We start from the raw sequence: 55,998 nt of genomic DNA on the forward strand, positions 1-55,998 counted from the left end.
CCGGGGTCGTGCACGGCCCGGGCCGGCCGCCAGCGCTGCAGCTGGGTGGATAACGCTTGGTCCAGGCCGGTGACGCGCAGGGTGTGGAGCAGCAGCAGGGAGCCTGCGTGGGAGACGAGCCCCGAACCGTCCGCGGACGCCTCGATCTTGCGCTGGGACGCGATAGTCTTCACGTGGAAAGTGCCTTCTGATCTGGCGTGGGCAGGACTCTGGACAAGCCCCATCCTCCCAGCTCAGAGGCACTTTTCTCATGTAAACGATCAGCCCGGCTCAAATTCCCCGTGAAAGCCCGAGGCTAGCCCGGCGACCTGGCTCGGAAGAGCCGTTCCCCAAGGACAAGGAGCCGATCAGCCAGCGGTGGGTGATCATTATCGTCGCATCCGTGTTCGGCGGTACCTGGGTCGGCAGCGAGACCGGGGCGCTCGCGACGACGTTCGGGATCGTCTTGGTCCTGCACTCGGTGATGCGGTAGTCAGGGCAGGCGGGCGACGAGGGACTTGGGGGCGATCTGCCGGTAGGCGTCGGTGACCAGTTCGGCGATCTCGTCCCAGTCGACGCCGTCGACGTCGAGGTAGACGCCGAGCCAGCCCCGGTGGCCCACGTACGGCGGGCGGAAGAAGCGCGCCGGGTCCTGCGCGACGAGTTCCTGCTGGGCGCCGGGCGGGGCGGCGCACCAGAAGGCCAGCCGGTCGTCGTGGTGGTGGTCGGCGTACATGACGAACGTCTTCTTGCCGCGGACGAACCAGGTGGGCTCGCCGTGGCTGAGCCGCTCGGTCACCTCGGGCAGGGCCAGGCAGAGGCCGCGCAGTCGTTCCAGCGGGTCCATGACGTCACCCCGTGAGGCGGAGCGGGTTGATCAGGTCGGCGTAGACGAGCAGCCCGGCCATGACGATCATGACGATGGCCAGCGCGTAGGTGAGCGGCAGCACCTTGGCGATGTCGACGTAGGACGGTTCGGGGCGGCGCATGATCCGTGCCCAGCCCCGTTTGATGCCCTCCCAGAGCCCGCCGGCGATGTGGCCGCCGTCGAGCGGCAGCAGCGGGATCAGGTTGAACATGCCGATCGCCAGGTTGAACCCGGCCAGCAGGTTGACGAAGACGTACAGCTTCTGCACGCCGGTCAGGTCGGAGGCGAGGATCTCGCCGCCCATCCGCCCGGCCCCGACGACGCCCACCGGGCCCTCGGGGTCGCGTTCGGCGCCGGAGAACGCGGCCTCCCAGACGCCGACCATCTTCTCCGGCAGGTTGACCAGGGCGACCGCGACGCGGCCGGTGAGGTCGGCCATGTACGGGAAGACCGCGCCGAAGCTCTGCTGCTCCATGACCTCGGTCGGCAGCACGCCGAGGAAGCCGACGTTCTTCTCGATCACGTCGGGTTCGCCGGGCTTGGGCCGGTCCTGCGTGATGAGCGAGACCTCCAGCGTCATGGGCCGGCCGTCGCGGACGATGCCGAGGTCGACGGGGCCGGCGGGCTGGGAGCGGATGATGCGCTGGGCGTCCTCCCACTTCTCGATCTTCTGCCCGCCGAGGGAGACGAGCCTGTCACCGGCCTTGAGCCCGGCCTGGGAGGCGGGTGTGGGCAGGTCGCCGGGGCGGCATTCGTTGCGCTGCTCGCTGATCGGGATCACGCAGGTGTGGGTGTCGGGCGAGACGATCGGCGCGTAGGTGGGCACGCCGATGCCGACCAGCAGCAAGGCGTAGAGGAGGAAGGCCAGCACGAAGTTCATCGCAGGCCCGCCGGACATGACGATGACCTTCTGCCACCACTTCTTGCGGTAGAAGACGCGGTTCTCGTCGCCGGGCCTGACCTCCTCCAGGGCCACCTCCCTGGCCTGTTCGATCAGGGCCTGGAACGGGCCGGTGGAGGTGCGGCGGACTTTGCCCGGGTCGTCGCCGGGCTTGGGCGGCAGCATGCCGATCATGCGGACGTATCCGCCCAGCGGCAGCCATTTGACGCCGTACTCGGTCTCGCCGCGGCGCCGCGACCACAGGGTGGGCCCGAACCCGACCATGTACTGGGTCACCTTGACGCCGAAGAGCTTGGCGGGCAGGAGGTGGCCGATCTCGTGCAACCCGATGGACGCCATCAGCCCGATGAAGAAGATGGCGATCCCCAGGAGGAAGAGCCAGTCCATAAACGCGTGCTCCAGGCCGGATCGATTGAACGTCCCAAGACTAGTCGAACTCGAACGACGCGGCGGCTTACGCGACTTTTGCGGTATACGGCGGACGCCTACGGGCGCCAGATGAGGACGAGCGCGCAGTCGTCGTTGTGGCCCGAGGCCATCGCGTTGACCAGGGCCCGCGCCCCGTCGCGGAACCCGGAGGGCAGCAGCCGCTCGGCCTCGCCGAGCAGCCGGTCGAGCCCGGCGTCGATGTCGCGCCCGGGCTGCTCGATCAGCCCGTCGGTGTAGAGCAGCAGGGCGTCGCCCTTGTGGAGGGTGCCGGTCTCGGGCTCGCAGTGGAGGTCGGGGACGACGCCGAGGACCACGCCCTTGGCGGCGGCGACCTCCCAGTTGCCGGTGCCGGCGTCGAACTTCACCACCGGCGGATGGCCGGCGGAGGTGATGGTGTAGTCGCCGGTGGCCAGGTCGAGCCGGACGTGCACGGCGGTGACGAACCCCTCATCGCCGCGCTGCCGGTGGAGGTAGGCGTTGCAGGCGGGCAGGAAGTCGTCGACCGAGCCGAGCAGCCCGCCGAACGTCCCCGACAGCAGCAGCGCTCTGGTGCCGGCGTCGACGCCCTTGCCGGAGACGTCGACGAGCGCGATGTCGACCCGGTCGCCGTCGCGCATGGACACCATGAAGTCGCCGCCGAAGGAGGAGCCCCCGGCCTGTTTGAGCACGACCTTGCCGCCCCAGTCCTTGGGCAGCGGCGGCAGTTCGCCCTGGCCTCTCAGCCGGTCGCGCAGCTCCAGCAGCATGGCGTCGCCGCGCAGGCCCTGGACGCCGAGCTTGCCGCGGGTGCGGGCCATGAGCAGGGCCAGGACGGTGGTGAACCCGATCGTCACGATGAGGCCCACCCCGATGCTGCCCGCGCCGAGCATGACGGCGAGGTAGCCGAGCGTGAGCGCCACCGCCACCAGCAGCACGACCAGGCTGCGCAGCCGGAGCTGCAGCCCGCCGACGAGGGTGATCAGGATGAACAGCGAGGGCGAGAACCACTCGGTGGACACCTGCGCGCCGAGCAGCCCGACGATGACGGTGAGCACGGTCAGCGTGATCAGCAGGTTGCGGTCTCTGGCCAGCGGCCCGCGCTTGACGAACCGGACGAGCTGCACCAGAAGCGGCACCCGCACAAGGATCGCGCGGAGCCGTGGCGGGATCAGCGGCGCCGGTCGGGTACTCATGATGCGCTCGACTGTAGCGCTCCGGATCCGGTTTGGGCAGCCGACTTGACCAGAGGCTTGATCGTTAAACGCCGATATTCGGTGGCCCGCCGCCACCCCGCGCTCTTACCGTGGACGGATGACGTACCCGATCCGTCCTGTGGACGAGAGCGAGTGGCCGGCGTACGCCGCCGTGCTCGCCGAGGGTTTCAACTGGACACCGCATCCGAAGCAGGAGGAGCGGTGGAAGGCGCAGACGGAGTTCGACCGTACGCTCGCCGCCTTCGACGGCGAGACGCTGGTGGGCTCCACCGCGGCGTACAGCCTGACCATGACCGTGCCCGGCGGGCGGCTTCCGGTGGCGGGGGTGACGGCCGTCGCCGTGCTTCCGTCGCACCGCCGCCGGGGCGTGCTGTCGTCGCTGATGCGCCGGCAGCTCGCCGACGTGCGGGAACGCGGCGAGTGCGTGGCCGCCCTGTACGCGTCGGAGGTGCCGATCTACGGCCGGTTCGGATACGGCCGCGCGGCGGGCCTGATGTCGTTCACGATCTCCAGGCACGGCGGGGCGTTCGTCCGCGGGGCCCCGGCGGATCCGTCGCTGCGGCTGCGGGTGGTCAAGCCGGCGGAGGAGCGCGACGCGTACGAGAGCGTGTTCGCCGCCGTCGCGGGATCGCGGCCGGGCCTGTACGACCGGACGCCGGCGTTCTGGGACGAGGTCCTGGCCGACGAGGAGTTCGACCAGGGCGGCATGGGCGTGCTGCGGTCGCTGCTGGCCGAGGACGACGGCGGGGTGCGCGGCTACGCGCTGTTCCGGGTCAAGGGCGGCTGGGACGAGAACGGGGTGCCCGACGGCGAGGTGCGGCTGCAGGAGCTGTTCGCCGCCGATCCGGCCGCGTACGCGCTGCTGTGGCGCGGGGTGCTCGACCGCGACCTGGTGACGAGGGTGGTGGCCCGCGCCAGGCCGGTGGACGACCCGCTGTTCTCGCTGATCGCCGACACCCGGCAGCTCCGCGCCGCCTGGTCCGACGAGCTGTGGGTGCGGCTGGTGGAGGTCGACAGGGCGCTGGAGTCGCGCGCCTACGCGGCGCCGGTGGACCTGGTGCTGGAGGTCGCCGACGAGGTGTGCCCGTGGAACGCGGGCCGCTGGCGGCTGCGCGCCGACACCGCGGGGGCCGAGTGCAAGCAGGTGGACGAGGAGCCGGACGTCACGCTGGACGTGGCCGCGCTGGGCTCGGCCTATCTCGGCGACGGGGCGCTGGGCACGCTGCACGCGGCCGGCATGGTAGGCGAGCGCACGCCGGGCGCGGTGCGGGCGCTGGCCACGGCTCTGGCGTGGCAGCCGAAGCCGTGGGCCGGTCTCGTCTTCTGACGTACAGTCGTCGCATGGCCCTGCAGAGCTTGCAGATCACCGCGGTCACCGCGATGCGCGCGCGTGACGTGTCGCGCCCGTCCAAGGAGCAGCAGGAGGCCGCCGACCGGCGGCCCCTGCGCGACGAGATGCCCAGACGGGAGGGCAGGCGGCGTAATTAGCCCGGGAGTGAGGGCAGCTGCCCTATGGTCTCGTAGGCCTCGACCTGGGCGATGCGCCGGCTGTGGCGCTCGCTGCCGGAGAACGCGGTGGTCAGGAAGACCTCGACGAACCGCGTCGCCTCCTCGATGGAGTGCATGCGCGCGCCGACCGAGATGATGTTGGCGTTGTTGTGCTCGCGGGCGAGCGCGGCGGTCTCCTCGCTCCAGACCAGCGCGGCGCGGATGCCGCGCACCTTGTTGGCGGCTATCTGCTCGCCGTTGCCCGACCCGCCGATGACCACGCCCAGGCTGCCGGGGTCGCCCGCGACGCCTTCGGCGGCGCGCAGGCAGAAGACGGGATAGTCGTCCTCCGCGTCGTAGACGAAGGGGCCGCAGTCGGTCACCTCGTGACCGTGGTCCTTCAACCACGACGCCAGGTGGTTCTTCAGCTCATAGCCGGCATGGTCGGCACCGATGTAGACACGCACGCGTCCAGTCTTCCACAGCGTGGCCGAGGCGGCTCCGGCCCCTTCCCGGATCGCTAGAGTAAGCGACGCCAACCGCTGCCGGTCCTTACTTGGAGGAGCTCTCATGCGCGAGATCCGCGTGCTCGGCGATCCTGTCCTGCGCACCCCCGCCGAGCCCGTCGAGAGCTTCGACCGCGAGCTGCGGCGGCTGATCGACGAGATGTTCGAGGCGATGTACGCGGTCGGCGGGGTCGGCCTGGCCGGGCCGCAGATCGGGGTTTCGCGGCGGCTGTTCGTCTACGACATCAGCGGGCGCAAGGGCCACGTGATCAACCCGGTGCTGACGGTGGACGACCCGGCGGAGGTCGTCGAGGAGGAGGGCTGCCTGTCCGTGCCCGACCGCCGCACGGGCAGTCCCGCCTACGCGCCGCTGGCCCGCGCGGCGGGAGTGACCGTGGCGGGCGTGGATCGGCTGGAGCGTCCCGTACGGATCAGCGCGCGCGGCTCGCTGGCCCGCTGCTTCCAGCACGAGACCGACCACCTCGACGGCCGGCTGTTCGTGGACCGGCTGCCGAAGAACGACGCGCGGGAGATCATGCTGCGCACCTAGGGTGAGCGCATGACTGTGCTCACCGGGAAGGGTGCGCTGGTGACCGGGGGTTCGCGCGGCATCGGCAGGGCCGTGGTGGAGCGGCTGGCGGCCGACGGGGCCGCGGTGGTCTTCGGCTACCGGCGGGACGAGCGGGCCGCCGCGCAGGTCGCCGAGGCGACGGGCGCCGTGGCGGTGCGGGCCGACCTGGCGAGCGAACAGGACGTCCGCCGGTTGCTCGCCACCGCGGAGGAGCGGCTGCCCGGCGTCGACATCCTGGTCAACAACGCGGCCGAGACCGGGCAGGCGCCCATCGCCGACGTGACGCCCGAGCTGTACGAGCGGGTCTTCGCGGTGAACGTCAGGGCGGTCTTCCTGGCCGTCCAGTGGGCGGGGCGGGTGATGCGCGACGGCGGCCGGATCGTCAACGTCTCGACGCTCAACACCCGGATGCCCGCCTCCGCCAGCGCGCTCTACCAGGCCTCGAAGGCGGCGGCGGAGCAGTTCGCCAAGGTGGCGGCGCGGGAGCTGGGCGGGCGCGGCATCACCGCCAACAACGTGCTGCCGGGCGCCACCGACACCGGGATGCTCCGCGCCGCCAACCCGCCGGAGGCGCTGGCCACGGTCCCGTCGTACACCGCGCTCCAGCGCCTGGGCAGGCCGGAGGACGTGGCGGCCGTCGTGGCGTTCCTGGCGGGCCCCGACGGCGGGTGGGTCACCGGCGAGAGCATCCGCGCCACCGGCGGGCTGGTGCTGTGAGCGCGGGCCCTACAGCTGGATGGCCTTGATCTCGAAGAACTCCTCCAGGCCGTGCTCGCCCAGCTCGCGGCCGACGCCGGAGCGCTTGTAGCCGCCGAAGGGGGCCATCGGGTTGAAGTCGCCGCCGTTGACGGAGACCTGGCCGGTGCGGAGCCTGCGCGCCACCGCGACGGCGCGCTCCTCGGTCGCCGCCCAGACCGCGCCCGCCAGCCCGTACGGGGTGCCGTTGGCGATCTCGACGGCCTGGTCCTCGGTCGTGTACGGGATGATCGTCAGCACCGGGCCGAAGATCTCCTCCTGCTCGATCACCATGCCCGGCTCGACCCCGGCGAAGACGGTCGGCTCGACGTAGTAGCCGCGCGGCAGCGGCCGTTCGGTGCCGCCCGCGACCAGCCTGGCGCCCTCCTCCTGGCCCCGGTTGATGTAGCGGACCACCCGGTCGCGCTGCGCCGCCGACACCAGCGGGCCGACCCGGGTCGCCTCGTCGAACGGGTCGCCGACGGTGTACTTGGCGGTCGCGGCCACGGCCAGGCGGACCGCCTCGTCGTACTGGTCGCGGTGGACGATCATGCGGGTCAGCGCCGAGCAGGTCTGCCCGGCGTTGATGAAGCAGTTGGCGACGCCCACCTTGACGGCCGTGCCCAGGTCGGCGTCGGGCAGGATCACGTTGGCGGACTTGCCGCCGAGCTCCAGCGCCACCTTCTTGACGCCGTCGGAGGCCAGCGCGGCCACCCGGCGGCCCGCCACGGTGGAGCCGGTGAAGGAGACCATGTCGACCTCGGGATGGCTCGCCAGCGCCTCGCCGACGACCGGCCCGCGCCCGCTCACCAGGTTGAACACCCCGGCGGGCAGGCCGACCTCGTGGAAGATCTCGGCCAGCGCGTAGGCGGCCAGCGGCGCCACCTCGCTCGGCTTGAGCACGACCGTGCAGCCCGCCGCGAGCGCCGGGGCGACCTTGGCGACGATCTGGTGGAGCGGATAGTTCCACGGCGTGATCGCGCCCACCACGCCGACCGGCTCCTTGACCACCAGCGAGTTGCCCACGCGGCTCTCGCGCGGGTGGGTCTCGGCCAGCTGCGCGTAGGAGGCCAGCACCCCGGCGGGCATCAGCGTCTGCACCTTCAGCGCGAACCGCAGCGGCGAGCCCATGTCGGTGGCGATCGTCCTGGCCACCTCGTCGGCCCGCCGCCTCAGCGACTCGGCGGCGGCGGCCAGGAGCTTGCCCCGCTCGGCGGCCGGCATCGCCGACCACCCGGGGAAGGCGCGCCGGGCGGCGGCCACCGCGGCCTGGACGTCGGCCGGCGTCCCCGCCGGCACCCGGTCGATGACCTCCTCGGTGGCCGGATTGACGACATCGATGGCCTCTCCCGAGGCGGAGGCGGCCCACGCACCGCCGATATAGAGCTGACGCATACTCTCATCCTGGCGTGCTTCCGGTCACAACGCGAGACCGGGAGCCGCCTCAGAGTGAGCTGCGTCAACCGGAAGGACAGCTTCTTCTACCGGCGCGGAGAGAAAATCAGTCGAAGCTCGGCTCGATCGTACGAGAGCGCTTGAGCTCGAAGAACTCGCCGAATTCGGTGACGAGCAGGACGCCGTCCCAGAGCCGGCCGGCCTCCTCGCCGCGCGGGATCGAGGTGATGACGGGGCCGAAGAAGGCGTTCTCGCCGACCCGGATGACCGGCGTGCCGACCTCCTGGCCGACCAGCGTGATGCCCCGCTCGTGGGAGCGGCGCACGGCCTCGTCGTACTCCGTGGAATCCATGGCGGCCACCAGCTCGGGGTCGAGACCGGCGGCGGAGAGCGCGTCGCGGACCGTTTCGTACAGGTCGTCCAGACGCCCGAGCGCGCCCTGGTTGTGGAAGCGGGTGCCGAGCTCGGTGTAGAGCGGGCCGGCGACGTGCTCGCCGTACTTGGCGACGGCGGCGGCCACGACCCGGACCGGGCCGATGGCGCGGGCGATCGCCTCGCGGTACTCCTCGGGGACGTCCTTGCCCTCGTTCAGCACGTTCAGGCTCATGATGTGCCAGCGCGGCTCGATCGGGCGGACCTTCTCGACTTCGAGAAGCCATCGTGATGTCACCCAGGCGTACGGGCAGAAAGGATCGAACCACAGATCCACAGGAGTCTTCTCGCTCATGTGGGCCATAACCTGGGGAGGCTCGAATCCTATTCCGGGATCCGGCGTACCCCGAAGAAGTGGTGGAAAAGGAGCGCAATTTGGCAGGCAACCTGACCCGGGAAGAGGCACGCGAGCGCGCTCGCCTGCTGAATGTCGATTCTTACGCGGTCGCGCTCGACCTGACCCAGGGCGGCGAACGCTTCGAGAGCGTGACCACGGTGCGCTTCTCCTGCGCCAGGCCGGGCGCCGACACGTTCATCGACCTGCACGGCGCGCGCGTGCGCAAGGTGACGCTCAACGGCGCGGACCTCGACGTGTCCGCCTACGACGCCGAGCGGGGCCGCTTCCCGCTCCCCTCGCTCGCCGCCTCCAACGAGCTGGTCGTCGACGCCGAATGCGCCTACATGCGCACCGGCGAGGGCCTGCACCGCTTCGTCGACCCCGTCGACCAGAAGGTCTACCTGCACAGCCAGTTCGAGACCGCCGACGCCCACCGCATGTACGCCTGCTTCGACCAGCCGGACCTCAAGGCCACCTTCGAGCTGGCCGTGCTCGCGCCGGGCGACTGGGAGGTCGTCTCCAACGCGGCGGCCTCCGGCGTGGAGGAGCGGGGCGAGGCGAAACTGTGGACGTTCCCGCCCACGCCGGTGATGTCCACCTACATCACCGCCCTGGTCGCCGGGCCGTACCACAAGGTGACGTCCGAGCACGACGGCATCCCGCTGGGCGTCTACTGCCGGGCCTCGCTGGCCGAGCACCTCGACGCCGACAACATCCTGGAGGTCACCCGCCAGGGGTTCGACTTCTTCCACAAGGTGTTCGGGGTGCGCTACCCGTTCGGCAAGTACGACCAGCTGTTCGTGCCCGAGTTCAACGCGGGCGCGATGGAGAACGCCGGCTGCGTGACGTACCTGGAGGACTACGTCTTCCGGTCCCGGGTCACCGACGCGGTGGTGGAGCGGCGCGCCGAGACGATCCTGCACGAGATGGCCCACATGTGGTTCGGCAACCTCGTCACCATGCGCTGGTGGGACGACCTGTGGCTCAACGAGTCGTTCGCCACCTACATGTCGGTGCTCGCCCAGGCCGAGGCGACCCGGTGGGGCAAGGGCGCGTGGACCACGTTCGCCAACGTCGAGAAGGCCTGGGCCTACCGCCAGGACCAGCTCCCCTCCACCCACCCGATCGCCGCCGACATGCCCGACATGCAGGCGGTCGAGGTCAACTTCGACGGCATCACGTACGCCAAGGGCGCCTCGGTGCTCAAGCAGCTCGTCGCCTACGTCGGGCTCGACAACTTCCTGGCGGGGGTGCGCGACTACTTCGACGAGCACGCCTGGGGCAACACCGAGCTGAAGGACCTGCTCGCCGCGCTGGAGCGGACCTCCGGCCGTGACCTGTCGTCGTGGTCGAAGGAGTGGCTGGAGACCTCCTGGGTCAACACGCTGCGGCCGTCGTTCGAGGTGAGCGACGGGAAGTTCACCCGGTTCGAGGTGCTGCAGGAGGCGCCGGCCGACTACCCGACGCTCCGCTCCCACCGGGTCGCGATCGGCCTCTACTCGCTGGCCGGCGGGAAGCTGACCCGCACCAAGCGAGTCGAGCTGGACGTGGTGGGCGCCCGCACCACGGTGGCCGAACTGGCCGGCGAGGAGCAGCCCGACCTGGTGCTGATCAACGACGACGATCTCACGTACGCGAAGATCCGGCTGGACGAGCGGTCGCTGCGCACGCTCGTCGACGGCGGGATCGCGGCGTTCACCGAGTCGCTGCCGCGGGCGCTGTGCTGGTCGGCGACCTGGGACATGACCCGCGACGGCGAGATGTCCACCCGCGACTACGTCAAGCTGGTCGTCTCCGGCGTGAGCTCGGTGCGGGACCTGACCGTGCTCCAGACCATCCTGCGGCAGGCGCGCCAGGCCGTGCAGCAGTACGCCGACCCGGCCTGGCAGGCGGAGGGGCTGGCGCTGCTGGCCCGCGAGCTGCGCACGCGGCTGGCGGAGGCCGAGCCGGGCTCCGACCAGCAGCTCGCCTACCTCCAGGCGTTCGCGCCCGTCGCGATCACCGGCGAGGACCTGGCGGTGCTGCGCGCCATCCTCGACGGCACCGACGTGCCCGAGGGGCTGAGCGTGGACGCCGACCTGCGCTGGACCCTCACCGCCGCCCTGGTCAGCGGCGGCGAGCTGGGCGAGGACGACATCGAGGCCGAGCTGCGGCGCGACCCGACGGCCACCGGCGAGCGGTCGGCGGCACTGTGCCGGGCCGCCATCCCGACGCCCGAGGCCAAGGCGGCGGCGTGGGAGCGCATCACCGGCGGCGAACTGCCCAACCATCTGGCCCGCACCACGATCGCCGGATTCCAGGACCCGCACCACCCCGAGCTGCTGGTGCCCTTCCGGGACAAGTACTTCGCCGAGGTGGGGCGGATCTACAAGGAGTGGACGTTCGAGAAGGCGTCCACGTTCGCGGTGGGGTGCTTCCCGTCGCTGCTGATCGAGGAGGAGACGGTCCGGGCGGCCCAGGCGTACCTGGACGAGGAGCAGCCGCCGCAGGCGCTGCGCCGGCTCATCCTGGAGGGCGCCGACGGCGTGAGCCGCGCCCTGCGCAACCGCGCCCGCGACGCCGCCTAGAGGTTCTCCGCGACGGCCCCCTTCGTCCGCTGAAGGGGGCCTCTGGACCGGTCCTGCCTCGGCAAACGACCCGATCATTCTGAGCACGCGCACCACCGCCCCGGTGTTAGCGTGGAGGACGTGCTTGAATCCGGGACTACGCTCAACGACCGCTACCAGCTGACCGAACGGGTCGGCGGCGGCGGCATGGGCGAGGTCTGGCGGGCCACCGACACGGTGCTCGGCCGGACGGTCGCGGTCAAGGTGCTGATGCCCGCGCTGAGCGAGGACACCGCCTTCCAGCGCCGGTTCCAGAACGAGGCCAGGGCCATGGCCACGCTCAGCCACCCGGGCGTCGTCGACGTCTACGACTACGGCCGCTGCGAGGTCGGCGGGCGCCGGGTGACGTTCCTGGTGATGGAGTTCGTCGAGGGCGAGTCGCTCGACAAGCGGCTGCGCCGGGCCGCGCTCACGCCCGAGGCCACCATGCGGCTGATCGCCGAGGTGGCCGACGCGCTGGCCGCCGCCCACGCCCAGGGCATCGTCCACCGCGACGTCAAGCCCGCCAACCTCATCGTGCGGGCCAGCGGCTCGGTGGCGCTGACCGACTTCGGCATCGCCCACTCGGCGTCGGCCGGCCAGCTCACCGCCACCGGGTCGATGCTCTGCTCGGCGGGCTACTGCGCGCCCGAGATGGCCACCTCCAGCGAGGTCACCCCGGCGGTCGACGTCTACGCGCTCGGCGTGGTGGCCTACGAATGCCTGACCGGCCGCCTGCCCTTCCAGGGCGAGACCCCTGTCCAGATCATCTACAAGCACCTGCACGCGCCCGTCCCGCCGCTGCCGCCCGAGGTTCCGCGCGGGCCGCGCGAGGTCGTCGCCAAGGCGCTGGAGAAGGCGCCCGACCGGCGTTTCGCCTCGGCCGAGGAGATGGCGCGGGCCGCCCGCGCCGCCGCGGACTCCCCCGGCTCCGGGCAGGCGCCGCGCCGCCGCCGCGCGCTCTCGGCCGCGCTCGCGATGACGGTCGCGGTGCTGGTCACCGTGGGAGTGGCCGCCGCCGTGTGGATGCGGCCCGCGCAGACCGCGCAGCACGTGCCGGTGCCCCCGCCCGAGACCTCGTCGGAGCCGCGCGTCTCCGTCTCCGAGACCGTACGGCCGACGCACGCGAGCGAGCGGCCCCGCGCGCCCGAGCCGACGCCGACCCCCACCGTGACCGGCTCCAGCACGCCCACCCCGTCCGTCACCCCGACGGTGACCAACCCTCCGAGCACCCCGCCGACGACCACGCCGCCCACCACCCCGACCACCGAGCCGGAGCCGGACCCGACCGAGGAGCCGTCGGACGAGCCCTCCGAGCCCGACCCGCACGAGCCGACCCAGGAGCCCACCGGCACCAAGCCGACCCCGGAGCTCCAGTGCGTCACCTCCCCCTGCAACTGACGCACCGTCCGGCCATGATCGGTTATCGTCACAGGTAGCCCACCCCCCGGAGGCCCGGTTGAAACGGACGGACCGGAAGAAGCAGTCGGTCATCGTCGATCCCGTCCTGATCATCGGCACGGTCCTGTCGGTCCTGCTGGCCGTGATCTTCTACGTCCGCGAGGACACCGCGCAGGCCCTCGGCACCGTGGCCGGCCTCCTCGGCGGCGTCATCACCCTCCAGGTCCAGACACTGCTCAAGGAGCGGCGCCGGATCGACCACGAGACCCGGGTCGGCACGATGGTCTCCACCATCGAGAAGATCCCCTGGCTGCCCGACCTCATGGAGCCGATGCTGCGGGCCGCCAAACACGTCGAACGCCAGTACAAGGGCACCCCCGCCGAGGACGCCTGCCGCGACGCCTTCGAGGAGTGCCTGCGCACCCTCGCCGACCTGGAGCGCGGCCACTTCCGCACCCCCTACGGCGACAACGGCGTGTTCCTGCGGCTCATCCGGCAGGCCCGGAGGCAGATCTGCGTCACCAGCGTGCCCTCCGTCGACCTGGACTGGTGGCGGGAGCCGATCGGCCGCGAATACTGGCGGGCGCAGGTCGACGCGCTGGCGCGGGGCGTGGTGATCAGGCGGGTCTTCATCTACCGGGAGTGGACCCCCGACCTCGACGCGCTCGCCCGCGAGCAGGCCGACGCGGGCGTGAAGGTACGGCGCATCCACGCCGACCGGCTCTCACCCGCGCTGCGGGTCATCAGCGGCCTGTGGGACGACAGCTGCGGCCACGAGCTGAGCTACACGGCGGGCGGCGAGGCGGTGTACGACACGTTCACCGTGTCCCCTCCGGATATCGAACGTCTGATGCGGCAGTTCGAGATGATCGAGCGGATAGCGGTGGGGCTGGACGATCCGCTCTCTCCCGATCCCGTCGCCTGAGTCCGTCTGCCCCCAGCACCGCGAGCGCCGCCCACAGCACTCCGAACGCCAGCCACCGGGTCAGCGGCATCGGCTCCCGGAACACCAGCAGCCCGATGAGGAACTGCACGATCGGCTCGATGTACTGCAGCATGCCGGTCAGGCTCAGCGGGATCTTCGGGGCGGCGGCGCTGAACAGCAGCATCGGCACGATCATCACGAACCCCGCCCCGATGCCGAGCAGCGTGTTCGCGACGGACACGTGCCCGAACGTCGCCTGCCCGCTCACTTGCAGCACCACCGTGTACACCAGCGCGAACGGGAACAGCACGGCGGTCTCCACCATCAGCCCCTCCACGGCGCCGACGCCCACCCGCTTCTTGATCAGCCCGTACGTGCCGAACGTGACGGCCAGGCCGAGCGCTATCCACGGCGGCCCGCCGTACTCGGCGGTGAGCACCACCACGCTGAGGGCCGCCAGGCCGATGGCCGTCCACTGCGAGGCGCGCAGCCGCTCCCTGAACACCACCACCCCGAACGCGATGCTGACCAGAGGGGTGATGAAGTAGCCCAGCGAGGCGTCGACCACGTGCCCGTTCATCGTCGCCCAGATGAACATCGCCCAGTTGACCGTGGTCAGCACGCTGGCGGCGGTGAGCAGGGCCAGGTGGCGCGGCCGGCGCAGGATGGCCACCACCTGACGGCGCCGGCCGAGCGCCAGCACCAGCAGGCCGATCGCCACCGGCGACCAGAGCACCCGCAGCGCCAGGATCTCCACCGGCCCGGTCGGCTCCACCAGCGGCCAATAGAGAGCCGAAAGCCCCCAGAGCACGTACGCCGCGACGCCCAGCAGGACCCCACGACGCGCAACAGACATCGCCCCACCCTAACCCGCCCCGCCTCCCGACCCGGACCGGCCCCTACCAGCGAGAACAGCCGCCCCACCAGTCAACGGAGGTCTCCGGCCAACCGGCCAGGCGGGCGGCTGCCTCCTACGAGCAGGGAGACCGCGTGATGTCCCGGTGCGGGCTGGTCTGAGTAGGGTGATCAGGTGGAGACGACACGTGATCTGTTCGTGGCGCTGGCCCGGCGCTACGCGTTCGCCGACCTCGGGGCGCTGACGCCCGACCCCCGGATCGCGGAGGCCTGTGAGTTCGGGCAGCGGCTGCTGTCGCTGGACGCCGAGGACTTCGCCGTCGACACCAAGGCGGTGCCCGCCGGGCTCAGGCGGCAGGCGCGGGCCTGTCACATGCCGCAGACCCCGCGCGAGCAGCCGCGCGGGGCGCTGGAGTCGCTGCGCCCGCCGTTCGGTCTGTTGCTGGAGGTGATCGCGATCCGCTGGCATCGGCGTGAGCTGAGCCCGATGATCGCCGCCGTGCACATCGCCTCCGAGTATCTGCCGCTGCTGGCGTTCGAGCCGCATCTGGGTCACGCGGGCGATCCGGCGCGCTGGCCGGAGGGCCTGAGCGCGGTCGGCAGCCGGTTCGGGGTGATCGGCGACCGCGAGTGCGACCACACCAAGTCGGAGCAGTCGGCCACCAACCGGACGCTGCGGGTGGCGGCCGAGCCCGCGGAGGGCTGGCGCGCGTACTTCGACCGGCAGCACAGTCAGGTGGCGGGTGCGCTCGCGGTGTGCGTGTCCACCTGCCGCAACCCGTGCACGGCCATGGATTGGATCGCTCCGGAGGAGCGCGCCGACCTTCAGGTGCGGGCCCGCACGGCGCTGGCGTTCGCGGAGACTCCGCTGGTACGGCTGAGGCACGCGGCGCCGGTCGGCCACGGTTTCGGCGTGCCGTCGGCTGAGGAGGTGCTCGACGCGTGGGAGCGCAGCCGGAACACGCTCGGCAAGAGCCCGGTGGGCGCGGCCGCCTCGCGTGACGACGGTTTCCCGCTGCCGGGCCTGCCGTCGTTCTTCGCCGCCGTCGCCGCCGCGCCCATCGAGCCGTCCACTCTGCTCAAGGGCGTGAGCGAGCACGTGTCGGCGCTGATCACCGCCTAGCGGCGGTCTGCGCGGCCAGGGCGGCGATCCCGTACAGGAGGCCGCCCGCGAGGTCTCCGGCGCCGAACGCGGTGGCCATCGAGATGGCCGTCGACCGGCAGGAGGCGTCGGTGAGCCTGCTCCTGGCCTGCTCGCCGGTCACGATCTCCAGACCGCGACCCCGTACATCGACCATGATCAGGACGGCGTCGTCCGCCTCGTCGCCGAGGGCGGCGTGCAGCCGTTCGGCGAAGTGCCGCCGGCCGCCGACGGGCGGGCCGAGGAAGAGCGCGAAGCGCAGGAAGGTGCGGTGCTCGGCCGCGTGCAGGGCGTGCCGGACGTCGCCGGCCTCGGCGGCGGTGAGGGTTCTCACGGCCCGGTCACCATCCCGCCGACGCGCCGCCGACCCACCTGCCGGGTTCGGCGGTCTCGGCCGCGGCGACCCAGTCGGCCGCGCCGGGCGGCGCCCAGTGGAGGGGGCGGTCGACCAGCACCATCCCGGTCGCGCGCACGCCGCGGTCGGTGCGGCCGGGCCCGCCGATCCACACCGGCCCGGCCTCGGCCCTGCGCGCGGCCCCGCGTCCTGGGATCAGTACGAGCAGGCTGATCAGCACGAACAGCCCCAGCGACATCCCGATGAGGAAGAGCAGGATCTCCAGCGCGCCGTTCACATCACGAACGTAATCCGGGGCCGCCGCCCCGGCCAGGCACGTGGACGAGAGTCTTCACAGAAGATGGCCAAAACCGCGTCAACATGATCGCGGATCGCCTCGTCGTCGCTAGGATCGGAGTCCGGCGCCCTGCGACCTCTCTAGAGAAGAGCGATATAGATACCCGGAAATCGGGCGAAAGACACAGTGAGCTGGGCCATAAAAGTATGGACAAGGCAGCACTAGGAATGCATCAGAACCGCGGGCTACGGTGATTGGCGTGGACCCTCAGCGTGAAGACGGTCACGACACGTCCCCGATCTGGGTGAGCGACAGATCGGAGAACGAGCAGACCGCCAAGCCCTCGGCGCCCACCACCACCTACGCGCCGGTCGAGCGCGCCTCCCTGCGCGTGCTGCTGGAGCAACCCCGCTTCCGCCGCATCCGCAACCGCGCCCTGCTGGCTCTCGCCGTCGCCGTCGCCGCGGGCCTGCTGTTCATGGACTGGCGGATCGGCGTGACCGCGGGTGTGCTCGCCGCCATCGGCGAGGCCGTCTACCGCGCCCGTTCCAAGTCCTCGGTGCCGGCCTGGCGCCGGTCCTCGGTGGCCGAGCGGCGCACCGAGGCGCAGCTGCGCCAGTTGGAGCGCCGCGGCTACCGCACCCTCCACGCCCGCGCCATCCCGGGCACGGAGGCGCAGATCGACCACCTGGTCGTCGGGCCGACGGGGGTGTACGCGGTCGACTCGGAGAAGTGGGACAAGCGGCTTCCGGTGCGCGTCCAGATGGGCAAGAAGCTTTTCCACGGCCCCTTCGACAAGAAGGAGCGGCTCACCGAGGCCATGGGTGAGGCGAGCCGGGCCAGCGAGCTGATCAGCGAGGCCTACGGACACCAGGTGTCGGTGGTGCCGTCGCTGGCCATCTACGGCCCGCCGGTGCCCTGGAAGATCATGACGATCAAGGGTGTGGACGTCTACGAGGGCGGCCGGGCCCGGCGGTGGATCACCAAGCGCGAGCGCGCGCTCACCGACGTGGAGATCGACAAGATCTTCGAGATCGCCGCCCAGGTCCTCCCCCCGCGCTACGGCGAGGACTGACCAGGCCGAAGCTCCCTCTCCTCGCGCTCCGCGGCGGCTTCTCCTGCGCGCCTGTACGTGTCGGCAGCAGTCCTCCGGTACGTGACGGACACGGCTAATCGTGCCCCGGCGGGGAAGCGGGATCCGGATGACGGGGCCGTGCGGCCCCGGTTGCCGGATCCGGAGAAGGAGCGTCCCCCATGGCCAGAATCGGTTTCCACGCCTCGCACGAGCAGCTTCCGCCGAGCGCCCTGCTGGAGGCGGCGCGCCGGGCCGAGGAGGCGGGTTTCGCCGACGCGATGTGCTCCGACCACTTCGCGCCCTGGAGTCACGCCCAGGGCCACTCCGGGTACGCCTGGACCTGGCTGGGAGCGGCGCTCGCCCGTACAGGACTGCCGTTAGGGGTCGTCACCGCGCCCGGCCAGCGCTACCACCCGGCGGTGGCCGCGCAGAAGGCCGCCACGCTCTGCGAGATGTTCCCCGGCCGGTTCTGGATGGCGCTGGGCAGCGGCCAGGCGCTGAACGAGCACATCACCGGTGACAGGTGGCCCGCCAAGGCGGAGCGCAAAGCGCGGCTGAGGGAGTGCGTCGATGTCATGCGGGCGCTGTTCGCCGGGGAGTGCGTCTCGCACCGCGGGCTCGTCACTGTGGACCGGGCCCAGTTGTACACCCTTCCGGAGACGCCGCCCCCGCTGATCGGCGCGGCCGTCACGGCCGAGACGGCGCGCTGGGCCGGTTCCTGGGCCGACGGGCTCATCACCGTCAACCAGGACCTGCCGAAGCTGCGCCGGGTGGTCGAGGCCTTCCGCGAGGGAGGCGGCGCGGGCAAGCCGCTCTATCTGCAGGTTCACGTGTCGTGGGCGGAGGACGAGGAGACGGCGCTGCGGGTCGCCCACGAGCAGTGGCGCACCGGGGTGCTCGGCGGCGACGTGGCCTGGAACCTGTCGACGCCGGAGGAGTTCGAGCAGGCCTCCACCAGCGTCAGGCCGGACGACGTGCGGCAGGCCGTGCTGGTCTCCGCCGATCTGGGGCGCCAGGCGGACTGGCTCGCCGAGTACGCGGCCCTGGGCTTCGACGAGCTGTACGTGCACCACGTGGGCCAGGAGCAGCGCGGCTTCATCGACGCCTTCGGCGAGAAGGTGCTGCCCCGGCTGGGCGAATCGTCCTGACGTTTCCCGCCGGTGACCCGGGGCTCCTATGATCTCGGCCAGCCGGGCCGGGGCTGCGACGCCCCGGCTCGCCGCGGTCCGCGTCCCGGCCCCGTATCGGGTTCTGGACAGCTGTCTCAACTACCGGGCGGCGGGCCGTACCATGAAGGGACGCACGACGATGGGAGAAGCTCCATGCCCGCCCTCAGGTCACGTACGGTCACCCATGGCAGGAACATGGTCGGTGCCCGGGCCCTGCTCCGGGCGACCGGTGTAGCCGGGAGCGACTTCGGCAAGCCCATCATCGCGGTGGCCAACAGCTTCACCCAGTTCGTCCCCGGCCACGTCCACCTGCGCGACGTCGGTGACGTGGTGGCCCGGGCGATCCGCGAGGCGGGGGCCATCCCCCGGGAGTTCAACACGATCGCGGTCGACGACGGCATCGCCATGGGCCACGGCGGCATGCTCTACTCGCTGCCGTCGCGCGAGCTCATCGCCGACGCCGTCGAGTACATGGTCAACGCCCACTGCGCGGACGCGATGATCTGCGTCTCCAACTGCGACAAGATCACCCCGGGCATGCTGCTGGCCGCGTTCCGGCTCAACATCCCGACGGTCTTCGTCTCCGGCGGGCCGATGGAGGCCGGCAAGACGCCCGGCCGCAAGCTCGACCTGATCGACCCGATGATCGCCTCCGCCGACGAGTCCGTGAGCGACGCCGAGCTGCTGGAGATGGAGGAGAGCGCCTGCCCGACCTGCGGCTCCTGCTCTGGCATGTTCACCGCCAACTCGATGAACTGCCTGGCCGAGGCCATCGGCCTGGCGCTGCCCGGCAACGGCACGATCCTGGCCACCCACAAGGCCCGCAAGGACCTGTACGAGGAGGCCGGCCGGACGCTCGTCGAGATCACCCGGCGCTACTACGAGGAGGACGACGAGTCGGTGCTGCCGCGCTCGATCGCCACCCGTGAGGCGTTCGAGAACGCGATGGCGCTCGACGTGGCGATGGGCGGCTCCACCAACACGATCCTCCACATCCTGGCCGCGGCCCGCGAGGCGGAGGTCGACTTCGGGCTCAAGGAGATCAACGAGATCTCGCAGCGGGTGCCCTGCCTGTGCAAGGTCGCCCCGGCCACCAGCGAGTACCACGTCGAGGACGTCCACCGGGCGGGCGGCATCCCGGCCATCCTGGGCGAGCTCGACCGGGCCGGGCTGCTCCACCGCGACGTCCCGACGGTCAACGGCGGCACGCTCGGCGACCTGCTGGCCGACTGGGACCCGATGTCGCCCACGGTCAAGCCGGAGGCCATCGAGCTGTGGCACGCCGCCCCCGGCAACATCCGCACGGTCAAGCCCTACTCGCAGGACAACCGCTGGGACTCCCTCGACCTCGACCGCGCCACCGGGTGCGTGCGCGACCTGGAGCACGCCTACACCGCCGACGGCGGCCTGGCCGTGCTCTACGGCAACATCGCCCGCGACGGCGCCGTGGTGAAGACCGCCGGCGTCGACGAGTCGATCTGGAAGTTCACCGGTCCGGCCGTGGTGTTCGAGTCGCAGGAGCAGGCGGTCGAGGGCATCCTCAACAACCGGGTCAAGGAGGGCGACGTGGTGATCGTCCGCTACGAAGGCCCCAAGGGCGGCCCCGGCATGCAGGAGATGCTCTACCCGACCTCGTTCCTCAAGGGCAAGGGCCTGGGCAAGGCGTGCGCGCTGGTCACCGACGGCCGCTTCTCCGGCGGCACGTCCGGGCTGTCGATCGGCCACGCCTCCCCCGAGGCGGCCGAGGGCGGCATGATCGCGCTCGTCGAGGACGGCGACATCATCGAGATCGACATCCCGGCCCGCAAGCTGGAGCTGCGCGTCCCCGAGGCCGAGCTGGCGGCCCGCCGCGAGCGGCTGCTGGCCGAGCTGGGCGGCTTCCGCCCGCGCGACCGCGAGCGGCCGGTGAGCGCGGCGCTCCAGGCGTACGCGGCGATGACGACCTCGGCCTCGACCGGCGCCTCGCGCGACCTGTCCCAGCTGTCCAAGTGACCCTGTACGGCAGGCGACACTCCTGTCGCCTGCCGTACATACTTTCGAAAACTGTCGGTGGCTTTACCTAGACTTGGGGTATGGCTCAAGTCGTGAAGCCCCAGACCCAACCGCTGACGACCGCCGAGATCGCCGCCCTCGCACTGTCCCTGGCTCACCTGGGGTCGGGCCCGCAAGCCGTCACCGCCCGGCGCGGCCTGCAGCACGCCCTCGACCACCTCGACCTCGACGACGAGGTCGTCGCCGCCACCCTCGCCACCCTGACCGAGCCGCTGCCGGTCGACGTGGCCGCCCGCGCCCGCCTCATCGCCGACGCCATCACCGGCCGCATGATGGTCCGGCTCCACTACCGCGACGCCGCGGGCACCGTCACCAGTCGCGACGTCGAGCCGGTCACCTGCCTGGTCCACCGCGACCACTGGTACCTGGTCGGCGTCTGCCGGCTGCGCCGCGGCATCAGAGCCTTCCGCTTCGACCGGATCATCGCGGTCGAGCCCAGCCTCACCCCGTCCCGGCCCCACCTGGCCGACCGTTTCCTGCCCTTCCAGCGCCGCAAGCGCACCAGGGCCGCCTGACCTTCCCCCGGGGCGGCGTGCTCACCCCACCGGGGCACGCCGCCCACCCCGGGGCAGAACGCTCCGGCTCCGCCCAAATCTGGCGCGAGCGGATGCGGCCGGTGACATCGCGTTCAGCTTGGTCTTTGAAGACAAGACCCCCGGCAGCGCCTCTGTGCGTGGGCCGATGTCGCCCGCCGATTTGCGCCGATCACTCACCGTACGAAGGAGCAGCCGACCTGCTGGCGGCTACGGCGCGTACAGAAGAAGGACTCAGCCGCAGCATCCCCCGCCACAGCAGCCGCCGCCGGAGGGCTGGCGGGGGGCGGAGGCGGATCCGGTCATACCGACGGTCGTGAGCAGCTTGACGGTGTCCTCGTGGCCTTCGGGGCAGGTCGCCGGGTCGTTGGACGCCGACATCGGCCGGGTCACCTCGAACGTGGAACCGCAGGCGCGGCAGCGAAAATCGTAACGCGGCATGCCACCAGGGTACCGTCACCCTACGGAAGGCAACCTGGGCGTAATCGGCGGACCAGGTCACCCCCGGTAGGTCGCCTGAGCGTAATCGGCGACCGGCTCGTACCCGATGGACCGGTAGACGCGGTTGCTCACCGGGTTCGCCAGATCTGTGAACAGCACGACCTGGTCACAGCGTTCCTCCAGGCCGGCCCGGCTCACGTGCGCGGTGATCGCGGCCCCGTACCCTCGGCGTCGCCGCGCGGGCGGAGTGTAGACCGTGGAGACCCGGCAGACGCCTCCGGCCGCGACCGACAGGCCCGCCATGGCGACCGGCTCGCCGTCCACCCACAGGAACATCTCGCCTGCCGCGACCCGCCGGGCGGTGCGGTCGGCGACGTCACCGCCGTAGAGCCCCAGCTCGGCGAAGTACGCCCGTGTCCACTCGGCGAGGAGCGGCAGGTCGCCGGCGGAGGCGAGGCGCCCGGAGCCGGGCACCTCGGGGACGGCGAGCACGCCGAGCCGGTGGAGTCGCTCGGACACGACCCGGGAGGGCGCGCCGAGCTTGCGCCGCATCTCGTGGATGAGCTCCACCGGCCCCATGACCTCGGAGATCCGGCCCCGCACGGCGTCCACGAAGGGCGCGACGGCCTCGACCGGCATACAGGCCAGCACGATGGGACACGTCCCGGGTGATCGTCCACATGTGGGGAGTCTCCCGGGCGAGGTTTGGCCGGGGCAGAGCAGAAGGGCCCGGCACCAGGTGCCGGGCCCGGGTCAGGCAGCCGTTTCCAGGTAGGGCGCCCATTGGGGATCGCCGACGAACGAGGCGCCGATCAACCGCCAGTGGGCGCCGCGTGGGACCGACGGAGCGACCCGCAGGGTCCACCCCAGTTCCTCCAGGTACTTGTCGGCCTTGCGGTGGTTGCACGGCGAGCACGAGGCGACGCAGTTCTCCCAGGTGTGGGTGCCGCCCCGGGATCGGGGGATGACGTGGTCGATGGTTTCGGCCCGCTGCCCGCAGTAGGCGCACCGGTAGTCGTCGCGCCGCATGAGGGCCGCCCGGGTCAGGGGGATGCGGGACCGGTACGGGATGCGGACATATCTCCGGAGCCGGATGACCGACGGCACCTCCAGGGTGCGGCTGGCGGAGCGCAGCACTGCTCCGCGGCCGTCCCGGTGGATGATGTCGGCCTTCTCCCGCAGCACGAGCACGATGGCGCGGTGCAGGGACAGCGTGGTGAGCGGTTCGTAGGTGGCGTTGAGCAGCAGGACCTGGCGTATCATCGGGCCTCTCCCTGCTGCACCCGTATCAAGGGGGACATGCCGCGGCATGTCCCGGCTATTCGCCCCTCCCGGGGCTTGGACACATGCTTCACGTGGACCTCCGCCGGACGGGCCAGCGGATGGAACACCACGGCACCGTCCTGTCAGCAGTCTGGCCTTAACCGCGGCGTCCCCGCCACTCCTTAACCTCCGGTCCGGAATGACCAGAGGGACGCACGTTACGGTTTATTCCCGTATCACCAGGCCTTTACGCCCGCCGCCGGACCTCGGGCTTTGCCGTAGGGTGCGGAGCATGACGCGAGAGTCCTACCCGACGGCGCCACGCGAGGAAACCGCCGACGTGCTGCATGGCATCACCGTACCCGACCCGTACCGATGGCTGGAGGATCCCGACAGCCCGGAGACGCAGCGCTGGCTGGCCGCGCAGGCCGAGCTGTTCAAGCGGGCGAGCGAGCCGCAGCGGTTCAAGTCGCGCATCGCCGAGCTGCTGAGGTCGGGATCGGTGGGCGCGCCCGCGTGGCGGGGCGAGCGCTACTTCTTCAGCCGCCGCACGCCGGACCAGGAGCACGCGGTCTACTACGTGGCCGAGCCGGACGGCACCGAGCGGGCGCTGGTCGACCCGATGGCGCTGGACCCGTCGGGCCTGACCACGCTCGACGCGGTGCAGCCCGACAAGGAGGGGCGGCTGCTCGCCTACCAGATCTCGGTCGGCGGCAACGAGGAGTCGGTCCTGTACGTGATCGACGTGGCGACGGGCGAGCGGGTCGAGGGCCCGATCGACCGCTGCCGTTACTCGCCGATCGCGTGGCTGCCGGGCGGCGAGGCGTTCTACTACGTGCGCCGGCTGCCGGGCACGGAGGTGCCGGAGGACGAGCGGCAGTTCCACCGCCGCGTCTACCTGCACCGGGTCGGCACGTCCACCGAGGACGACGTGATGATCTTCGGTGACGGCATGAAGATGACGAACTACTACGGGGTGTCGGTCTCGCGCGACGGCCGCTGGCTGCAGATCTCCGCCAGCGAGGGCACGGCGCCGCGCAACGACCTGTGGGTCGCCGACCTGACCGCCTCCTCGCCCGAGCGTCCGGACCTGCGGGTGGTGCAGGAGGGCGTGGACGCGCAGACCGGGCTGGTGTTCGGCCGCGACGGCAGGCTGTACGTGCACACCGACCGCGACGCGCCGCGCGCCCGGGTCTGCGTCACCGACCCGTCCCGGCCGGAGTTCGAGGCGTGGCGTGACCTGATCCCGCAGGACCCGGAGGCGGTGCTGTCCGACTTCGCGATCCTCGACGACCTGGAGCGCCCGGTGATGCTGGTGGGCTGGACCCGCCACGCGATCAGTGAGATCACCGTGCACGACCTGGCGACGGGTGAGCGGATCGGCGAGGTGCCGACGCCGGGCCTGGGCACCATCGGCGGCATCTCGGAGCGGCCCGAGGGCGGCCACGAGGCGTGGTTCGGCTACACCGACAACACCACCCCGCCGACCATCCAGCGCTACGACGCGCGTACGGGCGAGACGACGCTCTGGGCGGCCTCGCCGGGCGCGGTGGAGGTGCCGCCGGTCCGCACCGAGCAGGTGGTGTACCGGTCGAAGGACGGCACCGACGTGCGCATGCTCATCATCGCGCCGGTCGGCGGCGAGGGGCCGCGGCCGACGATCCTGTACGGGTACGGCGGGTTCGGCATCTCGATGACCCCGGGCTACTCGGCGTCGATCCTGGCCTGGGTCGAGGCGGGCGGCGTGTACGCGATCGCCAACCTGCGCGGCGGCGGCGAGGAGGGCGAGGACTGGCACCGGGCGGGCATGCTCGGCGACAAGCAGAACGTGTTCGACGACTTCCACGCGGCGGCCGAGTACCTCATCGAGAGGGGCGTGACCACGGCGGAGCAGCTCGGCATCTCGGGCGGCTCCAACGGCGGCCTGCTGGTGGGGGCGGCGCTCACCCAGCGTCCCGAGCTCTACCGGGCGGTGGTCTGCTCGGCGCCGCTGCTCGACATGGTCCGTTACGAGAAGTTCGGGCTGGGCGCGACGTGGAACGTCGAGTACGGTTCGGCCGACGATCCGGAGCAGTTCGCCTGGCTGCACGCCTACTCGCCCTACCACCACGTCAAGGAGGGCGTGCGCTACCCGGCGACGCTGTTCACGGTCTTCCAGTCCGACACGCGGGTGCATCCGCTGCACGCGTGGAAGATGTGCGCGGCGCTGCAGCACGCGACCGCCGGCGACGGGCCGATCCTGCTGCGCAACGAGACCGAGGTGGGTCACGGCGCCCGGTCGGTCAGCCGCTCGGTCGATCTGGCGGCCGACACGCTGACGTTCATGGCCGGGCAACTCGGTCTATAGTCGAACGTATGAGCGGACGGGGGCTGACCATGACCGGGGCGGCCCCCGATCCTGCCCTCCGGCCGTACGTACGCCGCCTGTGCGCCTACCGCGAGGATCACGGCAGGCCGCTGACGCGGGCCGAGCCGGCGGAGACGGGCGCGGTGCTGATCCTGGGGTTCGGCGGGCCGATGGAGGTGGGCGGCGAGCGGCTGACCTCGTTCGCGGCGGGGCCGTCCGACCGGTTCGTGCTCACCCGGATGACCGTCCCCACCGAGGGGGTGCAGGTCGAGCTGACCCCGTTCGGGGCCCGGCGGCTGTTCGGGATGCCGCTCGGGCAGGTGGTCAACCTGGCCGTGCCCGCCGGTGAGCTGCTCGGCCCGTGGGCGCAGGAGGCGGCCGGGCGGCTGGCCGAGGCGCCGTCCCATCCGGAGCGGCTGGCGCTGGCCGAGCGGCTGCTCGCCGGCCGGATCGCCTCGGGGCCCGAGCCCGACCCGGAGGTGCGCTGGGCGTGGGCGCGGCTGCTGGAGTCGGGCGGCGCCGTCCCGGTCTCGTCGCTGGCCGCGTCGCTGGGGCGCAGCCACCGGCATCTGGTGTCGCGCTTCCGCGACCAGGTGGGGCTGACGCCGAAGGCGGCCGCCCGGGTGATCCGTTTCCACCGGGCGGTGCCGCTGCTGCGTTCGGGCGCGCCGCTCGCCGAGGTGGCGGCCGCGTGCGGCTTCTACGACCAGGCCCACATGAACCGCGAGTTCCGCGCGCTCGCCGCGATCACGCCCGGTCAGATTTCTCCAAGACCCCGTCCTCCGGCCGACGCCACACTCGCCTCTTGAGCAGGGAGTTCCAGAACCGTTCACGGTGGTTCCCTCTCCTGCCGACCTGCTCTGAGCTGGAGGTATGTGATGAAGGTCTATCCACTGGTCCGTTACCGGGATTGCGCGGCGGCCGTCGACTTCCTCACCGCGGCCTTCGGGTTCGAGACGCACGAGGTGTCCAAGAACGACGAGGGCGTGGTCGACCATGCCGAGCTGCGTGCCGGTGACGACATCATCATGCTCGGCCAGGGCGTCCCGGGCGGTCCGGGCGTGTACGTCGCGGTCGCCGACGCCGACGCCCATCACGACCGCGCCAGGGCGGCCGGCGCCCGGATCACGATGGAGCTGACGGATCAGCCGTACGGGTCGCGCGAGTACGCGGCCGCCGACCCGGAGGACAACTTCTGGTTCTTCGGCACCTACCGGCCGTGAGCCGGGCGCTCAGTTCGGGGTGGTTCTGAAGTAGCGGCGCATCACCCGGTGCCAGGGGTTGGCCGGGACGCCCAGCAGGGTGGCCACGCCGAGGCAGTACTTGCTGACGCTGACCGGCCGGATGCCCAGGCGGCGTAGCACCCGGTCGGCCGCCGCGTCGCCGCCGGCGGACTTCGACTCCAGCAGGACGAGGTCGCGCCGGGCCGGGAGCTCCTGCCGCATGTCGTGGCAGACGAGGTTGCTGTCGCAGGTAAGCCGGGCGGACCCGGACCGGTCGACGAGGGTGACCCGGCGGTAGTCGGTGGACAGCACCGGCCCGAGCGACGCCGGGCGCGGCAGCATCAGGCCGGAGGCCAGGGTGGTGTCGAGGTAGTCGAGCGCCTCGGGGGTGAGCGCGTGGGCGGGCGCGCCGTCGTAGGGGATGCGGTGCTTGTCGGTGCCGCCGCGCGCGCCCTTCAGCTTCACCTCCAGCCACCGGCCGCCGCCGTCCAGGTACGTCCGCGTACGGATCTTGAATCGGCGGCGGCGCCGCTGGCGGTGCTGCCGGTACGTGAGCAGGTCGGGCGTGTCGAAGTAGGTGGAGGTGTAGCGGAACTGGCGCCGGCCGCCGATCTCCAGCACCGCGAACCGGTCGCCGAGCTCGTCGGCCAGGCGGGTCATGACGGGGGCGGGCACCAGATACTTGCGGTCCATCCGGCTCATCAGCTTGGAGCGGGCGGTGATCTCCTCCAGCGTGACGGGGTTCAGGCCGGCGGCGACGCCGGCGAGCAGGACTCCCGCGTCGGGCCACTCGGTCATCGCCACGCCACCTCCCGCCGCTCCGCCGGGATCTCGTAGCGGACGTCCACCACGGTGATGTCCCGCACGTAGTCGACGTGGGTGACGACGAACCGCAGCACCCGCCCGCCGAGCCTGCTCTCCAGGTCCGCGCGGAGCAGCGCCGGGTCGGTGTGCACCACGTCCAGGGTCACGAGCTGCTGTTGGGTACGGCCGAGCAGCCGCGGATGGTCGGCCACGTACAGCACGGCCAGCAGCGCCACGTCGAGGAAGAGCGCGGTCAGCGGCCAGGAGGCGCCGATGCCGTTCACAAGGCCGAGCGCGATGGCGATGAAGTAGTACGCGATCTCCTGCTGGGTGATCTCGGCCGAGCGGAGCCGGATGATGGCCAGCACGCCGAACAGGCCGAACCCGACGGCGAGGTCCACCCGCTGGACCAGCATGAGCGAGACCACGGCGAAGATGCCGGTGTTCAGCGCCACGTAGGCGAAGAGCAGGTCGCGGCGGCGATGGCGACGGTAGTACAGGCCGTAGGCGAGCGTGACGATCGCGGCCAGGTCGATCGCGAAGGCGAGGAGCGTGGTCGGTCTCAAGGGGTCCTCCAGGGGATGTCGCTGTCATGAACAGCGTCTCGCCCGGTGGTGAACCGCTGGTGAGCCGATCGTGAGGACGTTCTCATCAAGGCTCGGGCCGGCCCGCCCGCAGCCGGTAGCCCGTCCCCCGGACGGTCTCGATGCGGTCGGCGCCGAGCTTGCGGCGCAGGTAGCGCACGTACACGTCCACCACGTTCGAGCCGGGGTCGAAGTCGAAGCCCCACACGTGGCTCAGCAGCTGCTCCCGGGTCAGCACCTGGTCGGGGTGGCGGCAGAACGCCTCGGCGAGCGAGAACTCCCGCGTCGACAGGTCCACCGCCCGGTCTCCCACGTAGGCGCGGCGGGTACGCAGGTCGAGCGCCAGGTCGCCGACCCGCAGCACGGTCACCTCGGGGGTCCGGTCGGCGCGCAGCCGCAGCCGCACCCGCGCCAGCAGCTCCTCGAACGCGAACGGCTTGGCTATGTAGTCGTCGGCGCCGCCCTCCAGCCCGGCCACCTTGTCGGTGACGCTGTCGCGGGCGGTCAGGATGATCACCGGGATGCCGATCCGGGCCTCCCTGAGCCGCCGCAGCACCGTGAAGCCGTCGCTGAGCGGCAGCCCGATGTCCAGGATGAGCAGGTCGAACGCGCCGCTGGCCGCCAGGTCGAAGGCGGCCGGGCCGTCGCTCACCACGGCGGTGACGAAGCCGTTGCCGCGCAGCCCCTTCTCCACGAAGGAGGCGATCCGCGCCTCGTCCTCGGCGATCAGGATCCGGTTCAACGAACCTCCCGCATCGGAATGGTGATCACAAAACACGCCCCGCCGCCGGGGGCGTCCTCCACCGCGACGGTACCGCCGTGGGCTTCGGCGATGGACCTGACGATGGCCAGGCCGAGCCCGGCGCCTTCGTGCCCGCCGCTCCGGCCGCGCAGGAACCGGCGGAAGATCTTCTCCCGGTCGGCGGGCGGCACCCCGGGGCCGTCGTCGCGTACCCACAACCGTACGAACCCGTCCTGGACGGCGGAGCCCACCGCGATCTGCCCGTCGTCGGCGGTGTGGCGCACGGCGTTGGAGGCGAGCTGCATGAGCGCCTGCGTGAGCCGCTGCCGGTCGGCGGGGATGCGCGCCTCGGCGACCTCGTCCACCCGCCACCGCCGCTCGCCGAGGGCCCGCGCCTTGGCCACGACGCTGACGGTCAGGTCGGCCAGCTCCACCTCCTCGATGTTGAGGAAGCCGGGCTGCTCGGCCTTGGCCAGCGTGAGCAGGTCGTCGACCATGCGGTTCATCCGGTCCAGCTCGTCGGTGACCAGGGCGAGGGTCTCGGCCCGGTCCTGGGGGTCGTCGCCCATGAGTTCGAGGTGGCCGCGGATCACCGTGATGGGGGTGCGCAGCTCGTGGCCGGCGTCGTCGACGAAGTCGCGCTGCACGGCGAAGGCCTGTTCGAGCCGGTCGAGCATGTGGTTGAAGGTGGCGGCCAGTGCGGCCACGTCGTCGTCGCCCGGCACGTCGAGCCGTCTGGTCAGGTCGGACGAGTCGCTGATCCGGGCGGCGGTCTGCCGCACCAGCCGGATCGGGGCCAGCACCCGCCCCGCCACGAACCAGCCCGCCGCGCCCGCCAGCGCGAGCGCGGCCAGCGAGGTCAGGGCGAGGACGCGGATCGCGTCCATCACCTCCGAGCGGTAGTGGTCGTAGAAGAGCACGATGACCAGCTGCCCGCGGCGGGGGTCGCCGGCGACCTCGACCGGGACGACGGCGTAGCGGACGGTGCCGGCGGTGCTCTCGGTCTGGCCGCTGACCGGCTCGGTGGCGCTCGCGACGCGGGCGACGAACGCCTCGTCGGTGTCCAGCCGGGCCAGCGGCGGGATTCCGGTGATCTTGTGGGCCTGCCCGTCCACGACCGTGAAGAACGTCTCCCACTCGTCGGGCGGGTTGTAGGAGAGATATCCGGACAGCAGCGTGTCCACGTCCCGGGTGTCGACGGCGGTGGCGGCGTAGCGGCGCAGCTTCTCCGCCTCGTTGCCGAGCTCGGCGTCGACCCGATCGTCGATCAGCCTGCTGAGGATGGCCCAGGTCGCGAAGATGGCGACGGCGAGGGCGAGGGCGACGACCGCCAGCATCCAGCCGACGATCCGGCTGCGGGCGGTCATCCGCATGCCGGTGACCGATCAGTCATCGTCATCGTCGTCATCGTCGTCATCATCATCGTCGTCGTCATCGTCATCATCATCGTCGTCCCCGCCCGGCTTGGGTGACGGGGGCCTGACGGGTTCGGCGTTCGCCTTACGTGGCGACGACTTCATCTCGGCGCCGGCGGTCTCGGCGTCCGCGGTCTCGGGGGTCCGGCTCTCAGCGGCCCGGGTGTCGGGGGCCTGGGTGTCGGGGGCCTGGGTCTCGGGTGCCTGGTCGTCGGGGGTTCCGGGGCTCTCCGCGGATACCGGGCCCGCGGACGGCTGGTTCGAGACCACGACGGGCCCGCCCAGCTCGGGCCCGCCGGCCGCGGCCCGGATGAACCCGATCGTCACGACGGCGGCCACGACCAGCCCGGCCAGGACGGCGAGGATAGGCAGTCGGCTCTTCACGGGCACCACCGTGCCGGATCCCGAGGAGACCCCTCTGAGCCCAGGATGAGAGAACTCTCATCTTCGGTGCTCAGCCGGGCAGCGTCTCCCCGCCGATCGGGGCCAGCACCTCTCCGGTGTAGTACGACGACATCAGGTTCGAGGCGAAGAACACGTACGAGGGAGCGATCTCGTCGGGGTCGGCCGCCCGCTTCATCGGCACCTGCTTGCCGAACTGCTCGACCTTCTCCTCGGGGAAGGTGGCGGGGATGAGCGGGGTCCAGACCGGCCCCGGGGCCACGGCGTTGACCCGGATGCCCCGGTCGACCAGGTTCTGCGCCATCGCGTAGGTGAAGGCGTTGATCGCGCCCTTGGTCGCGGAGTAGTCCAGGAGGGTCTTGTTGCCGCGCAGGCCGTTGATCGAGGAGGTGTTGACGATCGCCGCGCCCTCGCGCAGGTGCGGCAGCGCGGCCCTGGTGACGCGGTAGTAGCTGTGGATGTTGACCGCGAAGGTGTGCTCCCACTGCTCGTCGGTCAGCTCCTCCAGCGAGTCGACCGGCTGCTGGTAGGCGACGTTGTTCACCACGACGTCGAGGCCGCCGAGTTCGGCGACGGCCCGCTCGACGACCTGGACGCAGTGGTCGCGGTCGGCCAGGTCGCCGGGGAGCAGCACGCAGCGCCGGCCTTCGGCCTCGACCAGCTTCCGGGTGTGGCCGGCGTCCTCGTGCTCGCTCAGGTAGGCGATCGCGACGTCGGCGCCCTCCTTGGCGAAGGCGACGGAGACGGCACGGCCGATGCCGGAGTCGCCGCCGGTGACGAGCGCCCGCTTGCCGGACAGCAGGTCTCTGCCCTGGTAGCCGCGCATCTCATCGCGCGGCTGCGGGGTCATCTCGCCGGTGCCGCCGGGGTAGCGCTGGGTCTGCGGCGGTGGTGTGGTGTTCGGTTCTTCAGGCATGCCCAGCGCCGTGCCCTCACCGGGGCACGGCTAACACCGGGGCCTCAGCGCGGGAACACGATGGTCTTGTGGCCGTCGAGCAGGACGCGCTGCTCGGCGTGCCACTTGACCGCCCGGGCCAGGGTCAGGCTCTCGACGTCGCGGCCGATCGCGGCCAGGTCCTCGGGAGAGTGGCTGTGGTTGACCCGGGCCACCTCCTGCTCGATGATCGGCCCCTCGTCGAGGTCGGACGTGACGTAGTGGGCGGTCGCGCCGATCAGCTTGACGCCCCGGTCGTGGGCCTGGTGGTACGGCTTGGCGCCCTTGAACGACGGCAGGAACGAGTGGTGGATGTTGATCACCCGCCCGCTCAGCTTGGCGCACAGCTCCTCCGACAGCACCTGCATGTAGCGGGCCAGCACCACGAAGTCGACCTGGTAGCGCTCGACCAGCGCGAGCACCTCGGCCTCCTGCTTCGGCTTGGTCTCGGGCGTGACCGGCAGGTGGTGGTAGTCGATACCGTGGGACTGGGTGAGCGGGCGCAGGTCGGGGTGGTTGGAGACGACCGCGACGACCTCGATGTCGAGCGAGCCGCTCCGGACGCGGTAGAGCAGGTCGTTGAGGCAGTGGTCGAACCTGCTCACCATGATGAGCACCTTGGGCTTCCTGGCCACGTCGCGGAGCTGGAACTCCATGGCGAACTCGGGGGCCAGGGCGGCGAAGGCGGCCCGTACCTCGTCCTCGCCGAGCGAGGTGGCGAACTGCACCCGCATGAAGAACCGGGCTCTCTCGCGGTCGCCGAACTGCTGGCTCTCCGTGATGTTGCACCCATGACGGGACAGCAGGCTCGACACGGCGGCCACGACACCGGGCCGGTCAGGACAGGACAGCGTGAGGACGTACTCGGCAACACTCATGGATCGCTCTCGGGTGAGATCTGCGCGGCGGATTCATCGAGATTACCGCGCCCCGCACCGGGGTCCCACTTGGCTTATCCACCTGCGCACGGGTAGATAACCCGTATACATCGCTTTTCCGGAGGTTGCCCGTGCCAGTGGACGTCGTCGTGCTCGTCGCGGTCGCCGGGCTGTTCGCCCTGGTGTCGGGCATGAACGACGGCGGGGCGCTGCTGGCCACCGGGCTCAAGCTGCCGTCCATCCGGCCGATGACCGGCATCCTGGCCCTGGTCGTGATGCTGGCGCTGGTGCCGCTCGCCACCCACCAGGTGGCGCTGACGCTGGTGGAGCGGCTGGCCACCTTCGAGGGGCCGGGCGGCCGGACGGCTACCGCGATCGCCGTGCTGAGCGCGCTTGCCGTGGTCGCGTTCCTGACCGCGAAGGGCCGCCCGACCAGCCTCACGCTGGCGCTGGTCGGCGGGCTCACCGGGGCGGGCCTGGGCTGGGGGCTGCCGGTCTCGCTGCCGTACGTGGCGCTGGTGCTGGGCTTCGGCCTGGCCGCGCCGATCGTCGGCGGCCTGGTGGCGTGGGCGGTGACGACGCTGCTGGTCCGCTTCTCCAGCACCGGCGGGCTGCGCAGGTGGCACCGGGTGGGGTTCCTGCTCCAGACCGTCGCGTACGCGGCCAACGACGGGCAGAAGATGCTCGCCATCTTCATGATCGCGCTGGGCTTCTCGGACGCGCCGCCGCGGTACACGATCCTCGTGGCCGTGCTGTTCGGGCTCGGCGCCATGTACGGGCTGCCGAAGGCGGGCCGCACGCTGAGCCGGGAGATCATCGCCTTCCGCCCGCTGCACGGGGTGGCGGCGGAGCTGTCGGCCGGGAGCGCGGTGCTGGGCTGCTCGGCGGTGGGCATGCCGGTGAGCATGACGCAGGCCATCGCGGGCGCGCTGGTCGGCGCGGGGGTGGTGCGCGGCGGCGGCCGGGTCCGCTGGTACGCGGCGGTCAAGATCGTTCTTGCCTGGCTGCTCACTCTGCCGGCCAGCGGGGTGCTGTCCGCGGTGGCGGCCTTCATCGGAAGGGGGATGGTGTGAAGGGCGGCAGGCTGATGCGGCGGTTCCGCAGGATCCGCGACTTGATGACCGGACGCATGGACACCGCGCTGTCGGACGCCCTGCTCGGCCAGCTGAAGGCCACCAAGGAGGGCGCGTGGCTGGCCATGGCGATGATCGGCGGCGAGGTCGGCAGGACGGGCGCGCACGAGCAGATGCGCACCATCGAGCACCTCGGCGACGAGGAGCGCCGCCTGCTGGTCGAGGAGCTGGAGTCGGCCCTGATCACCCCCATCGACCGGGAGGACCTGTTCAGGCTGTCGCGCTCGATCGACGACGTGCTGGACTCGCTGCGCGACTTCGTCCGCGAGTCGCACCTCTACCGGGTGCCCGACCAGATCCGCTTCACCCCGCTGCTCGACCAGGTGATCGTCGGCATCGACGCGCTGGAGACCGCGGTCAAGGACCTCGTCTCCAGCCCGTCGGCCGTGGCGCACGACGCGCTGGAGGCCAAGAAGGCGGGCAGCGCGATCCGCCGGATGTACCAGTACGAGATCTCGCGCATCTTCTCGGGCGAGCCGACGGCCGAACGCATGAAGGAACGCGAGCTCGTACGGCGCCTGGAGATCGTCGGCATCGCCATCAGCGAGGCGGCCGACGCGATCGCCGACGGCGCCATGAAGCGCTGACTGCCTACGACGAGAGGCCGAGCGCGGGGGCGAGCAGGGCGAGCTGGCGCAGCGCGTCGTCGAGGTCGAAGCCCTTGGGCGCGAGCGGCTGGATGACCACGTGGTCGGCGCCGGCGTCGAGGTGGGCGCGCACCCGCGCGGCCACCTCCTCCGGCCCGCCCCAGCCCACGATCGCGTCCGCGAGCCGGTCGCTGCCGCCACCCGCGACGTCGTCGTCCGTGTAGCCGAGGTGGCGCAGGTTGTCGACGTAGTTGGGCAGGCGCAGGTACATGGACATGTGCTTGCGGGCGATCTCACGGGCGCGCGCCGGGTCGGTCTCGACGACGACCGCCTGCTCCGGGATGAGCAGCTTGCCCGCGCCGAGGACCTCCCTGGCCCGCGTGGTGTGCTCGGGCGGCACGAAGTACGGGTGAGCGCCGGCGGCGCGGTCCCTGGCCAGCTCCAGCATGCGGGGGCGGAGGGCGGCGAGCAGCCGGGGCGGGTGCACGCCCCGCTGGGACTTCGCCGCCTCGTCCATGCCGTCGAGATAGCGGCGCATCGCCGTCAGCGGCTTGGCGTACTCGTGGCCGCGCGCGTTGACCAGCGGCGCGTGGCTGACACCGAGCCCGGCGACGAACCGGCCGGGGAACGCGTCGCCCACCGCCAGCAGGCTGCCCGCCATCGCGGCGGCGTCGCGCGACCAGATGCTGGCGATGCCGGTGCCGACGGCGATCCGGCTGGTGCCCGCGAGCAGGAGCGCCGCGGCCACGAACGGGTCCTTGCCGCCCGGGCCCTCGCTCACCCAGACCGACCCGTACCCGAGCTCCTCGGCCCGGACGGCCGCCTGGACTCCGGTCGTGCCCGGCGCGTTGCCGAAGAGGGGGTGCCAGACCCCTACATGGCCGATGGCGTGAGTAAACTGTTCGATCACGATGGAACAGTACTCCGGTGTTCGATCTTCTTCGAACACGACACGCGGGCCCGCCCGCTCCTCCCCCGCCGAGGCGGCCCTCCAGGACGCGCTCGACGCGCTGGGCGACCCCATCCGCCGCCGCATCGTCCGCGAGTTCGCCGCCGAGCCCGGCTGGAGCCGTGCCTGCGGCGGCTTCGGCCACCTGCCGGTCGCCGAGTCCACGCTCAGCCACCACTTCGCGGTGCTGCGCGGCGCCGGGCTGCTGGAGCAGCGTGAGCAGGGGGCGCGGCGGCTCAACCGGCTGCGCGGGCCCGAGTTCGAGGCCCGCTTCCCCGGCCTGCTGACGCTGGTCCTGCGGGAGGAGGGGTCGTGAAGGTCGTCTCCCGCCCCACCGCCAGAGTGGTCTGCCTGGACCGGGACGGCCGGGTGCTGCTCATGCACTGGCACGACACGGTCAGCGGCGCCGACGTGTGGGAGCCGCCGGGCGGCGGCATCGACCCCGGCGAGACGCCCCTGACGGCGGCCCGGCGCGAGCTGACCGAGGAGACCGGCCTGCCGGGCTCGGCCGTCGAGGACCGCTGGGTGGCGGTCGACCGCGACTTCCCGTGGCTTGGCGTGCGGTACGTCCAGACCGAGCGGTTCTACCTGGCCCGTTTCGGCGAGGCCCGCCCGCCGGTGGACCCCGGCGAGCTCACGGAGGAGGAGCGTAAGACCTACCGGGGTTACGTGTGGGCGGAGGAACTGCCCTCGTACGTGGACCCGCCGGGGCTGGCGCAGGTGATCGAGGAGCTGACCTCGTAGTCAGCCGGTCTCCCAGCGGCCTTCGTACCATTCGAGAGACGGCGGGCCGCCCGGCAGCGGGGTGGTGCCGGGAGCGCGCAGGCCGTCGAGCGCGACGGCCAGCAGCCGCTGCTTGATCTCGTCGTGCCGCTCGTCGCGCGGCCCCGGCGCGGGCCGGCTGAACTGCTCGATCAGCAGCGACACGTCCAGCTCCGTCACGTCCGGCCGCAGCACCCCCGCCTCCTGCGCCCGGGCGACGAGCCGCCCCGCCAGCTCGGTGGCCTGCCGCGCGGTGCGCGCCATCTCGTCGGTGACCGCGATGGTGCCCGCCACCGGCGCCAGCGCCCCGGACCCGAACCCGACGCAGGCGCGCACGTAGCCGGCGAACCCCTGCCACGGGTCGTCCTCCGCCAGCCCGGCCGTGGCGGCGTCCACGACCCGCTCCATGGCGATTATGCAGAGCCGCTGCAGCAGCTCCTCCTTGGTGCGGTAGCGGCGGTAGAGGCTGCCCATGCCCAGCCCGGCCTGTTTCGCGATGGCCGAGACGGGGGCGTCGAAGCCCTGCGTGGTGAACACCTCGTGCGCGGCCCGCAGCAGCTTCAGATCGTTCCGCGCCGCCTCCGCCTGCCTGCCGCGCCTGCTCATGCGTACAGGATATTGCGGAGCGGAGCGCTCCGATATACGGTTTTCAACCGGAGCAGAGCGCTCCGGTTGAGGAGGAGCTATGAGAGCGGTGGTACTGAGGGCGTACGGCGGCCCGGAGGCTCTGGTGGTAGAGGAGGTGCCCGACCCCGTGCCGGGCCCCGGGCAGGTGCTGATCGAGGTGGCGGTCGCGGGCGTCACGTTCGTGGAGACGCAGGTACGGGCCGACCGCGGGCCGCGCAGGGCCGAGCTGCCCGCGATCCTCGGCAACGGCGTGGCCGGCACGGTGACGGCGGTGGGCGCAGGGGTGGCGGGCTCGCTGGCAGGCTCCCGCGTGGTGAGCACGCTGGGCGGCTACGGCGGCTACGCCGAGCTGGCCGTGGCGTCCGCGGACGACCTGATCCCCATCCCCGACGGCGTCTCGCCCGAGCACGCGGTGGCGCTGCTGGCCGACGGCCGCACCGCACTCGGCCTGGTCCGCGCCGCCGAGCCCAAGCCGGGCGAGTGGGTGCTGGTGGAGGCGGCGGGCGGCGGCGTCGGCAGCCTCCTCGTCCAGCTCGCGGCGGCGGCCGGGGCCCGGGTGATCGGCGCGGCGAGCAGCCCGGCCAAGCGCGCACTCGCCGCCGAGCTGGGGGCGGAGCTGACCGTGGACTACACCGAGCCGGGTTGGGCTGAGCGGGTCCGCGACGCGGCGGGCGCGCTGGACCTGGTCTTCGACGGTGTGGGCGGCGAGATCGGCGCCACCGCCGAGACCCTGCTGCGCGACGGCGGCCGCATGAGCGTCTACGGCATGGCGAGCGGCACCATGACCACCCCCGGCACCCGCGTGACGAAGGTCCCCTGGCCTTCCACCGACCTGCGCGAGCTGTCCCGGGCCGCACTGGAAGAGGCCGCCGCCGGCCGGCTCCGCCCCGCGATCGGCCTGACCCTGCCCCTGGAGTCGGCCGCCGAAGCCCACGCCGCCATCGAAGCCCGCCGCGTAACAGGAAAAACCCTGCTCGTCCCCCGGCCTTAGGAGAAGGGTCCGTACTACGGCTCGTGGCCCAGTTCGGGGAGGGATGTGGTCGCGGCGCCGCCCTCAGGAGACGGGCCCGTACTACGGCTCGTGACCCAGTTCGGCGAGGGACGTAGTGAGGAGAGAGCGGAGGAGGGGGCCCGACAGGCGCTCGTGCTCGGCCTCGACGGACAGCCCCGCCAGGATGTCGGCGCGGTAGGAGGCGCGCTGGGCCGCGTCGGTGTAGGGCTGGGCGGTCAGGGCGACCACGACCGTGGCGCGGGTGCCCTCCGACGGCAGCACCGCCACGGCGTGGGTGCGCAGGCAGGTCTCGTCCGGCTCGCCGAACCAGCCGCACTTGACGCCCGACTCCGGCGCGCCCAGCGCCTCGCGGACGCCGAACGTCTGCTCGCCGTCCACCCGCCGCATCCACTCCAGCACGTCGCTCGCCACCGGGTCACCGGCCAGCGCCGCCTGGGCGAGCGCGGCGTACGCGGTCGCCACCTCCTCGGCGGCCACCTCGATCGAGCCGAACCTGGACGGGTCGCCGTTGTGCATCGGCCACAGGACCCCGGTGCGCTGGTAGATGTCGTCCAGGATGACCAGCGGCCCGACGGCCAGCCACAGGCTGCGGGTGTCGGAGTTGGACGAGACGAGAACGGCGGGCTCGGCGTGGCGCCGCCACCGCTCGGCGTCGGGGATGCGGCCCGCCGTCACCCACGCGTACAGCGGCTTGAGCAGGGAGGCGCAGCGCAGCCGGTGCGGGCCGGAGCGCACGGCCACGGTCCGCGCGGGCGGCCCGCCGTGTCCCCGGCTCACGCCGGCCGCCTGGGCGCTCGCGCCGGGCTGAAGATCGCGGAGCAGCTCGTTGAAGCCCACGCGCCCACGCTAGTGCCCGAGCCACCCCCGGGCGAGGCTATTCGCACCGAACCCCGCCCGCTTCAGGCCGCATCGCCGTCGGCACAGGGCCTTGTCAACGCGTCCGAGGCTGTACGCCCCTCTCGCGATAGGGCCCCCGCCCCATCGGATGGACGTACTTCAGGGGCCGGTGGCGCGGGCTTCGTCGGCTTCGGCTTCGGCGGTACGGCCGAGGGCGCGCAGGGCGACCGCCCGGTTGGCGTACAGGTCGGGTTCGGCGCCCAGGTCGATCGCCCGGGTCAGGTCGGCGACCGCGCCCTCGGGGTCCCCGGCCTCGTAGCGGAGCACGCCCCGGTTGCCCCAGGCGGCGGCCAGGGCGGGGGCGTGTTCGATCGCCAGGTCCAGCGCCCGGCGCGCCTCCGGCAACCGGCCCGCCGCGGTGTCGAGCTGGCCGAGGACCGTCAGCAGGTGCGGGTTGTCCGGCGCGAGCGCGAGCCCGGCCTCGGCCGCCGCGCGCGCCTCCGCGTCCCGTTCCAGCGCGGCGAGGAGCCCGGCGCGGTTGATGTAGGCGTCCACGTACGAGGGATCCAGCTCGATCACCCGGGCCAGGTCCGCCAGTGCGCCCTCATGGTCGCCCTGGACGACGCGCACCTCGGCCCGGTTGTAGTGCGCCTCCGGCAGCGGCGGCCCCACCTGCAGCGCCGACTCGTAGTCGGCCAGCGCCTCGGTGTGCCGGCCGAGCTTGACCAGCAGGTTGCCACGTTCCAGGTACGAGTCGGGGAACATCGGGTCGACGGCGATGGCGGCGGAGAAGTCCTCCAGCGCCTCCTTGGCCCGGCCCATCGCGGCGAGCAGCTGGGCGCGGTTGGCCAGCAGCACCATGCGGTGGATCGGGTGCCGGTCGCCCAGCTCCCCGGCCAGCTCGATGGCGGACTCCACCAGCGTCAGCGCCTCGGCCAGGCGGCCTTCCCGCAGCTCGACCAGGGCCAGGGCGTTGCGGTCGAAGCCCAGCTTGAACGCCCGCTGCCCCGGGTCGGGCAGCAGCGACGAGATGGCGATCGCCTGGTTGATCCAGCCGCGCGCCCTGCCCAGGTCGCGCCGGTCCGGGTCGGGGTCGCGGGCGTCCAGCATGGCCAGCCCGTACGCGCAGGCGGCGTGCACGGCGGGGTCCAGGCCGGCCCGGCGCGCCCGCTCCCACACGGCGCGGGCCTCGGCCCGCCGGCCGAGCCCGCCGAGCGCGGTCGCGGTGCGCTGGGCGAACCGCCACCACGGCGCGCCACCCGGCTCGACCAGCGTCAGCGCGCGCTCGCCCAGCTCCGCCACCGCGTGCAGGAAGCCCTCCCGGACACCCCGGTCCACGAGCGCCCACAGCTCGTCGGCGTCGCGGGTGTCGAGGGGCGGTTCGGGGCCGTCCGCGTACACGGCGATGGTCAGGACGTCCGGCGGGATCCTGCGCATGAGCACGTCGAGCAGCTCGGCGTCGGTGGGGTCGGCCTCGTCGCCGTTGCAGACGGCCAGGACGTGGCCCGGCTCCACAGCCTCCCGGACGAACTCGGCGACGCCGTTGGCCAGCCGGAGCGTGCGGCGGGGCGCGGGGACGAGGATGCGCTCGTCGTCGGGGAGCCGCGCGTCGAGGCAGACCCGCCTGGCGGGTACGAGGTCCGCGAGCGCGGGCGCGACGGCCCTGATCTCGATGTCGTACGCGGCCACCAGCTCGGGGCGCCGGTCGAGGGCCTGCGGTACCAGCCTGCCCAGGAGGGCCGCGCCCACGGTGTACGGTCCGTGCGGCTGCCGATGTCCGTCGATGACGGGCATGAGCAGCCGCGTGTTCCCGAACGTGGAGGGCGGGCCGCCCTGGGCTCTGAGGTGTTTCACCCCTTGTGAATGACGCTGGAGGTCCCCCCGAGCCGCGCGGTGCCGGGCTTGCGGACGACGATGCGCTTCATCTTGCACCTCTTCATTGGGGTAATCTTAATTATTCGGACATTCGGCCGAATATCAAGATTTATAGCCAATTAGTAAGAGTGCAATTACTAAGAAGCGCTCGTAATTTCTGTGGCTCGACGCCCTATTTTGCCCGAAACCGGCAGGGGAACATCACCCCCGCCCCCTTCTCTCCCGAGATGTTCATGAGCTCACACAGGCACGGGCCCCGCTGCGCCGCCGGCCGGCAGTGCCCCTCCCCGGCCTCGTTCCCGGCACGGACGATCCGGCTGGCCCGCTCAAGGAGCCGCTCCAGGCTCGGCTCCCCCGCGCCTTTGACGGCCCGCACCTGCCACGGGCACACCTCGCGATCGGGGCACAGGCTCGCCAGGGGCGCGGACGGCCCCTGGTTGCCCAGCTTCAGCGGGTCGTCGCTTTTGACCTTCAGCTCGCCCAGCACCCGCGACGCCCGTTTCGAGACCATGAGCAGGTCATGGCGGCGCGTCCGCGGCTCGTCCAGCACCGCGTTCCGCGACGGCACCGCGAGCAGCATCGCCGCGGCCATCAGCCCGCCGCCGAGCATCATGCTCCAGCCCACCTGCTCGCCGAACCAGATCACCGCGATGGCCGCCACCCAGAAGGGCTGCGACGACATCAGCACGGCGCTGGGCACCGCGGGCACGTGCGCCTGACCGTACGAGCGAGCCAGGAAACCCAGCGCGCACGACACGACGGACAGGTGGCCGAGCACCACCCAGTCGGAGACGGTGCCGGGCAGCGTGATGCCGTCGCGCACGGCCAGGCCGCCGGTGAGCACGCCGATGGCCGCGAGCTGGATGACCGTCAGCGCGTAGGCGTTGAACTGCTCGCCTTTCCTGGACAGGCGGGCCAGCAGCAGCGTGTGCCCCGAGTACAGCGCCGCGGCGAGGAGCGTCACCACCAGGGCCGGCACCGAGAAGCCGCCGTCCTCGACGCCGCGCAGCAGCGTGAACGCGGTCATGCCGAACAGCGCCAGCACCACCCCGATCCACACCCGGAAGGGCACCTTGGCCTTGAACAGCGCCAGCGCCATGATCGGCGTGATCACGACACTGCACCCGACGGCGAACCCCGAGACCGCCGCGGGCAGGCTGTACAGAGCCACGGCCTGTGCGCTCTGCCCCACTCCGAACATGACCCCCAGGACGAGCCCTTCGATCCACGTGGACCGGGAGAGACCCCGCAGGCAGCCGGGCCGGAGCAGGAACAGCGTCAGGGCCGCGAGCGTGTAACGCTCGGCGAGCAGGTCCTCGACCGGTAACCGATGGATGAGATCCTGCATCAGCGGGAAAGCCGACCCCCACGCGGCGCTCACGAACAACAGAAGCACGGCTCCCAGAAGGGGGCGGGGAGCGGGCACGACTGCCATGCACGGAAGCATCTCACCGCGATCACCTGCGGCCGGATCGTCGACGGTCTGCGGTGATGCTCCTGTACCACCGGGAGTGAAGAGCCTCATTCGCAGGACCGGACATCCTTATCCTCTGAACCCGGCGATCCGGCAATTGCCCACATATCGCGGCCATCTCTTCGGCCGTATCTGCCAACCACCAAGGAGACCCCTAAAAAGGAAAAAGCGCCCGAAATGGGCGCTTTTGACGACATATCCTCAAATTTCAGCAGGTGCGGGCGTCAGTCGCTTCTCCCCGTACACGACCGTGAGCCCGCCCACCCGCTCCCGGCCGATCTCCCGCCACCCGTGCCGCTCGTACAGCGCCAGCGCGGCCCCCTGGTTGAGCGTGGTGTCGCCGCGGAGCCGCTCGAAGCCCAGCTCGGCCGCGCGCTCTTCGAGCGCGGCGAGCATGGCCGAGCCGAAGCCCCGCCGCTGGTAGTCGGGGTGCACGCGGAGCCGGCACAGCTCCGCGCTCGCGCTGTCGACCGGTTTCAGCCCGCCCATCGCGACGACCTTCCGGTCGGCCTCGCCGACCAGGAAGTCGCCCCCGCACGCCAGGTAGATCTCCTGGATACGGGGGAAGTCGTCGTCGTAGTAGACCCCGTCGCCCGGCACCAGCCCCACCTCGGCCAGGCAGATCTGGTGGAGGGTGAGGATGGTGTCGAGGTCAGACCACCGGTAGCGGCGGATTCTCAGCTTCATGCACCGCCAGCCCCTTCGCCCGCGGTGACCTGCTTGGGCCGGAGCTGCGCCCGGTAGGCGTCAAGCGCGGGGTGGTCGGGGTCGCGGGCCATGACCGCCTGCTCCAGCGCCACGGCGGGGCGCATGATGAAGTCGGTGCGGTATTCGGCGCCGAGCAGGCGTAGCGCCTCGGTGCCGATCCGCAGCGCCTCGCCGATCTCGCCCTCGATCAGCCTGCACTGGGCCTGGTCCAGCCTGATCAGCGTCTGGTCGAGGATGTGGTCCTGGTACTGGTGGAGCGCCTGGTCGAGGATGAGGTCGGCCTCCAGCGTCTGCCCCAGCTTGGTCAGCACGTCGCCCTGGTAGAAGTAGAGCTGCTTCTCGGTGTAGCCGAAGGCCATGTCCTCGCGGTCCTGGCCCTTGATGTGGGAGAAGGCGTTGCGGGCCCGGGCGAGCGCGCGTTTGGCCTGGTCGACGACCTCCTTGCGGCTGTCGGGGCCGGAGAGCATGGCCAGCGCCCTGGCCTCGACGACCGGGGCCATCGCCTGCGCCACGCAGGGCGTCTGACCGGCCAGGTCGCGGCTCTTCTTGGCGAGGTTGAGGGCCTCGCGGGCGTCGCCGTAGTAGAGCGGGACGAGCGCCTCGCGCGCGGTCACCCACGCGCGCAGCGCCCGGTCGCCGGTCTCGTCGGCGGCGGTGCGGCCGGTGCGGAAGAACGACCGGGCGAGCCGGTGGTCGCCCAGGTTGATCATGATCATCCCGCTCAGCCCGGAGAGCTGGGCGGCCATCCGGCACAGGCGCTCCTGCAAGTCCATCGGCTGACGCCGGGTCATGGCGTTGCGCACCGCGCTCAGCTCCAGCAGCACGTCGCAGAGCAGCCGGAGCGGCGCCGTCGTCGTGTACTGCCGGCCGAAGGAGAGCGTGGACTCCTCCCACTGGTCGAGCATCGAGGGCGAGACCGAGGACGACACGAGCGTGTAGTCCATCCGCCGCCGGATGCCCTCGCAGGCGCCGAGCACCGGGCCGGTGAGCTTGGCCGCGTCCGGGTCGTTGGCCAGCAGCTTTAAGAGCGTCCGGCGGAGGATGTTCTCGTCTTCCTCGCTGTCGGGGTTCTTGTCGGGATGCAGCGACGGGGTGCGCAGCTCGGTGGGCTCGGGCAGCGCCGCGCCGTGGCGGCCGTTGAGGTCGGCGCCGCTGGGGGCGAGCACGCCGGGCATCCGGTGCCCGTGGCCGCAGATGCACGGTCCGTCGTAGCCGAGAGAGGGGGGCTCGACACGGTAGACGGTGCACAGATAGTGGAGGTACTCGGGGCCGGGGCGTTTCAGCCCGCTCTCGTACGCCGAGAGCAAGGTCTCCCCGATGCCCGGCGCCGGCTTCTCATCACGGTCGAACAGCGCTCTGACCTGTTCGATCACGTCGGCGAGCGCGATCCCATGGGACAGACGGTGGCTTTTGATCTTCGTCGTGCCGAACTGCGCGCCACACGCTTCGTGGATCTCCTCAGCGATCTGGGCCGCGGTCCGGCCGGCGGCGAGGCCCTTGGCCCTGATGCGCCGCGCCATTTCCGTTTCCCTGTGCTGTCTGCCGGACATCCCGGCCCCTCTCGACATGTGTCCCGACTGGCTTTAGCACCCTAGTCACTGAGAGTAGCGTCCAGGTTGCAGTCCGCCTAGCCCCGACTATGAATCAATGATGAGGCGTTGAGAACGCCTTCTTGAAGGCTACGGATAAGGATCGTCCTCCGGCGGACTGTTTCTTACATTCCAGGAGTGACAAGGCGACTCCTCAGGGGTGTGGGGGCTGATTGCGCCCGCCGCCGACATGAGTCATCTTTGGCGCACCAGCAACGACGCGAGGGAGGACGAAAGGTGGGGGACGACAACTTCGGGCATCTTGAGCGCCTGGTCGCAGAGCTCGACGCCCGCGGGTTGCTCGCACGAGTGGTCCGGACCCAGAAGGGCAGGCTCTTCGTCAGGGTGATCAACCCGAAAGCGACCAGCCTGTCGGAGAACGTCACCTGTCGAGCGGCGGCCGACCTCGCGGACCGGTGGTACTGCTGGTCCTGGGGGGAGCGGCTGCACACCGCCGACGACCCGGCTGGTGCGGCGACGAAGGTCGCCCGAGTGCTCGCCGCGGTGCAAGAGTGACCAGGCGGTGATCCGGGTGGAGCGCAGCCACCCCGGCTCACCGTGCTCACCGCGGCTCCACGGAGCCGGCGGGGCGGCCGGTGCGGAGAGTCCCGCGCAGGCGCGGGCTCTGGCCGCCCCGCCGGTTCCCGTTACGCAGAGTAACCATCGAGACCCGCTCTCCGGCTCTCCGGAGGGCGTTCGGGGTCCCCTCCCCGGAAACGGAACGGGACACGCTTCCGGGTGCGTGATCCGTCCGAGCCGCACGTCATCGGAGCGTCAGGCACCTCCCTCCGCGGCCCTGGTCCTGACGACCCCGTCTTCCCCGGCGTGATGTGACGGCGGCCGGTTCGGTCGGCGGTAGATTCTGGGTCGAAACCGGCCCATGCCGCCGGCCGAACCGCTTCCGGAGAGGACCCCTCTGTGTTCCTGCTGTCGCCTCCATCGCCCGAACCGACCTCGTCGATCATTCCCGACGTCGACGAGGTGAGCTCGAAGATGGTGGAGGGCTGCAAACAGGACACACTCCTCTGCTCGGTCCTGGCGGACTGGATGGACAACTCGCCCTGGGCCTCGCTGGTCGCCACCTTGATCACGATCGGGCTGATCCTGATCCTCGGCTTCGTGGTGCGCCACCTCGTCCACCGCCTCATCACGCGGGTCATCCACCGTGCCGCCACCCGCCCGGTGGGCCGCTTCCGCAAGGGCACGCTCACGGCCGGCGTGGACGCCCTGCTGCACGAGCGCCGCAAGCAGCGGGCGGAGACGATGGGCACCGTGCTCAAGCACGTCGCCACCGTGGTCATCATCGGCACGACCGTCCTGACCGTGCTCGACCGGCTGACGATCCCCATCGCGCCGCTGCTCACCAGCGTCGGCATCCTCGGCGTGGCCGTCGGCTTCGGCGCCCAGGAGCTGGTCAAGGACTTCATCGCGGGCATGTTCATGCTGCTGGAGGACCAGTACGGGGTGGGCGACGTGATCGACGCCGGCGCCGCCGTCGGCACCGTCGAGGCGGTCACCCTGCGCGTCACGCGGCTGCGCGACGAGGACGGCCGGGTGTGGTACGTCCGCAACGGCACCATCAGCCGGGTCGGCAACGAGTCGCAGGGCTGGTCGCGGGCCTACCAGGACGTGCCGGTCCCCTACGACAGCGACGTCACCACCGTGCGGGTGCTGCTGGAGAACGTCGCCGAGGAGATGTGGGCCGACGCCGATCTGCGCGACTCCGCGATCGTGGAGCCGCCCCAGGTGTTCGGCGTGGAGCAGCTCTCCGACAGCAGCATGGTCTTCCGCCTGTCGGCCAAGGCGCTGCCGGCCAAGCAGGAGGATGTCGCCCGCGAGCTGCGGCTGCGGGTCAAGGCGGCGCTCGACGCGGCGGGCATCAGCATGACCGGCTGAGCATAGGCTGGAGGCGTGACTGAGACCTCCTTCTACGAAGCCGTCGGTGGCGAGGAGACGTTCCGCCGGCTCGTGCGCCGTTTCTACGAAGGGGTGGCGGACGATCCCCTGCTGCGCCCGATGTACCCCGAGGCCGACCTCGAAGGCGCGGAGGAGCGGCTACGCATGTTCCTCGTCCAGTACTGGGGCGGGCCGACCACCTACAGCCAGCAGCGCGGCCACCCGAGGCTGCGGATGCGCCACGTGCCGTTCGTGATCGGCCAGGCGGAGCGCGACGCCTGGCTCAAGCACATGCGCGACGCCCTCGACGACCTCGACCTCACCGACGAGCAGGAAGACCGGCTCTGGACCTACCTCGTCAACGCCGCCCACAGCCTGGTGAACTCCCCTACATAGCGGGCATGACACGCCACATGGACATCCCCTGGTGGCGTGATGCCGTCGTCTATGAGATCTACGTCCGCAGCTTCGCCGACGCCTCCGGAGACGGCGTCGGCGACCTGGCCGGAGTACGCGAGCGCCTCCCCTACCTCCGCGACCTCGGGGTCGACGCCGTCTGGCTGACCCCTTTCTACCCCTCCCCGATGGCCGACGGCGGCTACGACGTGGCCGACTACCGCGGCGTCGACCCGCTGTTCGGCACGCACGACGACTTCGACGCGCTGGTGGCCGAGGCGCACGGGCTCGGGCTGCGGGTGCTGGTCGACATCGTGCCCAACCACAGCTCCTCCGAGCACCCGTGGTTCCAGGCCGCGCTGCGGGGCGAGGGCCGCGACCGCTACATCTTCCGCGACCGGCCGAACAACTGGCAGTCCACCTTCAGCGGCCCGGCCTGGACCCAGGTGGACGACGGCTCGTGGTACCTCCACCTGTTCGCGCCCGAGCAGCCGGACTTCGACTGGCGCAACCCGGAGGTCCGCGCGGAGTTCCTCGACATCCTGCGGTTCTGGCTGGACAAGGGCGTCGACGGGTTCCGCATCGACGTGGCGATGGGGCTGTTCAAGGCGGAGGGCCTGCCGGACGTGGACGACCAGTCGTTCATGTCGGTGTCGCCGATCTGGGGCCAGCCGGAGGTGCACGACGTCTACCGCGACTGGCGCGCGCTGCTCGACTCCTACCCGGGCCAGCGGATGGCGGTGGGCGAGGTGTGGACCGACTCGCTGGACGACCTGGCGCTGTACGTACGCCCGGACGAGCTGCACCAGAGCTTCAACTTCGCCTGGCTGGAGGCGCCCTGGTCGGCGACCGCGTTCCGGAAGGTGATCAACGATACGGTGGCGACGGTCCCGTTCGCGACCTGGGTGCTGTCCAACCACGACGTCGTACGGCACCGCACCCGCTACGGCACGGCCGACCCCGGCACCGGCCTGGCGCGGGCCAAGGCCGCTCTGTTGACGACGCTGGCCCTCCCCGGGTCGACATATCTCTACCAAGGGGAGGAACTAGGACTCCCCGAGGTGGAGAATCTTCCCCCGGAGGTGCGGCAGGACCCGGTGTTCAAGCGCTCCGGCGGCCGGCTGCCCGGCCGCGACGGCTGCCGGGTGCCGATCCCGTGGTCGGGCAAGGGCGACTCGTACGGGTTCGCGCCCGAAGGGGTGAAGCCGTGGCTGCCACAGCCTCCGGAGTTCGCCGGGCTGAGCGTGGCGGCCCAGGCCGGTGACCCCTCCTCGACGCTGGAGTTCTACCGCCGCGCGCTGGCCTGCCGCCGCGAGCTGGTGCCTGCCGTCCCGTACGAGCTGGAATGGCTGGAGCCGGCCGGGGACGTGCTCGTGTTCGCGCGCGGCCCGCTCGTCTGCGCGCTCAACTGCGGCACCGGACCGGCCCCGCTGCCGCCGCACGAGGACGTGCTGCTCGCCAGTGGCCCGCTGGACGGCGGCGCCCTGCCGCCGGACACCGCCGTCTGGCTCCGGCGCCCGGTCAGCCAGCCCGCGCGCGGCGCTCGTGGCGGACCGGGATGACCGGCACCGAGATCAGCAGGCACGCCAGCCCCGCCGCGAACGCCGCCCAGTAGCCGGACTGGGTGATCAGCAGCCCGGCGAGGGGCGTGACGGCCAGCGCCACCACGTTCTGGACCGTGTTGTGCGTGCCGAGCACCCGCCCCGCCGCCGCGGGCCCGGCCAGCTCCCCGGCGGCCAGGTAGGCCAGCCCGTTCCCGGCCACGGTGATCACCGCGGCGAGTGCGAGCATGGCCACGCCGAGCGTGGATCCGTCGTACGTACCGAGCACGAGCAGGGCGAGGGTGGCGAGCGCGGCGAAGGTGAGCAGGCGCAGCGGCGCCATCCGCAGCCCGGTCAGGTCGGACCAGCGGCCCGCCGCGACCCGGGTGACGGCCCCGGCGACGGCGGCTCCGGCGAACAGCCGCCCGGCCGCGACGCCGTCCCAGCCGTACACCTCCACCAGGCAGGCCACCCCGTACGTGCCGACGACGAACTGCGGCACCACGTGCAGCCCGCTCGTGGCGTGCACGCGCCAGAGCGCGGGCTGCCGGTACGGGGACCCGGCGGGCTCCCGGGCGCCCCCGGCGACCGCGTGCGGCGGCTCGGCCAGGAACGCGGCCGCCAGCACGGCCGCCAGCAGGCTCACGCCCGCGCAGACCAGCATGACGCCGGAGATGCCGTACGCCTGCGCCACCGGCGGGAGCGTGAACCCGGCCACGGCCATGCCGAGCGTGTACGAGACCTGCCGGACGCCCATCGCCACGCCGCGCTCGGGCGGATCGAACCAGCGCAGCACGATCCGGCCGCCGCCGACCAGCGCCGCGCAGCCCGCCGCCCCGGCCGGCGCCAGCAGCCCGACCATCGCCCACGCGTTCTCCGCCAGGGACGCCGCCGCGAACAGCAGGGCGGCCGTGCCGACGCCCAGGCCGAGCACCAGCCGCTCGCCGTACCGGTCGGCCAGCGCGCCCCAGGCGACCAGCGCGAACAGGATGCCGATCGCGGGCGCGTTGCCGATGATCGCGGCCACCGGCAGGGAGACACCGAAGTGGCGCTGGAGGTCGGGGATGACCAGGGGCAGCCCGGCCAGGCCGAGGGTGACGCTCGCGTGCGCGTTGACCCCGAGGGCCAGCATGAGCCAGCGCCTGCGGTGCCGGGCGGTCACGTGAAGCGCTTGAGGTACGCCATCTCGTCCGGAGTGAGCCGGCGGGGCGCCGCGCGCTCGACGTCGTAGGCCACCATCACCGAGGAGGCCGTCACGTACAGCTCGTCGTCGTCGCGGATCTCGTACTTCAGCGTGAAGCGCACCGGCCTGATCTCGGTCACCCACGTCTCGACCCGGACGGGTTCGGCGCTCCAGCCGAGCGGACGCCGGTAGTCGATCTCATGGCGGGACACGACCAGCCCCTTGAACAGGGTCTCGCCCGCCTTGTACGGGTCGACGTGCAGCATGCCCCAGCGGGCGTCCTCCAGATAGTCGAGGAAGCGGACGTTGTTCACATGTCCTTGAGAGTCGATGTCCGCGAATCGCACCATGCGGGGGAAGACGTGCCGTTGCGCCAGGGAGTGTTGAACCACGAGGCAACGGTACCCGTTCGGCCGTCTGGGCTGGACAGGGCCCTCACCGGATGCTGAGCGGGTCGAGGCGGCGGATCAGCGTCATCGCCGCCTCTATCACCTCGCGGGCCTCCTCCTCGGAGTCGCTGGTGGCGACCTCGCGGGCGGCCTCGCCGATGATGCTCGTCAGCACCGTCACGGTGAACCGGTCGAGCGGGTCGCCGCCGGAGCCGAGCAGCGCGGCGTTCTGCCGTACCCACTCGCGGTTGCGGGTGCGGCGGATCAGCTCGAAGCCGGGCGGCCCGTCGCCGTCGATGAACAGCCGGACCAGGTCGCGGCGCGCCCACGCGCCGTCGAGGTAGGCCCGGGCCCCGGCGATGAGCAGCTCGACCGGGTCGGTGACGCCTTCCTCCTTGGCCCGCGCCACGCTGGCGCCGGCCGCCTGCTCGTGGGCCGCCTGATGGTCCTCGTAGAGGGCGAGGAACAGCTCGGTCTTGCCGCCGAAGTGGTGGTAGAGGCTGCCGACGCTGGAGCCGGCCCGGGCGACGACCTCCGAGACCCCGGCCTCGGCGAAGCCGTGCTCGGCGAACACCTCCCGGGCGGCCTGGAGCATGCTCTTGCGGGTCTGCGCCGTACGGCTCCACTCCCACGAGGTCCTGCGTGCCATGCGGTCATCCTACGGTTCTAGAATCATGTTCTTGCCGCGGGGTTCAGGGACTGGGGACTCCGTTGCCGGACCGGCCGTTCCCGGCCAGGACCTCCTCCAGCGTCGGCCTGGGGCCGTCGGGCCGCGGGCCCACCTGGGCGAGCTGGATGAGCACGCCGTGCGCCTCCTTCGGGTGGAGGAAGACCTCGCGCCACCGGGGGTCGGACAGGTCCAGCCCGTGCAGCCGGTAGCCGCGCCGGGTCAGCTCGGCCACGGCGGCGTCGATGTCGCTCACGTGGAAGTTGAGGTGGTGCACGCCGCCCCGGCCCCGGGTCAGCTCGAAGAAGCTGTCGAAGAACGTCGAGCCGGCCAGCGGCTCCATCAGCTCGATCTTGCTGCCGTTGGCGTAGGTGAGCTGCAAGGTGCGGTATCCGGCGGTCAGGTTGTCTCCCCCGCCTCCGAGGTGCCGCCCGCCGAGCAGGTCGCGATAGATGGGCAGCAGGTCCCTGATGCGCGGCGCGGCCACGGCCGTGTGATCGAAGGCCACCTCGACGCCGTCCAGTTCGAGCTCCACCCGGACTCCTTCCGCTGCGTGAATCTAGAATGTGATTCTAGACAGGCTCGCGCGGCCGGGGGCACGCGGGGACCCCGCACGGAGCGCACGTCCGTGCGGGGTCCGGTGAAGACCTCAGTCGCGGTGGAGCTTGCGGTAGGTCACCCGGTGCGGGCGGGCCGCCTCGGCGCCCAGGCGCTCGATCTTGTTCTTCTCGTAGTCGGCGAAGTTGCCCTCGAACCAGAACCAGTTCGAGCCTTCCTCCCACGCCAGGATGTGGGTGGCGATCCGGTCGAGGAACCACCGGTCGTGGGAGGTGACGACGGCGCAGCCCGGGAACTCCAGCAGCGCGTTCTCCAGCGACGACAGCGTCTCGGTGTCGAGGTCGTTGGTGGGCTCGTCCAGCAGCAGCACGTTGCCGCCCTGCTTGAGCGTGAGCGCGAGGTTGAGCCGGTTGCGCTCGCCGCCGGACAGCACGCCCGCCTTCTTCTGCTGGTCGGGGCCGCGGAACCCGAACGCGGCGATGTAGGCGCGCGACGGCATCTCGACGTTGCCGACCTTGATGTGGTCGAGCCCGTCGGAGACGACCTCCCACACGTTCTTGTTCGGGTCGATGCCGCCGCGGGTCTGGTCGGCGTACGAGATCTTGACGGTGTCGCCGACCACGATGGACCCGCTGTCGGGCTTCTCGCTGCCCGTGATCATGCGGAAGAGCGTGGTCTTGCCGACGCCGTTGGGGCCGATGATGCCGACGATGCCGTTACGCGGCAGGTCGAACGTGAGGTTCTCCATCAGCAGCCGGTCGCCGAAGCCCTTGGTGAGGTTGTCGGCCTTGATCACCGTGGTGCCGAGACGGGGGCCCGGCGGGATCTGGATCTCGTCGAAGTCGAGCTTGCGGTGCTTCTCCGCCTCGGCCGCCATCTCCTCGTAGCGCTGGAGCCGGGCCTTGCTCTTGGTCTGGCGGGCCTTCGGGTTGGAGCGGACCCACTCCAGCTCGTCCTCCAGGCGCTTCTTGCGCTTGGCGTCCTTCTGGCCCTCGATCTTGAGCCGGGCCGCCTTGGCCTCCAGGTAGGTCGAGTAGTTGCCCTCGTAGGCGTGGGCGCGGCCGCGGTCGAGCTCGAGGATCCAGCCCGCGACGTTGTCGAGGAAGTAACGGTCGTGGGTGACGGCCAGGACGGTGCCCGGGTACTTCTCCAGGTGCTGCTCCAGCCACTGGACACTCTCGGCGTCGAGGTGGTTGGTCGGCTCGTCGAGCAGCAGCAGGTCGGGCGCCTCCAGCAGCAGCTTGCAGAGCGCCACACGGCGGCGCTCACCACCGGACAGCTTGGTCACCTCGGCGTCGGGCGGCGGACAGCGCAGCGCGTCCATCGCCTGCTCCAGCTGGCTGTCGAGATCCCAGGCGTTGCGGTGCTCCAGCTGCTCCTGCAGCTTGCCCATCTCGTCGAGCAGCTCGTCGCTGTAGTCGGTCGCCATCTTCTCGGCGATCTCGTTGTAGCGCTCGAGCATCGCCATCGTCTCGGCGACGCCCTCCTGCACGTTGCCGAGCACGGTCTTCTCCTCGTTGAGAGGAGGCTCCTGCTGGAGCATGCCCACCGTGTAGCCCGGCATCAGCCGCGCCTCGCCGTTGGACGGCTGCTCCAGGCCGGCCATCATGCGGAGCAGCGTCGACTTGCCCGTGCCGTTGGGGCCCAGGACACCGATCTTGGCCCCTGGCAGGAACGACAGGGTGACGTCGTCGAGGACGACCTTGTCGCCATGCGCCTTGCGCACGCGCTGCAACGTGTAGATGTACTCCGCCATGCCTCCTAGCTTAGGGGCTCCTGCCCGCGCTTCCGCCGGTCTCTCCCTGCCGTCCGGGCCAGGATCCGGTACGCGCGAGCCATTACTCCGAGTCGGCCGCGTCGTCGCGGAAGCGGGGCGGGGTGGCGGGGACGCAGACGCGGTTTCTGCCCAGCTCCTTGGCGCGGTAGAGGGCCAGGTCGGCGGCTGCCAGGAGTTCGATGAGGTCGTCGCCGTGCTCGGTCATCAGGGCGACCCCCGCCGACACCGTGACCGAGATGGTCTCCTCCTCGGCCGGGACCGCCATGCGGCCGATCCGGGCGCGCAGCCGCTCGGCGACCCGGCGGGCCTCTTGGAGGTCGGCCCCCGGCAGCAGCACGACGAACTCCTCGCCGCCGAACCGGCCCACCAGGTCGTAGTCGCGGAGCTGGCCGCGGAGCACCTCCGCCACGGCGGCCAGCACCTGGTCGCCCGCCAGGTGCCCGTAGGCGTCGTTGACCCGTTTGAAGTGGTCGATGTCGATGATCAGGAGCGCGAGGGTGTCGCCTGTGCGGCGGGCGCGGACGATCTCGGTGTCGGCCTCCCGCTGCCAGGCGGCGGCGTTGAGGAGGCCGGTCTTCGCGTCGGTGCGGGCCGCCGCCTGCAGCTGGGCGTGCAGGAGGCTGCGCTGGAGCAGCACGACCGGGGGCAGGGCGACCACGAGCAGGATGGGATGCAGGCCGCACCCGACGGTCACCGTGACGCCGAGGCAGAGCTCCACCACGTCCAGCGTGACGCTCTCCCGGTCCCACAGCACGGCCCGCCAGCCGGAGTCGGGGTTGGCGGTGTGCGCGGCGATCGCGATCAGGGCGGTGTTGAGCAGCGCGAACACCACGGCGGCCAGGATCGCCAGCATGATGGTGGCGCTGTCGCTCCCGGACAGCGGCCAGGCCTCGGGGGCGAGCGCGTGGAACATCAGGGACGCCGCGCACCCGGCCAGCCCGATCGCGGCCGCGCTGAACACCCGCCGGTGCAGCACCGCCGCCCTTACCCGCCACTGCAGCAGCGTCTGCAGCACGATCGGCGCGAGCAGCGCGTAGACCGGCGGCAGCAGCAGCGCGACCGGCAGCCACCAGGCCGACAGCAGGTCGCGGGAGACCCCGGACGGCATGCCGAGCCGCCGGGTGGCCTCGATGCAGACGGCGCCGCAGCCCATCAGCGCGGCGAAGATCAGCAGGTGGTGCCAGCGGAAAGGGGTCGCGGCGGCCGTGCCGGCCATCGCGGCCAGGTCGGCGATCACGATCACCGCGATATACGCGACCAGGGCACGACGTTGGCCGAGAAATGGCCAGCGGGCGGCCAGAGCGGACAGACCGTCACGACGCTTTATCGAGGTGTGACTGGTCGCCGCCATCCGGTCTCCCCTCTCACTAACGATGTGTAACACAATAGTTGCGGAGTGTGCGGTGCGCGACGGTAAACGATAGCTTTGCCAGAGAATCCGCAGAGGTTATGTGGTTGGCTAGATGCGGACACGGTTCGCTTCCGCGAACAAGCCACTGCGAAGGGAGCACATCATGATGCGGGGCGTCATCTGGACCTGACGGATGCCCTGACCCCCCTTGCGGGTGACCCATCGGCCCCGGCGCACCAGCGGCCGATGCCCCCTCCCCCCGTCTTTCCGGGTCGTCCGCCTTCCTCCTCCATCCGTACCTAAGGCCCGCGCTGCCCTCCCCTCCACCCGTAGGGTCTGCGCTCCCTCCCCCTCCACCCGTACCTATGGGCTCGCGCGCTGCCCTCCCTCCACCCCGTGCACACGGTCTGCGCTGCTCCCCCACCACCCCGTACTCGCGGTCCGCGCCCCTCCCCCTCCCTCCGTACCTACGGCCCGCGCTGCCCCCTGCCGTCCGTACTTACGGGAAGCGGCGAGCGGGACGCCGTGGAAGCGCCCCGCCCCCACCGGCGTCACGCCGCCGCCCGCTCCGCGTCGCCCGGCTCCTTCTCCCCGTCGGCGCCGATGACGCGGACCGCCGCCTCGTCGGCCGCCGGGATCTGCCTCACCACCACCCCGGGCCCCTTCCGCGCCGCGCTCATCGCCCAGTCGCGCGTCTCCTCGTCGAGGCGGTCGCGGATCTCCTTGCTGACCTGGCCGGCGCCGGTCCGCTCGGGCTTGACGAAGGTGCCGGTGCCCCAGCGCAGGTCGTGGCCCACGGCCGAGGCCTCGATCTCGGGCATGAAGCGCCGCTCTCCCTCGGGGCCGAACTCGCGGATGCGGAGCTTGCCCGACACCACGACCGGCTGCCCGACCCGTACGGACTGGGCGACGTTGTCGCCGAGCGTGCGCCAGCAGCGCACGGCGAAGCAGACCTTCTCGCCGTCGGCCCACTGGCCGGACTTCCTGTCGAAGTAGCGGTGGGCGGTGAGCACCCGGAGCGAGGTGACCTTGGAGCCGTCGTCGAAGGTGTGCTGACGCGGCTCGGCTGCGACGTTTCCGGTGAGCGTGACGTAGATGTCGTTCATCCGATTGCCTCCCATGCGGCGGGCCGGGCGCCCGCGACCTGGGGACTACGGTGCCGCCCCGCGCCCGGCCGCACGCTCACCGAGCGCGGTTCTGTGGATGACGGCCGGGCGGCGGCGCAGGGTGTGGAAGGTCAGCTCGACAGGCTGCGCATGGCGGTGTAGAAGCCGTGGTGGCGGGCGAGTTCGCGCTCGACCGGCTCCACGACCATCTTCTCGGCGATCGACGCCACCCGCCGCCGCATCTCCCGCTCCAGCCGTTCGCGCTCGCGGGAGGCGCCCAGCTCGACGAAGTTGCGCGAGGCGATGCCCGACAGCGCACCCAGCCCGAGGACGGAGACCGTCATCAGCGCCGCCCACGGCAGCGCCGCGGTGTCGCCCATCAGCTCCAGCGCGGGCGGCAGCGCGCCCGGCACGAGCAGCCCCAGCAGGATCCAGAGCACGCCGAAGCCGAACGCCGCCACCAGGAGGTACTGCCACGCCCTGAGCAGCCGCCACCAGCCGGGCACCCGGTCGAGCTGCGGCGCGATCTCGCTGAGTTCCTTGGTGAGCGCCGACGGCAGCTTGGCCAGCTTGGAGCGGGCCGCGTGGTGGAGCGCCGAGCGCCAGACGGGATGCATGGTGGCCGAGAGCCCTTCGGCCAGCGCCTGCACGGCGTTGGTGACCTCGGCCGCCTGCGCGCTCACGGCGCCGTTCGCGATGCCCTTGATCTCGTCGCCGACGTCCTCCAGGCGCAGGCTCTTGATCGGGTCGGGGCGGAACCGCTCGATCCAGCGCGGGATCGGCCAGCCCACCCACTGGTTGGACCGCTCGACGTAGACGTTCTCCATGGCGTCGCCCACGGCGGGCACGCCGACGGCGTCGCAGAGCGCGTCCACCAGGCCCATCTTGCGGGCCTCGTCGACCGCGGCCGGGATGGCGAGCGCCTCCCCCACCGGCATGGCGGCCGTCATCCGCCGCTCCAGCTTGCGGAGGTCGGCCTCCAGCCTCTGGAGCGCGGCCCGGCGGCGGGAGACGGCCCCGGCGATGACGCTCTTGAGGCTCTCGACACCGCGGCCGGTGACCGCCGAGGTGGGCACCACCGTCGGATGCTCGACGCCTTCGCGGCGGAGCAGGTCGTTCAGGTCGATGACCAGCTCGGCCAGCTCCTCGGTGGACAGCCGGTCGGCCTGGTTGAGCGCGAACACCGTCACCGCCTCGTGCCCGGCCAGCTCGGTGACGTAGCGGCGGTGGGTGGAGGCGTCGGCGTACTTCTGCGGGTCGAGCACCCACACCACCATGTCGGCCAGCCCGATGAGCCGGTCGGCCTCGTTGTCGGTGAGCGCCCTGATCGAGTCGTGGTCGGGCAG

Annotated in this window: 58 protein-coding genes (1 of these 58 only partly in view); 24 read left to right on the top strand and 34 right to left on the bottom strand. The window is 71.6% G+C overall.

What is annotated here, in order from left to right:
* Positions 1-472: 472 nt before the first annotated feature.
* From AB0J42_RS00005 to AB0J42_RS00015, 3 genes are all read right to left on the bottom strand, one after another.
* The gene (locus AB0J42_RS00005; RefSeq protein ID WP_364286346.1) at positions 473-826 is read right to left on the bottom strand and encodes an MmcQ/YjbR family DNA-binding protein; all 354 of its coding nucleotides are present in this window, start codon (positions 824-826) and stop codon (positions 473-475) included.
* A 4-nt stretch (positions 827-830) separates the two neighbouring features.
* Positions 831-2,135 (bottom strand): site-2 protease family protein, encoded by a 1,305-nt coding sequence (locus AB0J42_RS00010; RefSeq protein ID WP_364286349.1) that lies wholly within the window; start codon positions 2,133-2,135, stop codon positions 831-833.
* A gap of 98 nt (positions 2,136-2,233) precedes the next feature.
* Positions 2,234-3,349 (bottom strand): PP2C family protein-serine/threonine phosphatase, encoded by a 1,116-nt coding sequence (locus AB0J42_RS00015; protein WP_364286352.1) that lies wholly within the window; start codon positions 3,347-3,349, stop codon positions 2,234-2,236.
* Between the two features lie 118 nt (positions 3,350-3,467).
* Here AB0J42_RS00015 and AB0J42_RS00020 point away from each other — a divergent pair, with 118 nt between their 5' ends.
* Complete coding sequence (locus tag AB0J42_RS00020) at positions 3,468-4,697, top strand: GNAT family N-acetyltransferase (protein ID WP_364286354.1); 1,230 nt, start codon at positions 3,468-3,470, stop codon at positions 4,695-4,697.
* A gap of 14 nt (positions 4,698-4,711) precedes the next feature.
* Positions 4,712-4,858: a hypothetical protein gene (locus AB0J42_RS00025; RefSeq protein ID WP_364286357.1), complete on the top strand. Its 147-nt coding sequence runs from the start codon at positions 4,712-4,714 to the stop codon at positions 4,856-4,858.
* Here AB0J42_RS00025 and AB0J42_RS00030 read toward each other — a convergent pair.
* Positions 4,855-5,325 carry a ribose-5-phosphate isomerase gene (locus tag AB0J42_RS00030; RefSeq protein WP_364286360.1) on the bottom strand — a complete coding sequence of 157 codons (471 nt, stop codon included), beginning with the start codon at positions 5,323-5,325 and terminating at the stop codon, positions 4,855-4,857. The two genes, AB0J42_RS00025 and AB0J42_RS00030, sit on opposite strands and share 4 nt — an antisense overlap.
* Positions 5,326-5,428: 103 nt before the next feature.
* Here AB0J42_RS00030 and def point away from each other — a divergent pair, with 103 nt between their 5' ends.
* A complete protein-coding gene (gene def / locus AB0J42_RS00035; RefSeq protein WP_364286363.1) occupies positions 5,429-5,914 on the top strand; it encodes a peptide deformylase in 486 nt (161 codons plus the stop codon).
* 9 nt (positions 5,915-5,923) lie between these two features.
* On the top strand, positions 5,924-6,652 hold the full coding sequence (locus tag AB0J42_RS00040) for an SDR family oxidoreductase (protein WP_364286366.1): 729 nt from the start codon (positions 5,924-5,926) through the stop codon (positions 6,650-6,652).
* Positions 6,653-6,661: 9 nt separating this feature from the next.
* On the opposite strand, the gene AB0J42_RS00045 is transcribed toward AB0J42_RS00040, so the two are convergent.
* A complete protein-coding gene (locus AB0J42_RS00045) occupies positions 6,662-8,065 on the bottom strand; it encodes an aldehyde dehydrogenase family protein (protein WP_364286369.1) in 1,404 nt (467 codons plus the stop codon).
* A gap of 106 nt (positions 8,066-8,171) precedes the next feature.
* Positions 8,172-8,792 (bottom strand): disulfide bond formation protein DsbA, encoded by a 621-nt coding sequence (locus AB0J42_RS00050; protein WP_364286372.1) that lies wholly within the window; start codon positions 8,790-8,792, stop codon positions 8,172-8,174.
* Between the two features lie 80 nt (positions 8,793-8,872).
* Here AB0J42_RS00050 and pepN point away from each other — a divergent pair, with 80 nt between their 5' ends.
* The 3 genes from pepN to AB0J42_RS00065 all read left to right on the top strand — a co-directional run bounded on the left by pepN (position 8,873) and on the right by AB0J42_RS00065 (position 13,745).
* Positions 8,873-11,401 carry an aminopeptidase N gene (gene pepN / locus AB0J42_RS00055; RefSeq protein WP_364286375.1) on the top strand — a complete coding sequence of 843 codons (2,529 nt, stop codon included), beginning with the start codon at positions 8,873-8,875 and terminating at the stop codon, positions 11,399-11,401.
* Positions 11,402-11,521: 120 nt separating this feature from the next.
* Positions 11,522-12,820 carry a protein kinase gene (locus AB0J42_RS00060; protein WP_364286378.1) on the top strand — a complete coding sequence of 433 codons (1,299 nt, stop codon included), beginning with the start codon at positions 11,522-11,524 and terminating at the stop codon, positions 12,818-12,820.
* A gap of 58 nt (positions 12,821-12,878) precedes the next feature.
* Entirely contained in the window at positions 12,879-13,745 is an 867-nt protein-coding gene (locus tag AB0J42_RS00065; protein WP_364286381.1) for a hypothetical protein, read from the top strand.
* Here the strand turns inward: AB0J42_RS00065 and rarD are convergent.
* The gene (gene rarD / locus AB0J42_RS00070) at positions 13,639-14,601 is read right to left on the bottom strand and encodes an EamA family transporter RarD (protein ID WP_364286384.1); all 963 of its coding nucleotides are present in this window, start codon (positions 14,599-14,601) and stop codon (positions 13,639-13,641) included. The two genes, AB0J42_RS00065 and rarD, sit on opposite strands and share 107 nt — an antisense overlap.
* A 174-nt stretch (positions 14,602-14,775) precedes the next feature.
* Here rarD and AB0J42_RS00075 point away from each other — a divergent pair, with 174 nt between their 5' ends.
* On the top strand, positions 14,776-15,723 hold the full coding sequence (locus tag AB0J42_RS00075; protein WP_364286387.1) for a hypothetical protein: 948 nt from the start codon (positions 14,776-14,778) through the stop codon (positions 15,721-15,723).
* Here the strand turns inward: AB0J42_RS00075 and AB0J42_RS00080 are convergent.
* Together AB0J42_RS00080 and AB0J42_RS00085 are read right to left on the bottom strand one after the other, a co-directional pair.
* Positions 15,713-16,075: a TPM domain-containing protein gene (locus AB0J42_RS00080; RefSeq protein ID WP_364286390.1), complete on the bottom strand. Its 363-nt coding sequence runs from the start codon at positions 16,073-16,075 to the stop codon at positions 15,713-15,715. The two genes, AB0J42_RS00075 and AB0J42_RS00080, sit on opposite strands and share 11 nt — an antisense overlap.
* Positions 16,076-16,082: 7 nt before the next feature.
* On the bottom strand, positions 16,083-16,373 hold the full coding sequence (locus tag AB0J42_RS00085; RefSeq protein WP_364286393.1) for a hypothetical protein: 291 nt from the start codon (positions 16,371-16,373) through the stop codon (positions 16,083-16,085).
* A 259-nt stretch (positions 16,374-16,632) separates the two neighbouring features.
* On the opposite strand from AB0J42_RS00085, the gene AB0J42_RS00090 reads away from it, so the two are divergent.
* From AB0J42_RS00090 to AB0J42_RS00105, 4 genes are all read left to right on the top strand, one after another.
* Positions 16,633-17,448, top strand: a complete 816-nt coding sequence (locus AB0J42_RS00090; RefSeq protein ID WP_364286396.1) for a nuclease-related domain-containing protein — start codon at positions 16,633-16,635, stop codon at positions 17,446-17,448.
* Between the two features lie 179 nt (positions 17,449-17,627).
* Positions 17,628-18,596 carry a TIGR03885 family FMN-dependent LLM class oxidoreductase gene (locus tag AB0J42_RS00095; protein WP_364286399.1) on the top strand — a complete coding sequence of 323 codons (969 nt, stop codon included), beginning with the start codon at positions 17,628-17,630 and terminating at the stop codon, positions 18,594-18,596.
* 174 nt (positions 18,597-18,770) lie between these two features.
* Positions 18,771-20,609, top strand: coding sequence for a dihydroxy-acid dehydratase (ilvD, locus tag AB0J42_RS00100; RefSeq protein WP_364286402.1), 1,839 nt, complete (start codon positions 18,771-18,773; stop codon positions 20,607-20,609).
* A gap of 80 nt (positions 20,610-20,689) precedes the next feature.
* Positions 20,690-21,184: a WYL domain-containing protein gene (locus AB0J42_RS00105; RefSeq protein ID WP_364286405.1), complete on the top strand. Its 495-nt coding sequence runs from the start codon at positions 20,690-20,692 to the stop codon at positions 21,182-21,184.
* A gap of 252 nt (positions 21,185-21,436) precedes the next feature.
* On the opposite strand, the gene AB0J42_RS00110 is transcribed toward AB0J42_RS00105, so the two are convergent.
* From AB0J42_RS00110 to AB0J42_RS00120, 3 genes are all read right to left on the bottom strand, one after another.
* Positions 21,437-21,643 (bottom strand): zinc ribbon domain-containing protein, encoded by a 207-nt coding sequence (locus tag AB0J42_RS00110; RefSeq protein ID WP_364286408.1) that lies wholly within the window; start codon positions 21,641-21,643, stop codon positions 21,437-21,439.
* Positions 21,644-21,700: 57 nt separating this feature from the next.
* Complete coding sequence (locus AB0J42_RS00115) at positions 21,701-22,282, bottom strand: GNAT family N-acetyltransferase (protein WP_364286410.1); 582 nt, start codon at positions 22,280-22,282, stop codon at positions 21,701-21,703.
* 114 nt (positions 22,283-22,396) lie between these two features.
* Positions 22,397-22,906 (bottom strand): HNH endonuclease, encoded by a 510-nt coding sequence (locus AB0J42_RS00120; RefSeq protein WP_364286413.1) that lies wholly within the window; start codon positions 22,904-22,906, stop codon positions 22,397-22,399.
* Between the two features lie 292 nt (positions 22,907-23,198).
* Here AB0J42_RS00120 and AB0J42_RS00125 point away from each other — a divergent pair, with 292 nt between their 5' ends.
* From AB0J42_RS00125 to AB0J42_RS00135, 3 genes are all read left to right on the top strand, one after another.
* Positions 23,199-25,253 carry a prolyl oligopeptidase family serine peptidase gene (locus AB0J42_RS00125; RefSeq protein ID WP_364286416.1) on the top strand — a complete coding sequence of 685 codons (2,055 nt, stop codon included), beginning with the start codon at positions 23,199-23,201 and terminating at the stop codon, positions 25,251-25,253.
* Between the two features lie 8 nt (positions 25,254-25,261).
* Positions 25,262-26,062, top strand: coding sequence for a helix-turn-helix domain-containing protein (locus AB0J42_RS00130; RefSeq protein WP_364286419.1), 801 nt, complete (start codon positions 25,262-25,264; stop codon positions 26,060-26,062).
* A 69-nt stretch (positions 26,063-26,131) separates the two neighbouring features.
* The gene (locus AB0J42_RS00135; RefSeq protein ID WP_364286422.1) at positions 26,132-26,476 is read left to right on the top strand and encodes a VOC family protein; all 345 of its coding nucleotides are present in this window, start codon (positions 26,132-26,134) and stop codon (positions 26,474-26,476) included.
* 9 nt (positions 26,477-26,485) lie between these two features.
* Here AB0J42_RS00135 and AB0J42_RS00140 read toward each other — a convergent pair whose 3' ends face one another.
* The 7 genes from AB0J42_RS00140 to purU all read right to left on the bottom strand — a co-directional run bounded on the left by AB0J42_RS00140 (position 26,486) and on the right by purU (position 32,235).
* Positions 26,486-27,274: a polyphosphate polymerase domain-containing protein gene (locus AB0J42_RS00140; protein ID WP_364286425.1), complete on the bottom strand. Its 789-nt coding sequence runs from the start codon at positions 27,272-27,274 to the stop codon at positions 26,486-26,488.
* A complete protein-coding gene (locus tag AB0J42_RS00145) occupies positions 27,271-27,846 on the bottom strand; it encodes a DUF4956 domain-containing protein (protein ID WP_364286428.1) in 576 nt (191 codons plus the stop codon). Before AB0J42_RS00145 ends, AB0J42_RS00140 begins: the two co-directional genes overlap by 4 nt.
* Before the next feature lie 85 nt (positions 27,847-27,931).
* On the bottom strand, positions 27,932-28,606 hold the full coding sequence (locus AB0J42_RS00150; protein ID WP_364286431.1) for a response regulator transcription factor: 675 nt from the start codon (positions 28,604-28,606) through the stop codon (positions 27,932-27,934).
* On the bottom strand, positions 28,603-29,979 hold the full coding sequence (locus tag AB0J42_RS00155; protein WP_364286433.1) for a HAMP domain-containing sensor histidine kinase: 1,377 nt from the start codon (positions 29,977-29,979) through the stop codon (positions 28,603-28,605). Before AB0J42_RS00155 ends, AB0J42_RS00150 begins: the two co-directional genes overlap by 4 nt.
* A 12-nt stretch (positions 29,980-29,991) precedes the next feature.
* A complete protein-coding gene (locus AB0J42_RS00160) occupies positions 29,992-30,405 on the bottom strand; it encodes a hypothetical protein (protein ID WP_364286436.1) in 414 nt (137 codons plus the stop codon).
* A 70-nt stretch (positions 30,406-30,475) separates the two neighbouring features.
* Complete coding sequence (locus tag AB0J42_RS00165) at positions 30,476-31,339, bottom strand: SDR family oxidoreductase (protein WP_364286439.1); 864 nt, start codon at positions 31,337-31,339, stop codon at positions 30,476-30,478.
* 44 nt (positions 31,340-31,383) lie between these two features.
* A complete protein-coding gene (gene purU, locus AB0J42_RS00170) occupies positions 31,384-32,235 on the bottom strand; it encodes a formyltetrahydrofolate deformylase (RefSeq protein ID WP_364286442.1) in 852 nt (283 codons plus the stop codon).
* Between the two features lie 131 nt (positions 32,236-32,366).
* On the opposite strand from purU, the gene AB0J42_RS00175 reads away from it, so the two are divergent.
* Together AB0J42_RS00175 and AB0J42_RS00180 are read left to right on the top strand one after the other, a co-directional pair.
* Complete coding sequence (locus AB0J42_RS00175; protein WP_364286445.1) at positions 32,367-33,308, top strand: inorganic phosphate transporter; 942 nt, start codon at positions 32,367-32,369, stop codon at positions 33,306-33,308.
* Entirely contained in the window at positions 33,305-33,955 is a 651-nt protein-coding gene (locus tag AB0J42_RS00180; RefSeq protein ID WP_364286448.1) for a DUF47 family protein, read from the top strand. Before AB0J42_RS00175 ends, AB0J42_RS00180 begins: the two co-directional genes overlap by 4 nt.
* A 4-nt stretch (positions 33,956-33,959) precedes the next feature.
* Here AB0J42_RS00180 and AB0J42_RS00185 read toward each other — a convergent pair whose 3' ends face one another.
* Positions 33,960-34,865, bottom strand: coding sequence for a TIGR03620 family F420-dependent LLM class oxidoreductase (locus AB0J42_RS00185; protein ID WP_364286451.1), 906 nt, complete (start codon positions 34,863-34,865; stop codon positions 33,960-33,962).
* 1 nt (position 34,866) lies between these two features.
* Between AB0J42_RS00185 and AB0J42_RS00190 the strand changes: the two genes are divergently transcribed.
* Both AB0J42_RS00190 and AB0J42_RS00195 read left to right on the top strand, forming a co-directional pair.
* Positions 34,867-35,220: an ArsR family transcriptional regulator gene (locus AB0J42_RS00190; RefSeq protein WP_364286454.1), complete on the top strand. Its 354-nt coding sequence runs from the start codon at positions 34,867-34,869 to the stop codon at positions 35,218-35,220.
* The gene (locus AB0J42_RS00195; protein WP_364286457.1) at positions 35,217-35,648 is read left to right on the top strand and encodes an NUDIX domain-containing protein; all 432 of its coding nucleotides are present in this window, start codon (positions 35,217-35,219) and stop codon (positions 35,646-35,648) included. Before AB0J42_RS00190 ends, AB0J42_RS00195 begins: the two co-directional genes overlap by 4 nt.
* On the opposite strand, the gene AB0J42_RS00200 is transcribed toward AB0J42_RS00195, so the two are convergent.
* Positions 35,649-36,272, bottom strand: coding sequence for a helix-turn-helix domain-containing protein (locus AB0J42_RS00200; protein WP_364286460.1), 624 nt, complete (start codon positions 36,270-36,272; stop codon positions 35,649-35,651). It lies immediately after the preceding gene.
* 79 nt (positions 36,273-36,351) lie between these two features.
* Between AB0J42_RS00200 and AB0J42_RS00205 the strand changes: the two genes are divergently transcribed.
* On the top strand, positions 36,352-37,284 hold the full coding sequence (locus tag AB0J42_RS00205) for a zinc-binding dehydrogenase (protein ID WP_364286463.1): 933 nt from the start codon (positions 36,352-36,354) through the stop codon (positions 37,282-37,284).
* Between the two features lie 81 nt (positions 37,285-37,365).
* Here the strand turns inward: AB0J42_RS00205 and AB0J42_RS00210 are convergent, their stop codons facing one another.
* From AB0J42_RS00210 to AB0J42_RS00230, 5 genes are all read right to left on the bottom strand, one after another.
* On the bottom strand, positions 37,366-38,142 hold the full coding sequence (locus AB0J42_RS00210; protein WP_364286466.1) for a hypothetical protein: 777 nt from the start codon (positions 38,140-38,142) through the stop codon (positions 37,366-37,368).
* 159 nt (positions 38,143-38,301) lie between these two features.
* A complete protein-coding gene (locus AB0J42_RS00215; protein ID WP_364286468.1) occupies positions 38,302-39,996 on the bottom strand; it encodes a tetratricopeptide repeat protein in 1,695 nt (564 codons plus the stop codon).
* 193 nt (positions 39,997-40,189) lie between these two features.
* On the bottom strand, positions 40,190-41,413 hold the full coding sequence (locus tag AB0J42_RS00220) for a DMT family transporter (RefSeq protein ID WP_364286471.1): 1,224 nt from the start codon (positions 41,411-41,413) through the stop codon (positions 40,190-40,192).
* Positions 41,414-41,692: 279 nt separating this feature from the next.
* Complete coding sequence (locus tag AB0J42_RS00225) at positions 41,693-42,178, bottom strand: GNAT family N-acetyltransferase (RefSeq protein ID WP_364286474.1); 486 nt, start codon at positions 42,176-42,178, stop codon at positions 41,693-41,695.
* A complete protein-coding gene (locus AB0J42_RS00230; protein WP_364286477.1) occupies positions 42,175-43,719 on the bottom strand; it encodes an XRE family transcriptional regulator in 1,545 nt (514 codons plus the stop codon). The genes AB0J42_RS00225 and AB0J42_RS00230 overlap by 4 nt, the downstream gene beginning before the upstream one ends.
* Positions 43,720-44,025: 306 nt before the next feature.
* On the opposite strand from AB0J42_RS00230, the gene AB0J42_RS00235 reads away from it, so the two are divergent.
* From AB0J42_RS00235 to AB0J42_RS00250, 4 genes are all read left to right on the top strand, one after another.
* Complete coding sequence (locus AB0J42_RS00235; protein WP_364286480.1) at positions 44,026-44,304, top strand: hypothetical protein; 279 nt, start codon at positions 44,026-44,028, stop codon at positions 44,302-44,304.
* A 402-nt stretch (positions 44,305-44,706) separates the two neighbouring features.
* Positions 44,707-45,684: a mechanosensitive ion channel family protein gene (locus AB0J42_RS00240; protein WP_364286483.1), complete on the top strand. Its 978-nt coding sequence runs from the start codon at positions 44,707-44,709 to the stop codon at positions 45,682-45,684.
* A gap of 15 nt (positions 45,685-45,699) precedes the next feature.
* A complete protein-coding gene (locus AB0J42_RS00245; protein ID WP_364286486.1) occupies positions 45,700-46,080 on the top strand; it encodes a globin in 381 nt (126 codons plus the stop codon).
* A gap of 5 nt (positions 46,081-46,085) precedes the next feature.
* Entirely contained in the window at positions 46,086-47,642 is a 1,557-nt protein-coding gene (locus tag AB0J42_RS00250; RefSeq protein WP_364286489.1) for a glycoside hydrolase family 13 protein, read from the top strand.
* Here the strand turns inward: AB0J42_RS00250 and AB0J42_RS00255 are convergent.
* The 8 genes from AB0J42_RS00255 to AB0J42_RS00290 all read right to left on the bottom strand — a co-directional run.
* A complete protein-coding gene (locus AB0J42_RS00255; RefSeq protein ID WP_364286492.1) occupies positions 47,602-48,783 on the bottom strand; it encodes an MFS transporter in 1,182 nt (393 codons plus the stop codon). The two genes, AB0J42_RS00250 and AB0J42_RS00255, sit on opposite strands and share 41 nt — an antisense overlap.
* Complete coding sequence (locus tag AB0J42_RS00260) at positions 48,780-49,154, bottom strand: thioesterase family protein (RefSeq protein WP_364288147.1); 375 nt, start codon at positions 49,152-49,154, stop codon at positions 48,780-48,782. Before AB0J42_RS00260 ends, AB0J42_RS00255 begins: the two co-directional genes overlap by 4 nt.
* An 85-nt stretch (positions 49,155-49,239) precedes the next feature.
* Complete coding sequence (locus AB0J42_RS00265; protein ID WP_364286495.1) at positions 49,240-49,842, bottom strand: TetR/AcrR family transcriptional regulator; 603 nt, start codon at positions 49,840-49,842, stop codon at positions 49,240-49,242.
* A 43-nt stretch (positions 49,843-49,885) separates the two neighbouring features.
* Positions 49,886-50,395 (bottom strand): VOC family protein, encoded by a 510-nt coding sequence (locus AB0J42_RS00270; protein ID WP_364286497.1) that lies wholly within the window; start codon positions 50,393-50,395, stop codon positions 49,886-49,888.
* Between the two features lie 114 nt (positions 50,396-50,509).
* On the bottom strand, positions 50,510-52,174 hold the full coding sequence (gene ettA, locus AB0J42_RS00275; RefSeq protein WP_364286500.1) for an energy-dependent translational throttle protein EttA: 1,665 nt from the start codon (positions 52,172-52,174) through the stop codon (positions 50,510-50,512).
* 82 nt (positions 52,175-52,256) lie between these two features.
* On the bottom strand, positions 52,257-53,546 hold the full coding sequence (locus AB0J42_RS00280; protein ID WP_364286503.1) for a GGDEF domain-containing protein: 1,290 nt from the start codon (positions 53,544-53,546) through the stop codon (positions 52,257-52,259).
* A 551-nt stretch (positions 53,547-54,097) separates the two neighbouring features.
* Positions 54,098-54,652: a single-stranded DNA-binding protein gene (locus AB0J42_RS00285; RefSeq protein ID WP_364286506.1), complete on the bottom strand. Its 555-nt coding sequence runs from the start codon at positions 54,650-54,652 to the stop codon at positions 54,098-54,100.
* 131 nt (positions 54,653-54,783) lie between these two features.
* Positions 54,784-55,998 carry the 3' portion of a GTP-binding protein gene (locus tag AB0J42_RS00290; protein ID WP_364286509.1) on the bottom strand. Its footprint extends 411 nt past the window's final position, so 1,215 of the gene's 1,626 nt are visible here — the last part of the coding sequence; the start codon falls outside the window, past its right edge; its stop codon occupies positions 54,784-54,786.

It is taken from the genome of Nonomuraea sp. NPDC049649 (assembly GCF_040675175.1).
In the GTDB taxonomy this organism is placed as follows: domain Bacteria; phylum Actinomycetota; class Actinomycetes; order Streptosporangiales; family Streptosporangiaceae; genus Nonomuraea.

Bases quoted from the DNA above. Each gene is read 5' to 3' on its own strand.
- AB0J42_RS00105 (WP_364286405.1), top strand. From the start codon at position 20,690: ATGGCTCAAGTCGTGAAGCCCCAGACCCAACCGCTGACGACCGCCGAG.
- AB0J42_RS00125 (WP_364286416.1), top strand. From the start codon at position 23,199: ATGACGCGAGAGTCCTACCCGACGGCGCCACGCGAGGAAACCGCCGAC.
- AB0J42_RS00165 (WP_364286439.1), bottom strand. From the start codon at position 31,339: ATGCCTGAAGAACCGAACACCACACCACCGCCGCAGACCCAGCGCTAC.
- AB0J42_RS00110 (WP_364286408.1), bottom strand. From the start codon at position 21,643: ATGCCGCGTTACGATTTTCGCTGCCGCGCCTGCGGTTCCACGTTCGAG.
- AB0J42_RS00040 (WP_364286366.1), top strand. From the start codon at position 5,924: ATGACTGTGCTCACCGGGAAGGGTGCGCTGGTGACCGGGGGTTCGCGC.
- rarD (WP_364286384.1), bottom strand. From the start codon at position 14,601: ATGTCTGTTGCGCGTCGTGGGGTCCTGCTGGGCGTCGCGGCGTACGTG.
- ilvD (WP_364286402.1), top strand. From the start codon at position 18,771: ATGCCCGCCCTCAGGTCACGTACGGTCACCCATGGCAGGAACATGGTC.
- AB0J42_RS00010 (WP_364286349.1), bottom strand. From the start codon at position 2,135: ATGGACTGGCTCTTCCTCCTGGGGATCGCCATCTTCTTCATCGGGCTG.
- AB0J42_RS00230 (WP_364286477.1), bottom strand. From the start codon at position 43,719: ATGGCGCGGCGCATCAGGGCCAAGGGCCTCGCCGCCGGCCGGACCGCG.
- AB0J42_RS00265 (WP_364286495.1), bottom strand. From the start codon at position 49,842: ATGGCACGCAGGACCTCGTGGGAGTGGAGCCGTACGGCGCAGACCCGC.
- AB0J42_RS00135 (WP_364286422.1), top strand. From the start codon at position 26,132: ATGAAGGTCTATCCACTGGTCCGTTACCGGGATTGCGCGGCGGCCGTC.
- AB0J42_RS00045 (WP_364286369.1), bottom strand. From the start codon at position 8,065: ATGCGTCAGCTCTATATCGGCGGTGCGTGGGCCGCCTCCGCCTCGGGA.
- AB0J42_RS00205 (WP_364286463.1), top strand. From the start codon at position 36,352: ATGAGAGCGGTGGTACTGAGGGCGTACGGCGGCCCGGAGGCTCTGGTG.
- AB0J42_RS00015 (WP_364286352.1), bottom strand. From the start codon at position 3,349: ATGAGTACCCGACCGGCGCCGCTGATCCCGCCACGGCTCCGCGCGATC.
- AB0J42_RS00190 (WP_364286454.1), top strand. From the start codon at position 34,867: ATGGAACAGTACTCCGGTGTTCGATCTTCTTCGAACACGACACGCGGG.
- AB0J42_RS00120 (WP_364286413.1), bottom strand. From the start codon at position 22,906: ATGATACGCCAGGTCCTGCTGCTCAACGCCACCTACGAACCGCTCACC.
- AB0J42_RS00250 (WP_364286489.1), top strand. From the start codon at position 46,086: ATGACACGCCACATGGACATCCCCTGGTGGCGTGATGCCGTCGTCTAT.
- AB0J42_RS00005 (WP_364286346.1), bottom strand. From the start codon at position 826: ATGGACCCGCTGGAACGACTGCGCGGCCTCTGCCTGGCCCTGCCCGAG.
- AB0J42_RS00225 (WP_364286474.1), bottom strand. From the start codon at position 42,178: ATGAAGCTGAGAATCCGCCGCTACCGGTGGTCTGACCTCGACACCATC.
- AB0J42_RS00200 (WP_364286460.1), bottom strand. From the start codon at position 36,272: ATGAGCAGGCGCGGCAGGCAGGCGGAGGCGGCGCGGAACGATCTGAAG.
- AB0J42_RS00020 (WP_364286354.1), top strand. From the start codon at position 3,468: ATGACGTACCCGATCCGTCCTGTGGACGAGAGCGAGTGGCCGGCGTAC.
- AB0J42_RS00050 (WP_364286372.1), bottom strand. From the start codon at position 8,792: ATGAGCGAGAAGACTCCTGTGGATCTGTGGTTCGATCCTTTCTGCCCG.
- AB0J42_RS00140 (WP_364286425.1), bottom strand. From the start codon at position 27,274: ATGACCGAGTGGCCCGACGCGGGAGTCCTGCTCGCCGGCGTCGCCGCC.
- AB0J42_RS00095 (WP_364286399.1), top strand. From the start codon at position 17,628: ATGGCCAGAATCGGTTTCCACGCCTCGCACGAGCAGCTTCCGCCGAGC.
- AB0J42_RS00280 (WP_364286503.1), bottom strand. From the start codon at position 53,546: ATGGCGGCGACCAGTCACACCTCGATAAAGCGTCGTGACGGTCTGTCC.
- def (WP_364286363.1), top strand. From the start codon at position 5,429: ATGCGCGAGATCCGCGTGCTCGGCGATCCTGTCCTGCGCACCCCCGCC.
- purU (WP_364286442.1), bottom strand. From the start codon at position 32,235: ATGAGTGTTGCCGAGTACGTCCTCACGCTGTCCTGTCCTGACCGGCCC.
- AB0J42_RS00260 (WP_364288147.1), bottom strand. From the start codon at position 49,154: ATGGTGCGATTCGCGGACATCGACTCTCAAGGACATGTGAACAACGTC.
- AB0J42_RS00285 (WP_364286506.1), bottom strand. From the start codon at position 54,652: ATGAACGACATCTACGTCACGCTCACCGGAAACGTCGCAGCCGAGCCG.
- AB0J42_RS00115 (WP_364286410.1), bottom strand. From the start codon at position 22,282: ATGCCGGTCGAGGCCGTCGCGCCCTTCGTGGACGCCGTGCGGGGCCGG.
- AB0J42_RS00025 (WP_364286357.1), top strand. From the start codon at position 4,712: ATGGCCCTGCAGAGCTTGCAGATCACCGCGGTCACCGCGATGCGCGCG.
- AB0J42_RS00130 (WP_364286419.1), top strand. From the start codon at position 25,262: ATGAGCGGACGGGGGCTGACCATGACCGGGGCGGCCCCCGATCCTGCC.
- AB0J42_RS00155 (WP_364286433.1), bottom strand. From the start codon at position 29,979: ATGCGGATGACCGCCCGCAGCCGGATCGTCGGCTGGATGCTGGCGGTC.
- ettA (WP_364286500.1), bottom strand. From the start codon at position 52,174: ATGGCGGAGTACATCTACACGTTGCAGCGCGTGCGCAAGGCGCATGGC.